The sequence below is a fragment of the Clostridium sp. 16K-1-R1 genome (assembly GCF_023921145.1).
GTDB classification, from domain to species: Bacteria; Bacillota; Clostridia; order Clostridiales; family Clostridiaceae; genus Sarcina; species Sarcina perfringens.
Genome location: NZ_CP046515.1, coordinates 576,715 through 634,385, shown reverse-complemented (window position 1 = coordinate 634,385; position 57,671 = coordinate 576,715). Strand labels below are relative to the sequence as shown.

Genomic DNA, 57,671 nt, shown 5'->3' with positions numbered 1-57,671 from the left:
AAAAATTATGTATCTAGCTAAATATACAGCCAATAAATATACTGATGTTATTGTCAAACTTACAAACATTTCATTGATTACAGCAATATGTATAATAGAAAATATTATTATTGCCTCAGCCATGCAATAAAAAATACTAATCTTAAAATTTAAATTCATAAATAAAACTAGTATGCTTATGAAACCTATACTTAGAATTCTCTTTTTTAAGGTTAACTTTTTCCTTAACTTAAAAAAAAACATAATTCCTAATGAAACTATATATATATTATATAAAAAGCTAGTAAAATAGTTGAATTGCATATTGCTAAATACCATTAACCATTTCTAGTAAATATTTTTTCAAATACTTTTTATAACATCTTCCAATAGGAATACTAATTCCATGTTTAAGAATAATTTTATTTTTTAATATAGCTTCAACTTGAGACATATTTACCAAATAACTTCTATGGCACCTTAAAAAATTTTTATCTTCTAACTCTTCTTCTAAAACTTTTATTTTCATACTAAAATCTATATTTTTATTTTCTAGATTAGCTGTGATAGTCTTATTGTTAACTTCAAAGAATAAAACTGAAGATAAATCTATAAAACTTATTTTTCCATTTATATTAATTGTATATGTTGATGGACTAGCATAATTTAAACTCTTAATCGCTCTCAAAAATTCTTTTTCTAATTTATTAGAATCAACTGGTTTAATAAGATAATTTAAAGCTCCAACATCATAGCCATCAAATACATATTCATTACTTCCAGTTATAATTATTGCTTGAAATGATGAATCTATTTTTCTCATTCTCCTAATCAACTCAATTCCATTCATTTCATCCATAATTATGTCACATAAAATTATACTATATTTTTTAATATTTCTATTGTAGATATTAATTAATTCACTTGCAGAATTAAATTCATCAATACTTATTTCCATATTATTTTTAGCACATATTTTTGAAATCATCTTTTTTACTATAGCACATTGAAATTTCTCATCGTCACATATAGCTATATTCAACATATTTTCCCTCCTAATAATGTTAACAAGCCACGTAAATTATAATAATTAACTCAATCTTTCAATAATTCATATTAAACATATCATGTCAAATATATATCCATCAATATTTTTTCTATTTTTGTAATTATTTGAAAACTTTCTGTTAAATATAATAAACTTCTAAACTAATTTTTTCTACTTTCCAAGCGTAAACTACACATTTTCAAGCGTAAACTGCAACAAAAAAACTTTCTACTTAAAATAATAAAATATTTTTAATAGAAAGTTTTTTAAACTTAACTTATTTTAACTTTTCTAAAGTAGTTATCCTTTTCATCAATATAATGAAAATATTTTTCTTTTTTTAATAACACTATCTATTACGTTTTAAGGTTTATTAGTCTAAAAGTGAATTATCCTCTTTTACTAATTAAATGAATAAATTGCATAAATAAAATTTTCATATCAAAACCATATTCTTAAAATATTTGTCTTAATAACTTACCATTTTCATCTTCTACTATAAATAATATTTTAAATTCATCATTATATGTAATTTCTTTATTACTTACTTTTTTACATATTCATTTTAAGATAATATTGCTATTTCTTCATTTGCAAATAAATTTTTACTCATTTTAACATCTATTAATAATCTCTTATTTAATTGTATATAAAAGTACCCTACAAAATAGACTTTTTTAAATTATCTATTCTATAGAGTACATTTTATAATTTGTATGAACTTTATTATATAATAATTAATTCAAAGATATTTTAATGTGATATTATCGTTAACACAATAATTCAAATTTCTTAGCTATTAACATATTATTCTTTTTTTCTCTTTTTATATTCTTTCCATTTCAATACCACAAGTAATCCAAGTGAAATTATAAGTATTACAATATAAAATCCAATGTTTGTGGTATCGCCTGTTTTAGGAACATTTATTCCATTTGGCTTATATGGTGTTTTAGAAATCTCATTAATTTTATTTTTTTGTTTGTAAATGTTATAAAAACATATTTCTTCACATTTTTCATTATTTTCATTTTTCACAATAATTTGTGGTATTAAATGATTATTTTCTGCATTTTTTACATATACAGTTATCTTATAGCTATTTTTATCATATATGTAATTATCTTTAGATTGCGTTATCTGTTGAATTTGATAGATATACACACCACCATGTGTATAAGCTAATGGAATAGTAAACTGCTTATCATTTCCATCTATATTAAAGATAAAACTTCCATTTTTACTTTCTTCTGGCATAGGGGCATTTTCACTTATTGCCTTTAGCTCGTATTTTCCAATCATGTCTATTGCTTTTGAATCTTTCGTATATACATTAAATTCCTGTCTAACTATCAAAGGAATATTTGCTGTATTTTCAGTAGCATATACTCTAGTGTTTGGAAGCAATATAAAGCTCAATGCTACGATAGCCATAAGGATTTTGTTTCTTATTTTCTTTGTTTCCATATGATTATCATTTCCCTCCTCATTAACTCATGTTTTCCGTCTTATCAGTAATTCTACCTATTAATATATGCCTTCCGTTCGTTGAATTTGATGAACATGTTGAAAGTGCAACAAAATGATCTTCAGGTTGAAATGGTAGATTTCTGAAATGTTCTGCTTTTCTTTTAACATATTCCAGATACATCTTATAATCATCAATCCCATAAAGTCCTGTGTTATACAAGACAGAATCATAAGCATCCGCATATAAGAAGGCAAAGAATTCTATTTTATGCCATTTATCCTCATAGTATAACTCTCCATATTTATGTTTTTCAAAGAATTCTTTATTTTCAAAGTCTTTCAGTTCTCCAAACATGGCTTTCTTTTCCATATTATGACCATAAATGATGTTGTTAATATCAGAAAAGTTTTTTTGATTACGGGAGTCTAAGAAAAGACTTCCAGATAAAGAAAATTCACCTTTTGCATCAGTATTGACATATTTAGAGTTATTAGATGCTTGTACTAAAGGATAATTCACATGTGTTCCGTTTACAATAAGCCATCCGAATACTTCTGGATTGATTTTTTGTAACGCCTCAAAAGACATCTTATCTTCTGAGGCTGGTCTATAACTCTCATATAAGGAAGCATCTGCATGATGATATATCTGTTTAGAATCCCACACAGCATATACCCCATAGAACAGAACTGGAAGAAAACATAATATAATCAATATGTTCACAATATTATCTGCAATATAAATGACTTTCTTCCAAATATTTATCATTTATCTTATAGTTTTACGTCTTTTTATAATAGCTAAAGCACCAAATCCAAGGACAGCAAAACTAATCATTAGAATAAATGGAATATTATTCATAACAATACCTGTGATAGGTTTGTCATTATATGTGTTTGTAAATGTTACTTTGTTTTCACCTTCACCAATTAAGTTATCATTAGAATTTGACTTAGATGATATACCATCTTTTTCAGCTACCGTACGATTATTAGAAGTCTCATTTCCATTTTCAATTACTGTTATAGAAGGTGTATATCCATCACTAGCACCTATCTCTTTTACTTCATATTTTGTTCCTGCTGGAATACTTTCAAACTTAAGTTTATCTCCATTTGCTAATTTAAAAGTTTCTGTATTTTCAGCTGTATATGTTACAGGCTCTATTTTACCATCTTTTCTAATAATATTTCCTTCGAATTTTGTTATGTCAGATGTTGCTGATTTTTTTAAATTAATCTGAAACTCAAACTGTTTTGTTAAGTCAGCTAAATCTCCTATTACATTCTTTTCTATAAGTAAAGAAGTGTCCTTTTTATATGTATTAACAAACTCAATTGGAGCTTTTTCACCTCCATTTTCTGATGTAATGGCTTTTACATAAGTTTTTCCATCCATAGCGTTACTATTTGCAACATACACATGAACTTTGTATTCTTTTGTATCATATGTAATACCACCTACTCCCTCATTCGTTTCTTTTACATTATAATCATATTCTCCTGCATGTGGGAAATTTCCAAAAGTAATTTCAGTTGTTTTCTTTACACTATATTTTCCATTTGATAAAGTTCCATTATCCCCTTGTGTATAATTAATATCTCCAATTGTTGCATCTGGCGCATCATTAGTTATTTTTTCTGCTGTAAACTTGAATGTTGCACTAGGTGTATTAATACCTTCTGGAAATTCAAAATTCTTTGTAATTGTTGCTTTTGCAGGATTCTGTTCTGTACCTTCTACCCCTCCAGAAGGTAAATTTGATGCGAATACATTTGTATTCATACTCATAAACATTGCTCCACTTAATAATAATGCACTTAATTTTTTCTTGTTTATCATATTTTCGTCTCCTTTTTTATAGTATTTTATAAACCTCTCCTACGGATTAAGGTTATTATAAGTCCCTTGATTTCTTTTTCTTTCACTATTCCATAGATTCGGCTATCCTTTGCATTGGTTCTGTTATCAGCTAATACGAAATATTCTCCTTCTCCAAGAGTTATAGGAAACTGTATGCCTTCCTTATATGGCAGCGTTTCTGTGTATATATTATTCTCCTGTTGGAGATACCCATTAATTTTCAATCCTTTATCAGTTATATCAACAGTATCTCCAGCTTTAGCAATGATTCTTCTTATTTGCTTTTCTCCATCTTTTTCAACTACCACCGTATCTGATGGCTTGTAATCCTTTTGCAAACGATAGTAGATAGCTAAGTCTCCGTCCTTATATGCAGGCGACATCATATTGTTATTACATCTAAAAATCCCAAATATAAACAAAAATGTAATTGCTAATAGTGTTAAGAAAATAAGAATTTTCAGACCAAGGAACAGCAAATCATCTTTTATTGAAATTTTTTTAGTTATTTCACTTTTTCTCATCTTTTCAGTCCTTTATTCAATTGTAAAAGAACTACAATCATGACCATAAGTATTCCTATAGAAAAAATCACCATTCCAACCATTGTACCTTGCTCTGTTGTGGTTGATATACCAGTTGTTGGAACAAACTCTTTGTTGTTAACTACCTGTACTTTTGTATCCTGTTTCAATTCACCTGTTGTGACTTCGTTATTTCCATTATAGGTAGTTAAATAGCCATTTTCATTAGCTTCTTTTTCCATAACTTTATATGTAACCCCATATGGTAAATCCTTGATTGTAATCTCTTGTCCATGTGATAAAGTTATAGTTGCTTTTCCTTCTATAAAAGTAATCTCACCATCAGAAGGCTTTATGCTTTCTTTTTTGTACCTGTCATCTACACTACCAATGTAATTAAATTTACCATTGATAGGCTTTCCATCTGCTTGCTTTAATGTAAGCTCAAAGTTAAATACCTTCGTCTTGTCACCCAATTCTCCTATAACTTCTTTACCAATAGTCAAATCAGGAAGTTCTGTATTGGTTACAATAAAACCATTCTTAGCATCGCCTGTGATATTGCTTTCATATCCAGAAATAGTTGTCTCTGACACAGAATAATTGATTTTCTGTTTTGTTTCTGAATTATATTCAGGTTTATTTTCAAATGTGTGTTTCCAATTGTTATCTGCATTTAAAATCACTTTGTCTACTTCAATACCATCTGCAAAAAGCTTGATTTCTGCTCGTTCACTAGTTTGTCCTACCCAGACCTTTTCAACCGGAATTGAAATTGTCTTTAATTCATTTTCAACAGCCCACAATTTGCCTTCTGTGTCCTGATCTGATATTGTGAATTCCAATTTTGGTGCAATAAGAGGATTAAAAGCAATCCATTCTGGAGCTGAAATCTCTTTTACTTCATATTTTCCTACAGGAAGACCTTTTACATTTGCAATACCTTTATCATCAGTTGTTAGTAATAATTCTTTTTTACCATCTTTGATAACTGTATTATCAACTCTTCTCATCTTAAACTGAACATCTTTAATTGGAATACTTTTATCTTTTAATGTTTTTATGATTTTTAATTCGCCTTTTACAGTTCCATTAACTCCAGCATCTGCATTAATATTTTGTACGCTATGGTTAAAGGATTCTCCATTTACAGCTGGCTTATTATACTCTTTAAACCATGCTTTTGTATTATTAACGAATTCTTTTTGTTTCGGATTTGTAATCTTAGTTTTATAAAAAATATTAATAAACTTTTGTGTGGAATCCTCTTGTGAAATGTTTACTGTTATTTTATTTTCTGATACCGATATATTTGAATTTGGATATTTATTATGGAATTCCCTTATCGCTTCTTTTCCTTTAAACTTTTCTACATAACCATCATACCAAGTTACTACTATTTCAAAAGAATCAGGTTCTAATGTTTGTCCGCCTTGGATTTCATCTTGAATATAAACGTTTTTTTCAGAATATACCTTGCTTGGATTCACCAGTAACCACCAATTGACATGATTTGTATCATTGGTATACATACTACCTGTTTTATAATAGAATACACTAGTTGTACCTGATTCTGGTTTGGTTATATTTACATCTGCCCGCTTTGAACCAGATATAATATATGCTATTCCTGTGTGTTCATGATTACCTGAGGTAATGTTTCTTCCTTGCAAAGTAAATGTTGCCCATCCACCAACATCATCTAATTTATCTATTTTATCATTAAATGTAAGTGTTGCACCTGTTTTCTCTATTACTGCTTGACCAACATTTTGGTCTTTTATATAAAGTGGAATTGTTTTTTCATATCCTTCAAAAAATACTTCCCCTGAATTTGTCCATTTGACAGTTATAGTATCTCCACTTTGTATATTTCTTTGATGATTTTCTTTAAATTCCAAACGAACCTGAACGTTTCCACCATCATTTATACTATTTGGAGTAGCCACTAGGCTTGTAACTACCTCATTACTGATATCTCTTCCTCTTTGAATAGAAGAAGCAGAAACAGAAAAATTTGATGATATGCATGTAAAAAGTACAATAACCATAAATAGCATGCTAAAAATTTTTTTATTTATTTTCATAACTCCTCCTTTATATATATTTTCTTCTTTATTTTGACAAACACACCTCCTTTTTAATAAATATAGCTATAAAACAAACTTTCCTTTTAGTACTTTGACATAAAAGTTATAATTATGATTTTAATGTTTTTTTCTATAAACTTTTCATCCCATGGAATATTTGAAAGAAATCTAATTATACTAGTTCGATGACTTGCCTTAGTAAGTTATGCTACGTTTGAAACTTTACCTTTAAACCCTTTTGATATCATAGCATTCATTATATCTTCTAAATGCTTTATTTGTGGCTAGTTAAATAAAAATCGAATTTTTAATTTATGTATTGATGATTCATTTGCTATAATTGTATTCTGAAACATTTATGTTTAACCTTTTGCTTTCATTGTTATGTAAGAACTCAATTACAACAAGGATTTATCATAAATGTTTGTTATCTTATTCAGTTATAAAATTATTCAAGTATTTTTACACTATTATAGTTTTAACTTCTTATTCTCAAAGTATTTATATCATCATAGATTCACTGGCTCAATAAATCTGGCGTGAATTACACCTTTCTTTACGTAAACGTAAATAACAAGATGTAAAAATCTATTATTGTATTAACTAATAAATTGGTGTAATATTGAAATTATCGTAGTTTTATTGGAAAAATTTAATTCGTTATTTAGAGGTGAGTATTATGAAAAGTTCAATAAGAATTAAAAAAATACTAAGTTTAATTCTGTTAATTATAATTTTCTTTTGTGTAATGAAAATATATCAAAAACGTTTAGGATATTATACTGATTCAAAAGATTATGATAGCTTAAGAATTCTTTCTCCTCTATCTGATTCTTCTATTAACAAAGATCCAGAGGAAAACAAGAAAGATATAGAAAATGAAAAAAATTTAAAAAATATAAATCCAGACTATAAATTTTGGATAAATGTTGAAGGAACTAATATAGATTTTCCAGTGGTTCAAGGAAAAGATAATGACTTCTACTTACATCATAACTTTAACAAAGAAAAAAGCTTCTCAGGTTCAATCTTTGTTGACTCAGAAAACAATTTAAATGAGGATTCTAATATAGTTGTTTATGGTCATAACATGAGAAATGATACTATGTTTGCTCAAATTAAACATTTTAAAAATGAAAATTTCTTCAATGCAAATAAATATATAACTCTTTATAGAGATGGAAAAAAATCAACATTCGAAATTTTTTCAGTTTACCAAGAAAATGCTAAGGACTTAGAATCTCAAATAAAAATCAAATTTTCAAATAAAGAAGAGTATGAAAAATATTTAAAAGAACAAGAATCAAAATCACTATTTAAAAGAGAAGGCATAGATTTACAGGATAACGATAGAATCTTAACTCTAATAACCTGTGGATATGATTTTGTTAATGCTAGAATAGTAGTCGTAGCAAAAGAAATTGATTAAAAAACTTAAAAAATATAAAAAAGACAAGCAAAAAGCATCCAATTAAAGTTTGGATGCTTTTTACTTATTCAATAAAATTATGTTAATAATATTTTCATAACAATTTGAAATTTCAAGTTTATTTTATAAATATTTATTACACAATAATTTATTCATATATCTTATCTATTTTCTTATTTAAACTAATCAGAAAAGCTCATCTGCAATTAATTTTATAAAGTTATTTTCTTTCCAATGTATAGTATCTAATACTAAGTATGGATTATCTGTAATTATACTGTCTACATTTAAATCTATTAATCGTTCCATTTCACTCTCATTATTTACACTCCATACGAAAATTTGTTTCCCCATATCATGTACATTATCAACTGTAGTTTCATTTACAAATGTTGATTCTATAGAGTATATATCAACAAAATCCCAATCATAAAAATCACCATAAGCAAAAGCTGTTATATAACAAGTAATTATATTTGGATCTATCTTTTTCACTTCTTTTAATATATTTTTGTCCATGGAACCTATTATACATTGATTACTCATTTTATTTTCTTTTATTAAATCCACTACTTTTTTAACTACATCATCTTTTTCATGACCATGTAACTTTATCTCTATTAGTAATTTTATTTTTCCTTTAGAAAACTTTAAAACTTCCTCAAGAGTAGGCATTTTCTCGCCTTTATAATTTTCGTCAAAATGACTACCTGCATCATATTTTTTAATTTCATCATAATTAGCATCCCATACATTTTTATTAACTCCTGTAACTCTTTTTAAGTTAGAATCATGAGTTATTACTAGTTGACCATCCTTAGTTTCCTGCACATCAAGCTCAGCATATTCTGCTTTACTATCAGCTGCAATTTTAAAAGCAGCTAATGTATTTTCTGGTGCTAACAAAGATGCTCCTCTATGAGCTGTAGCTGTGGTATTATAAAACATTTCTAGATTAAAAATACTTTGACTATTATTAGAAAAAGCAAATGCTTCTATATCAATAACTACTACTATAATTACTAATTTTAAAAACTTTTTTAATACTCCTCTCTTTTTAAATCTTCTCTTATTCTGAACTTTATTTTTGCATATATCAATACCTTTATATTCATAATAAAGAGTTAAAAAGAAGCCTATACTTATTAAAAATAAAAATATTCCTCCAATAAAAGCAGAATAATAGTTAAACATAATACTTCTACTTATAAATAATTCTTTCAATCCATTCATATCAGTAACATATTTGGTCCATACTGCAATTAAAAAAATTCCAATAATATTAATTAAAAATCCAACTAAATACATAATAGTAAATAAACTTATGGAATAAAGAATTATTTTAATTAATTTTCCCTTTGTAAACTTCAAACTCTCTTTTACTGCCCTATTAAAACTTTTAGTATTTAATGTTATTTCGTAAATACTAAAAATCCATCTACTAACCAATATATATAATAGTAAGAATATAATTGTATAAATTATATTTAAAATAGTATTTGAGTATATGTAGTCTAAAATATATTCTGGTACTTTTATACTTCCTACTAACCCAGAAGTTAAATTCAAATTAGTAAGTGGTATTATTAGCAATACAAATATAAATAACAATATATTTTTAGGATTTAATATTACTAAACTTCTTTTGAAAGCAGCAAAAATCAACTTAGACACCTTAATTTTATGGCCTTTCCTCGCCTCATCAATACATATGATTACAGCAGTTATTTCAAAGAACATATAAAATCCTAAAATTATAATTGATATTAACATTAATATTATTGATGATGGATTAGTTAATATCTTAATTAGATTTTCCGTAACAAGATACACATATCCTGATCTTTTTATTGATAAATTTATGAATAATTGAATAATTGGCCAAATTAATATTAAAGCCAATCCCTTATGGAATAATTCAAAAACAAATAAAGTGCTTAAATTATAATTCATTAACCATATAAAGTTTCTAAATATTTTTTTATTCATAGTCATCCTCATTTGCAACTTATTTAATATACTTCTTCCTCAATAATTTATTTCAAAAAATTTTTATAAAACAAACTATCCTAATAAAAATATATTGTTAATTATAACTTAAAAAAGTTCATAATTAAACTCCTATATATTATAAAAACATATAAAAAAAGTTAATTATGAACTATTATTCTATACTGTATTTTAAGTGGTTTTCCATATGCTTCAAGTTATATATAACCATATCTATTCTCTAATTAAAGATAGAAAATTCTTTTTTATTTAAAGATATAAATTAAAAGCTAAACTTTAAGTAATAATTCTAACTTTAAGTTAATTATAGGTATATAGCTGAGCTCATTTCCACTAAAACCCATCATTATAAAACTTTTTTCTTTAGCCTCCAAAGTTTTGAAACATAATCTCCCTGAAGTTCAGGAATATTTAAACCTATATACATAAGTTCATCTCCACTAAGCACTCTATCTTCTCCTATTATTTCATACTCTGAATCCTTATCTAAAGCTGTAAGTTTTAAATTGCTAAAGCTTTCATTTACTAAGGCCCACTGTCTAACATAACTTACAACAACCTCATTCTTATCTTCTGAAATCATCATCCATGCTACTTCATTACTATTAAAAGGACTCTTTAATCTATACAAAGCTCCAAATTGCACAATTTCTCTAATTTCTTTATATAAACTTATTTGTTCCTTTAGTTCTTCCTTTTCTTCCTCACTTAACTTAGTTATATCAAGCTCATATCCAAAGTTTCCAGCCATAGCAGATACCCCTCTAGTTTCAAGTGGGGTTATTCTATTAGCTTGATGATTAGGAACTGCTGAGACATGGCATCCCATAGAAATTGGAGGATAAACCATAGAAGTTCCAAACTGTATTTTTAATCTTTCTATGGCATCTGTATCATCACTTGTCCAAGTTTGTGGCATATAATAAAGTATTCCTGGATCAAATCTTCCACCGCCACCTGAGCAGCTTTCAAATAATACATTAGGGAATCTACTTGTTATTTCCTCCATAACCCTATATAATCCTAAAATATATCTATGTGCTGTCTCTCTTTGTCTCTCTGAAGTCAATCCTAAAGAACCCACCTCTGTCATATTCCTATTCATATCCCACTTAACATAAGATATATTAGCACTTTCAAGAATTTTACTAACAGATTCTATTATATAATCACATACTTCTTTCCTTGATAGGTCTAATATTAACTGACTTCTTGCCTGTGATCTAGTTCTTCCTGGAATATGAATACACCAATTTGGATGCTTTTCATAAAGCTTACTAATAGGTGAAATCATCTCAGGCTCAAACCATAATCCAAACTCTAGGCCCATATTATTTATATCCTTAGCAAGTTTACTAAGTCCACCCTTTAATTTATTCTCATTAACAAACCAATCTCCTAAGGAACTTTTATCATCATTTCTATTTCCAAACCATCCATCATCAAGAACAAAAAGTTCCATTCCTAGCTTTGAAGCTTCTTTAGCTATTTCCTTTATCTTAACCTCATTAAAGTCAAAATATGTGGCTTCCCAGTTATTTATAAGCACAGGTCTTACCTTATCTCTATAATTTCCTCTACACAATCTCTTTCTATAAAGATTATGATAAATTTGAGACATGCCATTTAGTCCCTTTGAGGAATAAACTAATACAACCTCTGGTGCTTGAAACTCTTCCTTTGACTCAAGTAACCATTTAAAATCTAAAGGATTTATTCCCATTTGAGCCCTTGCATTTCTATACATATCAACTTCCACATTGGCTAAAAAGTTTCCACTATAAACTAAGCTAAAGCCATAAACATCTCCATATTCTTCATTGGTCTCCTTACTACATAGGGCCATAAAAGGATTTTGAGCATGGCTACTTGCCCCTCTTCTACTTTCAATAGCTTGGCTTCCACTTCTTAAAGAATTTCTAAGAATATGTCTCTCTCTTCCCCAAGATCCTGAAAGCTGAATAAAATCAAATTCATCAGTTGTAAAATCTACATTGGCACTTAAAACTCTCTCTATATTTATCTTTTCATCACTATTATTCACTATCTTTAAACTTCTTGTAATAGCATCAAAGTTTTCAAAAACATTGTATGTTAATATGACTTCTAAGTTTTTTAAAGAATCAACTAAAGTTATTTCTAGGGAAGTAGCCTCTTCCTCACTTTCAACATACACAGCTGGTAAACCTGAAGGCCTTTGCTTTCCTTCGTAAATTCTATGTGACTTATATCTTAAATCAGTAGCTGATGTACCATCTTCATATTGAAACTCTAAACTTGGACTTCTTAAATCAGTAGCTCCAAAGGTTGGACACTCTTGAGGTATTAACTCTAACTGAAATCCACTTATATTATCAGTATCAGCTGCAAAGCTTCCAAAACCTCTTCTTCTAACAAAATACTCTAAGTTATCAACTTTTAACTTTCTTCCCCAATACAAATGACTTAAATGTCCTGTCTCCATAACCTTCAAAACATAACTTGTATTCTTTGTCCTTAGATGAAAAGTTTTAAAATTCTCATTATAATTTATACTCATAATTCTCATAAAGTTACCTATTAACTCTTTCCCCCTATATTAATACTAATATTTTGTATGCACTCTTCTAAATCCCTTTTAACTTATAAAGAAAATTTAACCTTTTAAGAAAACCTTAACAAAGCTACTAATAGCTATAAATAAAAGTCTTAATTAAACTAAATTCATTATAAAAGTTAAAGCAAAAATCTAAATAGTCTACATACAAATTATCCTTTAATAGCATTATATATTTAATTTACTTTAAATTAAATATATAAATAAAAAAAGTTCTACTTAAAAAAGTAGAACTTTTTGTGGTTGCGGGAGCAGGACTTGAACCTACGACCTTCGGGTTATGAGCCCGACGAGCTACCAGCTGCTCCATCCCGCGTCATTAAATTGTTTCTTCAACTTGTATTAAGTATATTCCTAATTCTCTAATAAGTCAAATGTTATTTTAATAAAATATTTTTTAATTCTATATTAAATACTCTTAGGCTACTTATAGACTCAATAAGAAATTTACTTTTTTATTTTTATAACTTAAATATCTTTCTTCGTATTATATTTAATTTAGCAATTTTAATATAAATATAATATCCCCAAACTCCACTTAAAGTATTACATATAAGATCATTTACTTCAAAAAACCTTTTTGTATTAGGAAAAACTAAAGATAATATAACTTGGGAACTCTCTATGAATAAAGACATAAAAAAACAGAATTTTAATACTGTACTTAATGAAGGTATATATGAATCTTCTTTTAACTTATTTTTATTCTGCAATTCAAAGCTTTCTAAAATTTTATTGATTTTATCTATAATTCCTTTTCCTAAAGTTAATTTTTCTTCATCTATACTGTAAAAATAGCAAAGAAAAAATGCCATTGGACTTAACATAATTGAATTTCCTATTAGCTGATAAATAACATCTCGCAATCCTCCTTCATGGTATATTTGCTTTATACTCCACAGAGGACTAAGCCAAATTTCTGGCGGATTATAAATAAGATTATTTCCCCAAGCTATGGTCAATGGAAAATACACCTTAGAAGCAACTCCAATTAAGTAAATACAAAATAAATCAAAGATAAATTCTTCATTAGAATATATTTGCTTATATGTGTATTCTTCCTTAATTATTCCTTTAATTTTAATTGCTCCTCTAAATAAACAAAAGAGTATAATTCCTACTACTAAAAATGTGTTTTGGGAAATAATAATCATAAATTCTCCTTTTAATTCTAAGCTTTAATTAATATATTATTTAAGTTAATGTTGACTTCTAAATACAGTATTAATACTAGAAAGACTTCTATTATTCATTAATATAATCTTATATTCTTTAGAAATCAAAATCTCATAAAATAAATAGCTTTATATTACTTTATTAAGTATAGCCTCTTTATTTTTATTTTAATCAGATTAATTATAAAAATAAGCTGTATCAAAACTCCTTAAACCTCTTACAAACCTAATTACAAAATCAATGAAATTAATTAGGATTTTTAAGTTTATTTATGAGTTATTTTGATACAGCTTTCTAAAATTAAGCTTCTGTTACAAGCTCTTCTTCTTTATCCTTTTTTTCTTTACCATTTGCTTCAGTAAAGATATTTTCTGTAGCAGATAATTCTCTTAAGTAATCAATAAACCCATCTCTAAGATCTGGTCTTCTTAAAGCATACTCAACAGTTGCTTCTAAGAATCCAAGTTTATCTCCCACATCATATCTTCTTCCTTCAAAGTCATAAGCATACATAGCTTCTTCGCTCATAAGCTCTAAAAGTGCATCTGTTAATTGAATTTCTCCACCTTTACCAGGTTTTGTGTTTTCTAATATATCAAATATTCTTGGAGTTACTATATATCTTCCTAATATAGCAACATTTGAAGGTGCTTCTTCTGGTGATGGCTTTTCAACTAAGCCTTTTACTTTATAAACTCTACCTTCAATATGTTTTCCATTAACTATTCCGTATTTAGAAACATTTTCCTCTGGAACAGTTTGAACACCTAATACACTAGTTCTATATTCATTATAACAATCAATTAATTGCTTTAAGCATGGCTTTTCTTCATTATAAACTACATCATCACCAAGTAATATGGCAAAAGGCTCATCCCCTACAAAAGTCTTAGCACAGTAGATAGCATGTCCAAGTCCTCTTGGTTCTTTTTGTCTTATATAATGGATATCAACCATGTCTGATATATCTCTAACTAAATCTAAAAGTTCAGTTTTTCCTGACTTTTCAAGTTCCATTTCAAGTTCCACATTACGGTCAAAGTGATCCTCAATTGATTTTTTACTTCTTCCTGTAATAACAAGTATTTCCTCTATACCTGAAGCTATAGCTTCCTCTATTATGTATTGAATAGTTGGCTTATCAACTATTGGAAGCATCTCCTTAGGTTGTGCCTTTGTTGCAGGTAAAAATCTAGTACCAAGACCTGCTGCTGGTATTATAGCTTTTCTTATTTTATTGTTCATCCTCTTATCCCCTTGTAAATCAAAATTTTAATATTAAGTTCTAATTTAAAGTGCCTTTGATTTTGAAATATACCTGTAAGACCATCTTAATAAGCAATTAGTGTTGCATTATATACGTAAGAATAATAGCGTTAAGAAGCTTTTATTGTTTGAGCATAGCGAGTTTAAAAGCTTTAGCTATTATTCTGAAGTAGATAATAGCAACTCTTTGCGAAATTAAGTTAGGTCTTGAAGGCTATTTCAAAATCAAAACTAACTAAAAATAAAGCTTAATATGAAGTTTATTTAAAGTTTTTCATTCCAACGCATTGCCATTTCCAGAAGTCTTTACACATGTCCTCTAAGTTTTTCTCAGCCTTCCATCCAAGTTCTTTTTCTGCCTTTGATGGATCTGCAAAACTTATGGCAATATCTCCTGCTCTTCTATCTACTATTTTATAAGGTATTTCCTTACCTGATGCCTTTGAAAAAGCTTTTATTATATCTAGTACAGAATATCCTTGTCCAGTTCCTAGATTATATGTGCTAATTCCAGAACCATCCTTTAACTTTTTCATAGCTGCTACATGTCCTCTTGCTAAGTCTACAACATGAATATAATCCCTTACACCAGTTCCATCTGGAGTGTTATAGTCATCTCCAAATACTCTTACATAGTCTAACTCACCATCAGCCACCTTTGAAACATAAGGCATAAGGTTATTTGGTATTCCATTAGGTAATTCTCCAATTAATCCACTTTCATGAGCTCCAACTGGATTAAAGTATCTAAGAAGTACAATATCCCATGAATTATCTGATATATATAAATCTCTTAAAATATCCTCTGTTATAGACTTACATCTACCATATGGATTTGTTGCAAATCCTGCTTGAAGCCCTTCATGTACAGGTACTATTTCGCTTTCTCCATAAACAGTAGCTGAAGAACTAAATATAAATTTCTTAACATTATGATTTCTCATACTTGTTAAAAGATTTAAAGTTCCAATAATATTGTTATTATAATATTCTAAAGGTTTTTCTACTGATTCCCCTACTGCCTTAAGAGAAGCAAAGTGTATAACAGCATCTATTTTTTCATTTTTAAATACATTATCTATATCTTCAAAATTTACTAAATCGCCTTCGTAAAACTTTATATGCTTTCCTGTTATTTTTTCAACTATATCCTTAACTTCTTTTCTACTATTTACTAAGTTGTCAATAACAACTACAGAATTATTATCATCCCTTAATAATTCTACTATTGTATGGCTTCCTATATAGCCAATTCCACCAGTTAATAATATATTCATTTAAACTTCTCCCTCACCAAAAAATTACAGCTTAAATTATAGCATAAATTTATTTAAAAATTCAAATTATATACTATTTATATAGCAAATTCCCCCTTTATTGCTTTAAATATACTATTATTTTTTAATACATCTTTTATTATTTTTAATACTCTATCTTCTCTAAAAATATCATTACTTACTACAAATGTCTCTTCTATTATCTCTTCTATTAAATTTCTTCCCTCTATAATATCATCTTTTAAAAGCTCTGCTGCTTCCTTCCATTTCAATAAGTTATCTTCTCTTATTAAAATCTCAACTTCTTCTATTATTTCCTCACTTATACTTTCCATAATATATTCTATGGATTTTTCAAATTCTAAAATATTTATATCCTTTCTTATTTTATATGGACTTAATAAAAAGGTCTTTATACTATTTTTTATTGAAGTTTCTAATAGTCTCTCTGGACATAGGCTTTTATACTCTCTTCCTCCAAAGTTATAAGCCATTTTTAAAGAAAATTCTTTAAGATTCTTATCATAGCTTCCTCTTACTCTTCTTATAAATTCTCTCTTAACTTTCCTGTTAATTCCTAGGGATAATATTGCTAATCTTCCATATTTATAAGATGGCTTATACTCATTTATTAAGGAGCTTTTTTCTTTTATTCTATTTATTAAAACTTCTTCACTTTGATCTATTATTTTTTCTATCAAATCCTTACTACTTACTATCTTTTCCTCTTCATCATAGGTAAATATTACTCTCTCCATTATTAAATTTAAATAATACTCTTCCCTTCCCCTAATTATTATTGAAGCCTCTTCCTCTCCTAATTCCTCCAATAAATTTTGAAAGTTATCTTTCAAAAAAGAGTTAAAAATATTAGGCATATGATATGCCTCTTTTTCATTTAATGCACTTATAAAATCACTTTCACTATTGTCAAATTGATGATAAAAATAATCCTTATAAATAGATTTTTCATAAATATATATATTAGTTTTATTTAAATATCCATTTATAATTAAGTATTTTAAAACTTCTAAATTTCTTTCAAAAGCCTCTTCTTCAGTATTAAAAAGCCATATTACCTCATCACTACTAGCTAAATTTCTTCTAGTCTCATAACTTAATAATTGATTCCTAAATTCATTAATGTTTCCACTATAATCGGCTAAAATAAAATCCTTCTCTTTATTATGTAAAATTTCTTCTCCCCTAAAATTCCCTTCCAATCTTATATCACTAAATATTAAATTGCTGTTATTAGGATTATACTTCTCATTAAAAAGACTCTCTAATATATAGAAAAACTTTGATTTTAATTCCTCTTGAGATTTTTCTTTGTAATCATCCTTATAACCTATATGAAAATAAATATAAGCTAAATCTTCAATATTATCTAAAGAATACTGATTTAAATCCTTATTATTAAGCAAGTTCTCCTTAACTAAAAACTCATTATTATTAAAAACATAACTTTTTCCACTTTTTCTTTCCCTAAACTCAAGCTTATATTGAAAAATATTATGCAAACTATTTATCCTAAATAAAAACTCTTCCAAAATCCCCTTAAGCTCTATTTTTTTATTAATAATGCATTGTGAGTATGGCGTTCCAATAAATTTAAACTTATTAGAATCCGATTTAAAAATCACTTCAAAATTTGGAGCTCCTATATTATTAAAAAACTTATTTACCAATTTATCTTCTTTTGCTTCATTAGTATTTTTATACGCTTCACTAAACTTTTCACCTGATCCAATAAGATTAGAAATTAATTTCTTTCTATATTCATAATCCCCACCTAACAACTGAATTTTCTTTTTAAATTCAAAGTTAAATCTAGACCTAATCTCCTCTCTTATAAAAATTTCAAAGGATTTATTACTATTCTCCCTCAATTCAAATTCTTCTAGTTTAAGAAGTTTAGAAAACTCTTTTAATTCCTCTTCTAATTTCTTATTAATATTATTATGAGAAATTCCAATAAATTTTTCTAAAATACTTTTTTTAAAATCATAATAAAACTCTTCCATAAAATGAGTATTATCAAAAACAATTTTCATAGATTTCTCACTATACTTTTCTAAGCTTTTTAAAAAGCCGTAATAATTTTCATAACAATCACTATTATTTATAATGCTCTTAATTTCATTAAGAAACTTGTTAGCTGCTTCATAATCCTTCCCTACATCAGAGCCTAAACTTTTAGTTATAATTCTTCCATTTCCCTTATAATCCTTTAAAATAGGGTGCTTAAAGTTTACTGTAAGAACCCCCTTATTCTTTGGCTCTAGTAATGAAACTCCCTTTTCTCTTAACTTATTCATAAATTCACCTTCCATAATCCAAATAAAAATAGCTAATATCTTAATCCTTAACTAGAATATAAACAAAAATTTAAACTAAAATATAAACTAATTTATATTTAAATTATAATGAATTTATATAGGCATATTGCACTCACAGCTTAATATTAATAATAAATTTAAAGCTTATAGATTTAATTCTCCCATATTTTAAAGCAACATAAATTGTAGATTAAACTATAAAAAACTATTAATAAAAATTATTTCTTTACTCTATTTATAAAAATACTACTTAAAAAGCACTACTTATTTAAAATAAAAAATAGACAATTCTCTTCTAAAAAAAGATATTGCCTATTTTAATAATTCATAAAAATCTTATCCATATTAAGTTTCTCCTATAATTTTTTCCTTTGATCTTTATAGTTAAATCATATTATTCAAAGTTTTTCATTTCTTCCCTAAGTTTTTTTAGTATTCTTTCCTTTCTCCATCTTGCTTTTGAATAGGTAGTAATATGCTTATGCTCTTGGCAATATTTCTGAAAGTTTCCTCTATCTCTGTATACATAAAGTATAAATTCCCTATCGCTTTTTGAAATATTAGCTAAAGCTTTTACGAAAGCTCTCATTTTTTCTCTCTCAACATATTCATCCTCTATGGACATCTCATCCTTAATGGTCTCACCAATAGTAATACCTTCCCCTATAGGACTATCTAAACTTGAAAAATCAAGTCTATTCTCCTTCTTCTTACACATAGTTCCAAGTTTGTTCTTAACATTTGTACTAATAAAAAATATAAACTCAGAACCATGATCTCCATCAAATTTACTTATGGATTCAATAATAACACTTCTAGCTATTTGCTTTAAATCATCAACATCATAACCATTAATAAAAAACCTAGTAGAGTATTTATGAATTAACCCTTCATAAATAGAAACAACCTCAGCCATAGCACACTTATCACCCTTTTTACCCCTAATAATTAACTCATTTAAAGCTTCCTTATTTCCCTTTTCCCCTAAAAGTCTAAGTTCCCTAGCAGTCTTATTAATAAATCTTTGCTTCTTTTCTGCCATACCTAATTATCCCCCTTAAAATGCAGAATTTTTAAAATAGCTATTAATATATCTAGTTATGTTTTTAATTTTAAATTAAATAGTTTTTATTTTTCATAATATATAAAGTTATGTTATTTATTGTAAATTTATCTTATCATTTAAACATTTACATTTCAACAGAATAACAAATGATTTTCTATTTTTTAACAATAAATACATATTAAAACCTCTTCACTATTTAAATATGCTTTAGTAGGAGAAAAAGCTGTATTATTATGTTAAGTTTCTTTAAATACTATAAAATTTTATACTATATAGAAATTATTATGTTGACATCCATATACTAAATATAAATATTTAGCTTAAAGGAGTAAAATTATGTCAAAAAAATCTAAATACTCAATTCCACCCAAACATCCAATTCCTAGAAACCCTCCTAAAGGTTTTTGACTTGTTAAAGGTAATTACGGCAAAGGGAAAGTTTATACTGATGGTAAAAGATTTATTACTCCAGATATAGATCAACATAGAGGTGGCTGATGAAAATTAGCATATAAAATTAAAGATTTATGAAAAAAGTCTACTAGAGAAGGAACTTATAACTTTGATTTAACTATTAGGTTAGGGGACTAAAATTAATAAAGACTTATCATGAATGAAAAATTATGAAATAAAATCCAGTAGAGAATATTAACTTAACTCTCTACTGGACTCTATTAATGGAAATTATACAGTAATAATCTCTTTTTCAACTTCTTTTTTGAATAAAGATTCTTTTTCTGATAAATTATTTAGATATTCAATAAATCCTTCTCTAAGCTCTGGTCTTCTTAAAGCATATTCAACAGTAGCTTCTAAGAATCCAAGTTTATCTCCAACATCATATCTTCTTCCCTCAAAGTCATAAGCATACATTGCTTCTTGTCCCATAAGTTCTAGAAGAGCATCTGTTAATTGGATTTCTCCACCTTTTCCAGGCTTAGTATTTTCTAAAATATCAAATATTCTTGGAGTTACTATGTATCTTCCTAATATAGCAACATTTGAAGGTGCTTCTTCAACAGATGGTTTTTCAACCAATCCCTTAACCTTATAAACTTTTCCTTCAATATATTTTCCATCTACTATTCCATACTTAGAAACATGACTTTCTGGAACAGTTTGAACTCCTAATACACTAGTTTTATACTCATTATAACAATCAATTAACTGTTTTAAACATGGTTTTTCCTCATTATAAACTACATCATCCCCAAGTAGTATAGCAAAAGGTTCATCCCCTACAAAAGTCTTTGCACAATGTATAGCATGTCCAAGTCCTCTTGGCTCCTTTTGTCTTATATAATGAATGTCTACCATATCTGATATATCCCTAACCAAATATAAAAGTTCATTTTTACCAGATTTCTCAAGCTCCATTTCAAGCTCAACAGACTTATCAAAGTGATCCTCGATACATTTTTTGCTTCTTCCTGTAATAATAAGAATCTCTTCAATGCCTGAAGCTATAGCTTCCTCAATTATGTATTGAATAGTTGGCTTATCAACTATTGGAAGCATCTCCTTAGGTTGTTCCTTTGTTGCAGGTAAAAATCTAGTACCAAAATCTACTGGTATTACTTTGCTTATATACTCTCTGTTACACTTGCATTTGAAATTCTAATAAATTAAAATTTAATAAACAAATTATTAATTTTTCATAAAAATACATATTAATACATTCAATATTACTTTTCTACATTAATTAAATTGCTTATTTCTTTTACTATATTAATACAATTTTTTAACGTTACATCATCATTGTCAAGTTCAGGGTTAAATTCGACTAAATCTAATGCCCTTACTTTTTTACTATTAAATAATCCTTTTAAAATATTAATTACATTATCTAAGCTCAATCCATCTTTAACTGGAGTTCCTGTTCCTGGCATATACTCTGGACTTATACTATCAATATCAAAGCTAATATGTATATTTTGTATATCTTTGTTATTTAAATTACTTAATATAGATTTTATTATTTTCTCTTCTCCTAACTTTTTCACATCATTAGTTGTCCAAACATTTACATTATTTTCTCTAAGTAATACATTTTCACCTTCATCTAAATCCCTAGCCCCAATTATAAATATGTTTTCTGATTTTATTTTAGGCCCATTAAAATAAATATCTGTCAATCTATTTATACCAATTCCAGCCGATGCAGCCAGAGGCATTCCATGTATATTACCACTAGGTGTAGTTTCTAAATTATTAAAATCTCCATGTGCATCAATCCATATTATGGCTAAATTATCCTCATAATACTTAGCTGTTCCTGCAATTGTTCCTAGCGCTAATGAATGATCTCCTCCTATAGTGAAAGGAAATGATTCATTCTTTAAAGCTAAATATACATTATTAGCTAAATTTACATTTGAATCAACTATTTCCTTTAAATATTTAGCTTTTTCACTATAATAATATTTTTCTCTTGAATCACATGATGCTACATAAATATTTCCCATATCAAATACATGATTATATTTACTCAAAATTTCTTTTATTCCTGCTTCTCTTAATTTATTAGGACCATTGTTTACTCCCCAAATATCTGATCCATAAAATAAGGGCATTCCTATAATATTTATATTCATATCTTAATCATCCTCTCTTAAATACTTTAATAAACATATCTTAGAAAAAATAGATGAAACTATAAAAACTATTAATGTTGCTAATGCAGCACCAATTATTCCATATCTGCTTATTAAATATATATCCAATAAAATATTACAAGCTCCAGATAATATTGAATTATAAAAATTTTCTCTTACACATTTTAAACTTGCTAAAATATTTCCATATGGAATTCTAAATGTTGAACTTATAAAGAAACCTATCATTAGTATTCTAAAACTAGGCAAAGCTCCCATATAATCATTTCCCCATAAAATTTTAATTATAAAAGGTGCTAATAAAAAACAAACAATTGCTATTACTAAGTTTATAATAATTAAATATTTTTCTAAAACTTTAACTTTACTTCTTATCCAATCCTTATCACTAAATTTTTGTGCAAAATAAGGATAGCAAAATATCATTATAGACATTGTTATAAATGTCAAATTAAAAGGAATTAATGTTGCTACTTTATAATCAGCAACATCATATTGATTTTGCATTATTCCTCCAACTAACGATGTATCCAATAAATATAACATTTGTGACATTGCTGTTGTCAATGCTGTGACTATTGAATATTTTATAAATTCATTTTTTTCATTTTTATCCAAAACTGAAATCTTTAAATTCAAATCACATCTTATATAATTAAAACTCACAAAAATTGTAACTAAATATGATAAATATGTTCCAATTATAATTCCATTAATCCCCCAAATATACCCCAAAATTATGTTCCCAAAGAAATACATTATTGAATTTATAATTGATACATTACTAAACTCTTTATTTCTTAATGTTGCTCTAAGATATGATAATATAGTATTATAAATAACACTTAAAATAGGTATAAATGACATCTTTAACAAAGTATTATTGACACCAACAATATTATTGGAAAAATTACTATATACCAATAATATAATACTTAAAACCACATTAGCAATTAAACCCATTTTAATTCCTAACTTTAAAAATGCTAATTTTTCTTCAACTTTCTCTTTCATACTACAATATTGTAATACTCCTAAAACGCTACCTAACCCCTCAAGTAAAAGCAATAAATTTAAATCATTTTTAGCTAATGAATAAATACCATATTCACTTTTATCTATTACTCTCGCTAATAAAATTATTGTTCCAAACTGAATAATTTTATTTATAAAACTACTGGAAAATATCCTGAAAAATCCCTTTTCAAGTAAAGCTACAATTTTTTCATTTTTTTTTAAATTAATTTTCATATTTTAAATTTCCTCAACTAAAATTTTATTAAATTCAATTAAAGTCAATACTTGTGCTTTTTCTGAAAAGCACCCATTATTATACAAATAAATACAATCATTTTTTAATTCATTATATTTAGATAGATATTCTATATTATCAATAAAATACTTATCTAAATAATTTTTCAAATCATCATTATTTTCATACCAAAAATCGTATGGATTCATATTTAATTTATTATTTTGTCCATTTATTATTTTATTTAACATTATATTTGACTTTCTATAGAATTTTCCTATTGGGCCATTCATATACATAGAATTAAATTTATTTGGCTTGGCATTCCATTTTTGCCACTTATAATTAGTTGCATCTTTATAATATTTCTGAATCATTGACAAGAATAAATTTTCTTTATATTTATATTTTGGATCCATTCTCATTGAAAAACTAACAATATCTACATGGGTAAAATCTTCAAAGGTTTCTATATTTTTATGCAGGCTTATAGAACCATTATATATTCCATTAATCCCCCTATTAAATACTGCAAAATGTTCTTCGTTCATATAATTTTCTTCTGCAAACTTTTGCAAAAAATTAACTTTTTTAATTAATTTAGTTGAATAAGCCCAATTTTCTATTTTGGGTTTTGAATGATATGGAGCATCTATGTAATCACCATGCATTATATCAGCTTGATTCCCATTATGAACCCCTCCAAAATTTAACAAATTAACTTTATCAATTGTATCTACTAAATGTGCTGCTCCACTATATAATATTTGTCCACCATTTCTTTTTACATATTTATTTATATTTTTTAAGAATCCACCATTATTCAAACTCTTAATTATACTATCAAAATTATAATCATTAGATATTTTTCTAGCAATCGTTTCATCTAAAGAATAATTTTGAGAAAATGTAATTGTACTTATATCTCTAAACCCAAGCTCATTTCCACCTATAGCAATCATTCTTGAATCTAAGCCTCCACTTAAAAAACATAAATGATTATAATTTTCTTCTTTTTCCTTACCAAATGATTGTTCAAGAGAATATTTAAATCTCTCATACATTTCTTTCATAATTTCTTCTTTTTTCATTGTAGTTAAATTAGTATTATCATAAATGAAATATTTTTTTCTTTTTAACTTACTATTTTGTAATATTATATATTCTCCAGCAAGAATTTTATTAACATCATTTAACAAAGTAAAATCGTGAATCATATAACCAAATGTTAGCATCATATAACAACTTTTTTCATTTAAATTCAAATTATATCCTAACTCTTTTTTATATTTAGCCAATTCAAATATATCAGTAGATACAATTAAATCATTGCTATTATGAAAATAATATATGAATTTATTTCCTAAATGATTTGTAAAAGAATATGTTTTCTTGGAAATAATATCATATATTATACCACTAAAATTTCCTCTTAATTCCTTTATCATATCTATCCCATAATTACTATATAATCTAAAGTATAGTTCTTTTGCATTAGTACATAAATATTTTTTCTTTAATTCTTTTAGATTCAATATTACTCCATCAATACAAATTAATATATTATTTTCTAAAGCTACTATTTTATCATTTATAAATTTATCATTGAAAAATTCTTTTAAATAAATATCATCTATATTTTTAAAACTATCTAAATCATTAATTTTTTTTTGTGTCTTAATTAATGTAAATCCCATTTATTTATCCTCACTCAAAATATCACTGTATATTTCTATTTCTTTTTTTACTATCTCATTCCAAGTAAATGATTTATTTATTGTTGAAATTATAGTTTCATCTACATTTAGATGAACTTTTTTTAAAATAGCATTTGCCATATTCATTTCAAAATTAATATCATCTTCAATTAAGTTGTTATCATCTTTTATAATAGCTTCCGGAATTCCTCCAACATTAGTTGCTACAACTTGTGTTCCACAAGCAAGAGCTTCTATAATAACATTTCCGAAACCTTCATCTCTACTTGGCACAACTAGTAAATCCATACACTTCATATAATTAGAAACTTTTTTTTGATCTATTCTTCCAGTAAACTCACACTTAATACCGTAATCTTTAATATTGTTTATTATTTGGTCTTTAAAAAATCCCTCTCCAATTACAATATACTGTATATCTTTATTAAATTTATTTATATAATAAAATATTTTAGATAATCGATCTGCTCCTTTTACATATTCTAAATTTCCAACAAATCCAATAATTTTTTTGTTAATAGGCAAATTCAAACTTTCTTTTAAGTCTAATTGTTTTTTTAAATCTATCACTTTAAATAAATTATTATCTATACCATTATATATAATTTCAGAATTTTTATTTTTATATCCATATTTAATAGCTACTTCTCTTAACTTTTTACTAACAAATATAACTTTATTAGCTGCATTTAAAGAATCTATTATATCCTTTTTATATTTTTTTTCTTTTAAATAAATATTTATATCCGAGCCATGACATGTTACAACATATGGAATGCCATATATTTCTTTTATTTTTTTTGCAATAATAACATTAGGAAATGCATAATGTACTTGTATCATATCATATGATTTTTTCATTATTAAAGATTCTATTTCTTTCTCCTTATTTTTATAAAAAAAATAAGGAGTTATTTTTTTTATAAAAATTTTAGTAAAACTATTTTTTTCATTTATAAAATTCCATTTCAAATTTTCAACATATATTTCTTTTCTTTTGGAATATCCTTTTATTTTATTTAATATATAATTATTAGAATAATAATTAAAAGAATATAAATCCAATTCAAATTTTTCTTTTATTCTATTACATCTATTTATTATAAATGTAGCTCCATTATTATTTTTATCAGGTCTAATTTCTGATAATACTAAAATATTTTTCATATTAACACCTATTTTTTTTATAGTTCCCAATAATTTTTATAATTGTATAATTACAAAAAATTAGTCTTGCAAAATTATCTCCATAAATTAATCCATTAAAGCTTTGACAGTATAATTGAAGTAATATATATAAAAATATTACATCATATGCCTTAAATCTTATTAATTTAATTAATGGATATATTATACTTATCAAAACCAATAGAACTGCTACAATTATTCCATAATCATAACCCCACATTAATACAGGAAACTCAAAATTATTGATTCTATTTTTATCTGTAACTATTCTTGAATAATCATAGCCTCCGCCATATAATAGTTTTGGTCTATAGTCACTATTTTCAAATACAGTTTCTATAGCTCCAAACCTACCATTGGTTATATCTCCTGATTGTATCGCGGTTATAAATCTACTTTTTATATTTTTCTCAAAATAATTTGTTTGAGAGATAAAAACAATTATTACAATACTAAAACAAATTATAGACCCTTGAAGGAACTTATTCTTATTTTTTAATCCATAGAATGCTATAGAAAATATTGAAATAACTAATCCCATCTTACTTCCTGTTAAAATTGTTCCAACAAAAAATATAATTACAACTTTTAAAATATTAGATTGAAAATTTAAATATTTTATAGCAATTATATTCAAAACAAAATATATAATAAATATTTGCATATTAACAAGAGGATGTCCTAATATATTATATAATCTATATGTTCCAAATGAACTCATCCATTCCATGGTGCTTCTTAAACTATCCAATTTTATAAAATCTCTCAAAATAATATTCATTCTATAATTTGTAAGCATATCAATAATTCCAAAAAATATAACTATGTATACAATAATATTTATTATTTTTATTAAATTAATAAAAAGTTTTTTATCAAATATTTTTTCTTCAGCTAATAAAAGTAAAGGAATTATTATTGTAGTTAATGGAATAGTATAATAGCCTAAACTTAACTTACTTTTTAAATTTGTAAAAATAATCAAAACATATATGAAAAAAATATATATTAATACTTTATTGTTTAATTTATTTCTAATAGAAAATAATATTACTGAAACTAATAAAATAATATTATAATAAAAATCTATTCCTATATAAGACATAAAAATTTGTCTAAATGTATAATTAAATAAAAATATTGATACTGTTATTAATACTAAAATCCTTTTATTTTTTTTATCCACCAAAGAAATTCCTTTCTAATTTATATTTTTTAAATTTGACGATATAATTTCACCTGCTTTAATAAATTTATTTTTATGTATTATTACTGGACCAAAAATCATACTATTGGGTCCAATAGTAACATTTTCATTAATTACTGGCTGAGTAATAATTTTATTATTATACTTAAGTTTTTGACCATTATTCCCCCCTATAGTAACCCCTTGATATATTTTTACATTACTCATAATTTCAACTTCACTACCTATAACAACACCTAACCCATGAACTAACATTACTCCACCATTTATTTTTGCCCTATAATCTATATCTACATTAAAAATTATTCTATTTATTAACCAAATAAATTTAGATATAAATCCAAGTTTATTTAAATAAAGCCAATTGCTTATTCTATATAATAACATTGCATGAAAGCATGGATTTATAAGTACAGCTATTGATTTTTTAGAAAAAGAATTCTTTTTATAAAACTTAAAATCTTGTATTATTAAACGCACTAAATTCCTCCATAAAATTCAATATATTTTTTTACACAATATTCTTTAGAATATTCTTTAGATTTCCTAACTCTATATTCTTGTAAATCTTCAGAACATATCCCTTTTAAATGTAAAATATCATTTTTACTCAAATCTTCAACATTATATTTTGCTAAACCTAACTTATGATCTTTATTAATTTCATCATAAAAATCACCTATTTCACCTATCATCATAACAGCTAATCCATTTGATAAATATTCAGCTATTTTTACTGGTGATGCCACCCTATTTAATTCTAAGTTATCCCTATATATTACTCCTACATCAGCATTTAAATAAATTTGTTTTAATTCACTTTTACTTAAATTATATAGAATATTTAAGTTTATATTTTTTTTATTAGCTTCTATTTTAATTTTTTCTTCAAAGTCTAAATTTTTGTTACCATTTAAACAGAAAAACCATGTACTTTTATCTTCTGTTTTTCTTAATATTTTATAATATTGGTCTAATTTTTGATAAAATTGTTGTCCACCTATATATATATATGATATATTTTCTTTTTCACCATATATTTTATTATTATTATTGCTATAAATAAAACTTCCAAAACAAGGTATTATATTATAATTATTCGTTATATTATATTTTAAATTATAATGTTCAAATAATTTGTTTGAAACAAAATTAAAACTTAAATTTTTCTTATTAAAAATCCTGTCATCTATCTTTTTAAAATGAATTGCCCTACTTAAATTTGTATCTTTAAGCTCTTCATATTGTGCTCCTCTAATATCTGATATAAGTTTAAAATTATATTTATTTTCATCAAATTCTGATATTATTAAACTAGCTTCCTGTGCTCTACAATGTATTATTTTTCTTTCAGAATTATTATATTTAACTTTAAAAAAAATATTTAATATATACTTTGCAATATTATAAGAAAACATATTTTTAAATCCTATATATGGTATTAAAGTAATTTTAAATTTTCTATTTTTTCTTAGTAATATTATTTTTTTTAAAATATCTTTATTCCATCTTATATTTACTGGCTGCAAACATAATAATTCAACATTATATTTTTCAGAAATTTTGCTATCTAACAATTCATAAACCTGTGAATTAAATACTGTTGAATTAATTCCTTCAAGAGTAATATATATTAATTTTTCACTCATAATAAGTCCCTTCTTTATGTATTCATATTAATGCATTATAATAATCTATGTGTTTTCTTTTCATTTCTGACATTGTAAATTTTTTCAAAACCGTATTCTTAGCATTTTTATTCAAACTATTTAAAATATTTACATTCTTCAAAACATAATGAATAGTATCTTCTAATTCTTTAACATTTTTAGGTTCAATTATAAATCCATTTATTCCATTATCTATAATTTCTTTATTTCCTCCGACATTAGTGGCTATTACAGTTCTAGAATTTATCATTATCTCCATATTGGTTATAGGAAATCCTTCAACTAAAGATGGTAGTATATACATATCTAATGATTTAATTATATTTTTTATATCATTCCTAAAACCTATTAAAAATATATTTTCTGATAAATTATTATTTATTATATAAGATTCTATCTCTTCTCTTAATTTTCCATCTCCAATAATAATTAAATTACACTTAATCCCCTTTTTTATAACATTATTAAATGCCTCTAACATATAAATAATACCTTTTTCTTCACTTAATCGTCCTATAAATCCAAATGTAAAACAATTTATATTCAACTGTTTTTTTAAATTAACAATTTTAACGTTTAAATATTCTTCTTCTTTAATACCATTATATATAAGTTCTATATTTCTAGCTTTAATACCATTATCAATTAAATTCTTTCTAACACCTTCTGAAACAGCTATTATATTTTTTCCTCTTAAATTAATAAAATTCTTACTCTTAAAAGTACTATGTTCAGAATGTATCACTTTTGTTTTTGTATTTATTTTAGCAAGATTAGATAACGCTGTTGTATATCTATGATGTGAATGAATTATATCTATTTCTTCATCCTTAATTAACCTTCTTATTTGCCCAATAGATTTATAAAAACTTTTTTTATCAAAATCTATTAAAATGACTTTTACATCTTTATCAATTAAATCTAAATATTGACCTCCACTACAAGCTAAATAAATCTCAAAGTTACCATCATTTATATTATTTATTAAATCAATAACAACTTTTTGTGCTCCACCTATATTCATATTTGGATATATATATAAAATTTTAATTTTCACTTAATCACCCCTTTACTTTATATTTCAATACATATATCAAAAACTTTAAATTTCCAATAATATATCTTTTCCACATACGCCTTGGTTCCTGAATAAATCTATAAAACCATTCTAGTCCATTTTTTTGCATCCATTTAGGAGCTCTTTTTGTTTTCCCTGCTATAACATCAAAACTTCCCCCCACTCCCATAACAAATGGAACATTTAAATACTTCATATTATTATTTATCCAATATTCTTTCATTGGAGAACTAAATGCTACAAATAAAATATCAGCTCCAGAGTCATATATTTTTTTAGCTATTTCCTTACTTTCTTCCTCTTTAAAATAACCATTTCTATATCCAGCTATATTTAAATCAGGGTATTCTTTTTTTAAAATTTCAACAACTTTTTCCACAACCTCTTGTTTCGCACCAAAAAAATATGGTTTATATCCTTCTTCTGCTGACATTTTAATCAAATTTGTGAATATATCTATACCAGTAACCCTTTCTGGTAAATCATTTCCTAATATTTTTGATCCCCAAACAATAGATTGTCCATCAGCATTTATTATTGGGCATTTATTTATTATATTAGTTAACTCAATATTTTCTTGCATTAAATTTATTTTCCCTGCATTTATTACCACATGTTGTATATTTTCTCTATTTATAATAGCTTTCTTTATTCTTTTTAAAGTTTCATCCATAGTTAACGCATCTACATATGTATTCAAAAATTTAACTCTTTTTTCCATATAATCATCCTTTTTTTTAATTAGGCATTAAGTTTTACTTAATGCCTAATTAACTAATTATAATTTATATATATTATTTGATTTTTCGAAAATATTTTTAGTATCTAAAACAAATTTCCCATTGACCATACTTTTAAATTCTTTTATATGATTATGTGCTACAAGTACTACAACTAATTCTACATCATCCAAAAATTCATTGAAGTTATTATATTGATTTTCAAATTTCTTTTCTTCTATCCAAGGATCATATAATTTTATTCCTTTTACAAAATATCTTTCTAATTTTTCCAATATTTGAAGAGTTGGACTTTCTCTTAAATCATCAACATTTTCTTTATATGTAAGTCCATATAAACCAACTTTTGATATGTCAGTTATTCCATTTTCATTCATTACATCTCTTATTCTATCTATAACAAAATCTGGTTGTGAATCATTAACTTCTCTAGCAGCCTTAATTATATTTACTATTTCAGGATAATCCCCTACTAAAAACCATGGATCTACTGATATACAATGACCTCCAACGCCTGGCCCTGGAGTAAGTATATTAACTCTAGGGTGTTTATTAGCTATTTTTATTAATTCGTAAACATCCATATTCTCTTTTCTACATATTCTTGAAAGTTCATTTGCAAAAGCAATATTTATATCTCTAAATGTATTTTCAACAACTTTTGAAAGTTCAGCTGTTTTAATATCTGTAACAACTATCTCTCCATCACAAAAAGTTTCATACCATCTTTTAACTTCATAACCTATTTCAATATTATCAGCACCTATAGTTCTTGAGTTATTTTTCAACTCATTAACCATATTTCCTGGTATTATTCTTTCTGGAGCATGTACTAAATGAATATCTTCTCCAATTATAAGGCCTCTATTTTCGACTATTGGTCTTACAAACTTATCCATCGTACCTGGAGAGACTGTTGATTCTATTACAAGAATTGTTCCTTTATCACAAACATCTAATACACTTTCTACTGCAGAAATAACATACTTAGCATCTAATTTTTTGCTTTCTTTTATATATGGTGTAGGTACAGTTATTATGTATTTGTTAGTTTTAGCATACTCAGTTGAAAACTCTATTCCTTTATTTAAAGCCTTCTTGTATAAGTCATATAAGCCATCTTCTTTAAAAGTAACTTGTCCATTATTTAATGTATTAACTATTTCTTTGTTATAATCTGTTCCTATGACCTCAATTCCTGCACCTGCAAATGATAATGCTGTTGGCAAACCTATATATCCTAATCCAATAATATTTAATTTTTTCATTTTTCTTATCCCCCTAGTTTAAATTTTCTACTATTATATCTATAATTCTTGAACAAGCTTTTCCATCTCCATAAGGATTAGCAGCCTGTGACATTTTTTTATATAAATTTTCATTATTTATTAATTCATTTGCTATATTAAATATCTCATCTTGATCTATTCCTGCTAATTTAACAGTTCCCGCTTTTACAGCTTCTGGTCTTTCTGTCTCGGTTCTTAAAACCATAACTGGTTTACCTAAAGCTGGTGCTTCTTCTTGAATTCCACCTGAATCAGTCATTATTAAACAAACTTTATTCATTAAATTTGTAAACTCCACATATTCTAATGGCTCTATCAAATGAATTCTTTCTTTATGACTATCAAAATACTTATGCGCTAATTCTCTTATGATAGGATTCTTATGCATTGGAAATATAACTTCAACTCTGTTATTTTCTTGTATTAATTTAATCATAGCGTCAAAAATATTCTCCATTGGTTTTCCCCAATTTTCTCTTCTATGAGTAGTCAATAAAATAACCTTTTTATTTTTAAAATCTATTTTATTTAACACATCTTGTTCAAATTTATATTCATCATCTATAACACTTAAAAGTGCATCTATAACAGTATTTCCTGTAACATAAATTTTTTCTTCACTAACACCTTCTTTTAATAAATTCTCCTTATTAGTATCGGTAGGTGAAAAATGCAAATTAGTTATAACTCCTGTTAATTTTCTGTTAGCTTCTTCAGGAAAAGGTGAATATAAATCATAACTTCTAAGCCCTGCTTCTACATGCCCAATAGTCACTTTATTATAAAATGCAGCCAAAGCTCCATTAAATGTTGTTGAAGTATCACCATGTACTAAAACTATATCCGGCTTTACTTTTTTAATAACTTTATCAATTCCTGAAAGAACTTTATTAGAAATATCTATTATAGTTTGTCCATGTGCCATTATATTCAAGTCATATTGAGGCTCTATATCAAAAATTTCCAATACAGAGTCTAACATTTCTCTATGTTGTGCTGTTACACAAACTATAGATTCAAATCTACTATCTTTCTCTAAACTTTTAACAAGTGGTGCCATTTTTATAGCCTCTGGTCTGGTACCAAATACACTCATAACTTTTATTTTTTTCATAATTATCATCCCCTTAACTTGCACTTTCATCTCCAAAAAGCACAAAAAATGTTTTGAAAATTAACTTTATATCTACCCATAGATTTCTATCATGAACATACTTTACATCAAGTTTCATCCAATCTTCAAAATCTATATCATTTCTCCCCATAACTTGCCAATAACATGTTAATCCTGGTTTTATCTCTAACCGTTCTAACATCCACGGTTCAAATTTAGCTACCTCCTTTGGAAGGCTTGGTCTAGGACCAACTAAGCTCATTTCACCCTTTAAAATGTTTATAAGCTGAGGAAGTTCATCTATACTAGTTTTTCTTATAAACTTTCCAACCTTAGTTATTCTAGGATCATGTTTCATTTTAAACATAGGTCCTGACATTTCGTTTTGTTCCATAAGCTTAGCTTTAAGCTCTTCTGCATTACTGACCATGGATCTAAATTTGTACATATTAAACTCTTTACCATACTGTCCCACTCTTTTTTGTGAAAATAGCACACTGCCCTTGCTATCTTCAATTTTTATAGCTATTGCTACAATCAAAAATAATGGACTTAATATGATTAATCCAAAGCCTGATCCAAGGATATCCATTACTCTCTTAAAAAATAAGTATATTCTATTTCCTTGATCTGCTTTTATATATTCTTCTCTTTCTTGAACCTTCTCCACAGATTCATACATCAAGCTTTCCTCCTAACCAATACTTTTAATCTTAATCTCTATATAACTTATCTACTAAATTCTGTACTTAATATTAGTAAAATAACAATTAACATAAACACTATAAATCTTAAATATTATTACTTTTTTTCAGTTTTTTTACATAACAATTGACAACTTACACTCCTTATAAGGAGTGTTAAGTTGTTTTAGTCAATATCAATCTTTTTTATAATAATGGTAGTATTTTCCCCTTTGGCTTTCCTCTCCATTAAATATAGTACCTATTATATTAGCTTTAACTGCTCTTAAGCCCTTTACAGCCTCTACTACAGCATCTTTCTTTGTATAACCATACTTTACAACAATTATTGTTCCATCAACCTTTGTTGAAAGTATTTTTGAATCCGTCACTGCATTTACTGGAGGAGTATCTAATATTATATAATCATATTTTTCCTCTAATTGAGTTAAAAGATGTTCCATAGCTCTTGAAGCTAACATCTCAGCAGGGTTTGGAGGCACTAAACCTGAAGGTAATACATGAAGTCCTGATTCATGTTTGTAAACTACCTTAGAAAATTCAACTTTTCCAATTAAAAATTCTGATAATCCTATAGAATTACTTATTCCAAAGTTTTTATGTACAACTGGTTTTCTTAAATCACAGTCTATAATGATAACCCTTTTTCCATCTTGTGCAAATGAAAGAGCTAAGTTAGCACTTGTTGTCGATTTTCCTTCTCCTGGCTCTGAACTAGTTATAACAATTGACTTAACAGGATTATCAAAGGAAGAGTATTGTATATTTGTTCTTAAGGTTCTATAACTTTCAGCTGCTACTGACTGTGAATTACTTTCTAATATTAACATCTACTTTCCTCCTTTACTTTCCCATATTATCGTAGTCTGGAATTGTACCTATTATAGGTAACTCTAAAGTTTTTTCCAGTTCTTCTCTTGATTTAAATGTATTATCTAAATATTCAAGTAAAAGTACTACGCCTACCCCTACCATAAGTCCTAAAACGAATGCTATAAGTATATTAAGCTTCTTATTTGGACTTACTGGATGTTCTGGAAGCTGCGCTTTTTGTATAACTTGAACATTTCCATTTGGAATAAGTTCCTTAGATTCTGAAATAAATTCATTGGTTATAGCCTCTGTTACTTTTAATACATCCTTAGGATTTCCTCCCTTATAGCTTAAATCTAATATTTGAGTATCAGCACTTGGAGTAACATTAAGATTATTTAAAATTCCCTTTATTTCCTTTTGATTGTAATCTAAATTAGCACTTTTAACTGCCTTGGTAACTAAATCCGAAGTCTTTACAAGTTCTGCATAAGTCTTCATAAGTTTTTGATACATCATAACATCATTATTATTATAAGATGCATTTTCTTGAGTAGTCTCTTGCTTACCAATGAAAAGCTTAGTTTTTGCTTCATATTGTGGTTTTATAACAAAAAAACTTAATATTGCTGAAACTAAAGTAGCTGCTATGGTTATTAACGCTATTAGTTTCCATCTTTTCTTTAAAGCGTAAGCAATCTCTTGTAAGCTTATAGTATTTTCTTCCATGAATCCTCCTATACTCTATTTATTTTTTAATATTTTTAACAAATTAATCTCACCTAACTATAATATACCAAAATGTTTCTTTCATAAAGCCCCCTATAGTTTCTATTTTTTACTTTTTAATATTTTAAACAATTATTTCCCGACTATTTTTCACATATAATTTTAATTTAATTAAAATTACCCTTAAATAAATTCTTTAATTTGTATATACTTTATTTGTAAATTAATTATTTTGAAAAATATAGATTACTTTTTTCTATAAATACCAAATTATTAAAAATAAAAAGTTTTCATTTCTAAGTAATATAAATTATTTTTTTAAATTGAACTTTTACCAAATAATACATTTGACTTTTTTCAACAAACCCCTTTTAATTGTTAACTTTTTGTTAATTTTAACTTGATAACAAATAATTTTAAATATTTTATTATCTTTTTAAATTATTCAAATTAAGTAATATTCCTTTTTTAAAATTACTTAACTTAAGTATTACTTATATATGATTTTTATTGTTATACATCCTAAATCTTCTTTTCTTATTTTTGAAAGCTTTACACTTAAACTTCCCCAATTAAACTTTTTATTTTTCCACTTGCTATTTTCTAAGGAAAGTCCTAAGTTATTAGAAACCCAATTCTCATATTTCTCAAATTGGTACTTCTCTAAATTATCAATACTTCTAAGATCTATTTCCTTTGGCCTAATTCCCTTAAACTCTACATCCACAAAAAAATCCAAGCCTTCTACATTAACAGGCTCTAAAATTTCAAATTTATTTCTTTCCTTAAATTCTGAAACTGTAAAATCATAATTCTTTTTTAAATATCTTTTAAAGAAAAATTTATTACTTCCTCTCTTAATATTCTTTCTTCCAATCTTAACTTTCCCCTTGCATAAACTCATAATTTCACCTACTATCAATATTATTTTTATTGAAAAATTCTTAATCTTTAAGAATCTTTCCCCTTAAATAAAAGCCTTCAAATAAATAAATTTTGATAAACATACATTTATTCTTTATTTTAAAAACTCTTTTATCTCAGTTTTATTCCATATATTTCATCCCTTATTCCAATATATTTTCATATTATCAAATCATAATATTTAGGTAAATTTAATTCGTTTTACAATTTATAACACGCTATTTGTTAATTTCAATTTATTAAATTTTATTTTTTAAGTAAAATTATATTATTAAAATTAAATACATATTACAGATACATATTTAATATTTTAGAAAAATTTCGTTTAAAAATTATAATAAAAATATTATTACTTATTTTAAATTTAATATTTTTATTTAATTATATTTCTAAAAATTTTTCATTTTTTATTTTAATCATCCTGCATTTAATTACTTCCTAATATATACTATAAAAACTATAGAAAAAGCTTGTACCAAAATACCACTATAAAACTTATAAACATCTTCCTTAAATCAATTAATATATAAAACTCTATATATTATCCCTTAATATAAAAAGTAATATATTATTTTAATTTCGAAATCTATAAATTTTATTAATGAGTCACTTTGATACAAGCCTCTTAATAATTTAATATATATTTTTCATTGTTATTGATATTTAGCTTAAGCATACTTAATAGGATTTTATTAAAAGCTAATTTTATATACTTTGCAATACAATCTACTTTTCTAAAATTAAACTTTATATACTTTAATCAGCTCTATAAAGTCGTAATTGCAACACAGTAAATTTATCTAAAATCCATCACTTACTTTGTCCATACTTTTTATTGTGTCTTCTAATTCTTCATTACTTTCATCTAATTTTAATCTTCCATAGATAACTTTATTTACTATTAAAGCTATACCTATTCCTACCACTATAAAAGCTATTCTCATCGGTACTGAAACTCCTGGTTGGAATAAAATCATTGCAGCTCCTAAAGAACTCATGGTTATAAATATCATCTTTATTTTATATTCCTTGATGAATGTGTAAATATAACTTAGGATAAGTAAAACTATACTACTAAACTGTTGTGGTACAATATAAACAAATATTAATACAAATATTGCTGATCCTATTAAAGTACCAAAAAATCTTTCCTTAACCCTAGTCTTAGTATCATCAAAATGTGGTTGAGTTATTGACATTGCAGTAATGCTTATCCACATTGATTTTTGGAAACCAAGTATGCTTCCAAGTAACATAGCTATGGATACAGCCAGTGCCATTCTTAGTGAAAAGTTAAATTGAAGGGTGTTTTTATTCATAGTTTTTATCATTTCACTTATATTCATATGATCAGAGTCATCTTTTTTTCTATGACTGAAATAATAAACTAAAGCTATTAATGCTCCTCCAACAAATAATGCTATAAGCCTTCTTGGCAATTCACTCCATGTAATAGGAGTTCCTTCTATAAATACATAACAAAGTATAAAAGGCAAATATGCCTTTGTTTCCATAGCATTAGTAACTAAATATGACACTACAAATATGCTTATGAAATTTACTACAAACCCTAAAAATGGATTTATTGAAGCTATTTGACTTGAAACTCCCATAAGAACAAAGGATAACACTGTAGTTATAATAGCCTCATTTAATTTTAAACTTAAATGAACATCTACAAACATAAGCATTGCAGTTATGGCGCATACCCCTACAAGACTATTAGCACTTCCAAAGACAGCTCCATATAAAGTAACAAAAATAACTATACCAATTATCAAGATTAAATTACTTATAAGAATCTTAGGTTTTAGATTCTTTTTTATACTTTTTATCATTCTCTCTATTCCTCTTTTCCATCTAGTCATTTCTTCTGTCGAGCATTATACCACATTTAAAATTTTAGTGAAATAAGTTTTTTATATAAAAAAATAGAGTTCAAAGCATTTTTTTATTACTTTGAACCCTTATTCATTACTTTATTAATATCTCTAGTGCTTTAAGAAACTTCTTTAAAACTTCCCAAAATCTATTAGCTGTATTTAAATAAGTATAAACCTTACAAACAGTATGAAGAGAATATCTAGATGAGCTTTAGAATTTAAATTATTACGGAGAAGATATTACGTTAAAAAGCTGAGACTGTTAATTTCTTAGGAATACAATCTCACAAAGTTCGATTGCATAAGTTCAAGATTCCAAATTAAAAATTTGGGCTTTCACTTAAGTTTCGAAGCTTTAGTAATATCTTCGGAGTAATAATTTATTCAAATGACTCCAATGTAACTAAAGTTCCATTGGATAAGTTCAAGCTTCCAAATTAAAATTTGGACTTTCACTTAAAATCTAGTAATTCTCGGAATATGTTTGTAAGGTTTATTATTTTGATATAACTCTTTAAATTACTTTTTCTTAAAGCTTATTATGGCTTTGAATAAATCACCATCTACTTCTATATGGAATTTTCCACCTTGAAGTTCAACAAAGCTCTTAACTATTGCAAGCCCTAATCCTGAACCCTCTGTATTACGAGATTTATCTCCTCTTACAAACCTATCTGAAATTTCATTAATATTAAAGGTTATTTCATCTGCTGAAATATTTTTTATGATAACATCAACATTTTCTCTTCCATCTTTAATGTCTATATACACCCTTGAATTAGGAAGAGCATATTTAACCACATTAATTATTAAATTTTCAAATACTCTGTAAGTTCTTTGTCCATCTAGTGGTAAGATTACTTTTTCCTCTGGCAATGAAAGTCTCATATCTAAACCAGCTTCATTTATTTTATCATCTAATTCTAAAACTACTTGCTTCATAAGATATGAAATGTCCACATCCATTATATTCAAATTAATATTTCCAGTAGTAGCTTTACTTACTTCAAATAAATCTTCTATTAAATGTTTTAACCTTTGTGATTTTCTCTCTAAAGTTTCTAAGTAAGCTTTCCTTTTTTCCTCATCTTCTTCTCCTTTTAATAGATCAACATAAGCAATTATTGATGTTAATGGAGTTTTTAAATCATGAGAAACATTTGATATAAGCTCTGTTTTCATTCTTTGACTTTTAACTTCTTCTTCAACGGCTGCCTTGAACCCCTTTTGGATATTATTTAATTCATCTCTCATTGGATTAAAGAAGCCACAATCCTCATCATCCTTAGAGTCTAAGTTTCCATTTGATATTTCCTTGGTCTTTTCTAAAATTTTGTTATAGTCCTTTTTCCACTTATCTATATATTTTCTACCAAAGTAGAATAAAATTCCTGAATATATTACTACTCCGAATATTCCAAAGAACCAAACTGAACAAAGGATTGAGACAATGACAAAGTTTATTCCTAAAATTATTAAAAGAACCTTATCACTATTTTTATTTAAATCTATTCCTTTAATATAGTTTATGAATTTTCTTAATATAAAAAATATAACGTCTTTTACTTTATAAACTAATAAATGCTTTCTTATATAATTTTTAAATCCAATATTAAATATATATTTTACATAGATTACTTCAAAGAATACAAAGCCATATATGACCATCCAATAAAGCACATTAATTATATTAGTAACTATATCTAAATGTGGTAAGCTAGTCATTTTTAGAGCTTCACTTAATCCTCCTTGAAGTGTTGGAATTATTATAAGTCTTCCACTTTCAATTGTGAATGCTAGCATAATTGAAGCTATTATAAAGTTAATCTCAAAAGGAATCTTTAAAAACTTATTAAAACCTAAAACCTCTCTTGTATATTTAAATGGAATAAGTAAGGCAAGTAAACAAGTGACTATTATTCCAATCATGATGAAAGGAGCGCTAGCACTCCCAAGTGCCATAATCTTATTATTCATTTCACTATAATATAAGTTATCTTGATATTCTAAAGTTTTTGGTACTGCATACACATAGGTCATATTTTCTATGGGTTTTGCTTCATACTCATTGTGATATGCAAAATACTGTGAATCCATATCTAATAATAGATTGCTTACCCTTGGGCTATCCTCCCCATAAATTTTTTCTAAAGAAACCTTTCCTCTATTGTTATACTTAAGTACCATATAAAATCTATAATAATTTTCTAAATCACCATTTTCAATATATGAACCCTTTGCTAAGGCTTCAAGCAACCAATTTTGATCTCCTTTGGTTTCATACACTGTATTCCCCTCTTCATCCATAGCATATACTCTTAAGTTTCCTAAAGAATGTACTTTATTTATAAGTTCTTTAATATAGGAATTTAACTCTCTCTTATCTTCATTTAAGTTATATTCTGGACTCTCTTCACTATTAGATATATTTTCCCTTTTTAAAGTGAATAAATCCTCTATAGGATTTAGTTCTTTATCATTTTCCTCAGCTTTTTTCTCTAAATAATCATAGTAAATTCCATAGTTTGTATTTATTATTTTTTCTCTAAAATTATAATTATCAAGTAAACTATAACTTGTAATATAGTTTGGAGCATTTTTCTTTATTATAGGATATGATAATAATAAACATACAGATATAATTCCTATTAATATTAAGGTTATTATTGTAAAAACCCACTTTGTTTTATTAGTTCTATTTTCCTTATTAACTTGTAAGTTTTCCTTATTGCTTTTCGATTTTATAGCCAACTCCCCACACCACCTTTAAATATTTTGGATTTTTTGGATCTATCTCTATTTTTTCTCTTATATTTCTTACATGGACCATTACAGTGTCTGTGTTTACTGCATTTTCATTCCATACTCTTTCATATATTTCCTCTGCTGAAAAAACTCTTCCTGGACTTTTAATAAGTAATTGAAGTATTTTAAATTCTATAGGAGTTACTTTTACTACATCTCCATCTAATATTACTTCTTTTCTATCACTATTAACCTCTAATCCACCTATGGCATAAGAATTTGTTTTCTTCTCATCCTTTTTCACCATGTTTAAGTATTTAGAATATCTTCTTAATTGAGAATTAACTCTTGCAAGAAGTTCTAATGGATTAAATGGTTTTGTTACATAATCATCTGCTCCAATATTTAGTCCTAAAATTTTATCCATATCCTCTGATTTAGCTGATAACATTATTATAGGAAAGTCATAACTTTCTCTAATTTTCATTACCATTGTCGCCCCATCCATTTTAGGCATCATTATGTCAACAACAGCTAGGTGAATCTCTTCTTTTTCAACTATTTCTAATCCTTCTAAACCATTGCTTCCTTTAAATACATTGTACCCTTGATTTTTTAGATATATTTCAATAGCCTCTGCTATTTCCTTTTCGTCTTCAACAACTAAAACATTATACTTTTCCATCTCTTTATTACTCCCTTTTTTATTACTATATTTTTATTAGATGCATATAAATATCTAGCTTAACTTTATCTCTGTGCTTTTTAAATTTTAATCTTAATTTAATTAGTATTGATTTTAACACTTTGATAAGCACTACATAATTTCATAAATTTAAACTAGAATTTTTCTTTAACATTATAATTTATCCAATAATTTCAATATAATAATATCATAGAAAGCTTTTTCACTGTTAGAAACATAGCCTTTCCTTAACTATTTCCTTGTATTCTTTAAAGTTTGTTAATACCTCATTGTCTATATTTCCAAAAACATCTGCTGAAAACTGTATTTTTGTAAAAGGAAGTGGTATGCCATAGTTGTCAATTTTATTTTTTAATTTTAACTTCTTTGAATGCCTAACCTTTATTCCAACAAAAGGTTTATTTGAATCTTTTGCTAAGGAAAAGGCTATTTTCTTTGGCTCATGTAATGGTCCTATAGGTCCATCTAAAGCTAAAGCAACTAAGGAGTCCTCCTTGCTTTTTTCCCTTAATTCCTTAATAAATTCTTTCTTATTAACATCATCTGGCATCTTAAGAGCACTAGCTCCATAAGAATTAAGAATATATTCTATATACTCACCTCTAGAGTCATCTGTAACAACTACATTTACATCTAACTCTTGATTTTTTTTAACTTTATAATATCTATTTAATTTTTTTAATAGAAGATTCATAGAATAACTATTTTCCCTCCAAAAACCTAAAATACAATTATCCATAATCTCATCATCTATCTCATAAAAATTTTCAAAACTTACTGTACTTGTCTTTAGTACAAAGTTTAAATATCCATTGTAAACACGCTTAACTACTGCCTTCAATTTATTACTCCCCCCTCTCCTTTATCTTTATATATTTTCAATTTTATTTTTCAAAATAACACCTCCTTATTTCTATCCTAAAAATTTTAATAATTCCTCTCCCAAGAAATATCCTGATGATATTAAAACTGTATTCCATATAAAAATCCCTAAAGTTGCATAAGCACTATACTTAAGAAAATTTAATTTCAAAACTCCTGCTGGTATTGATATTACTGTCCTAGCCATTGGAATTAGTTTGCTTATTAAAATTCCTGTATAACCCTTTTCTCTCAAATAATCAATTTTGCTATTTACAAAGCTTTCGTGACTTGGAAATTTATTTAGATATTTTTGAAGAATTAATTCTCCTCCAAATCTTCCTATGCAATAAAGTATCCAACTTCCTATTAGACCTGCTATTACAGATACCAAAAGTGCTTTTATAAGACTCATTTCACTTCTTGAAACTAAAACGCCCACTGCTGGCATTATTATCCCTGCAGGAAGCCCTGGTAAATTCATATATTCTAAAAGAATAATCACAAATAAAAATAAAAGCCCATACTCTGCAAAATAGTTTGTTATAGTTATAAAATCCATACCCCTTACCTTTCAATTTGAAAATTTTATTTAACCTATATCTTTTTATTAATTGTTAATTCTAAAATGCTTTTAAACTAACTTAATTCTAAAAAGCATTTCTATTATCTAAATTGTTAATTGCTTTCTTCTCATTTGCTACACTCTTATAATAAACTTTAAAAATAAAGAAACTCCTCAGATAAATCTAAAGATTTTCTAAAGAGTTTCTTAATATTTTTTTGATTTTAGTTAGTAATCTTAAAAGGACTTATTTTTAACTTCTAAAATTTTAGGTAAACTGATTTTTATATACTTCTTTATTCTTAATAAATCTCCCTTAGTTCTTCCTCTATTTTATTAAAAATTACATTTAATAAATTTTTATCTACATTAATATGTTTTGATGAAATTCCCCAATTTGAGTAATTTATAAATAATATAAGACACCTTATCTTACTCAAAATTATGCTCTGTTTATATACTAAATCTTTAAGCTCTAAATTTTCAGCAATTAATTTATTTTCCATTAACTTAGATTCAATAAGATTACAATCTAATAGAAGTTTAATTGTGTTCTCATTATATTCCTCTTCATATAATATGCTTTTTAATTCATAAAGAAGTTTACTTGTTAATTCTAAATACCTTTCCTTTAAATCATATATAGAATTTTTTATGCTCTGCGGGAAAATAAGCTTATTAATTCCTAAAGCTATTACTATTCCTATTATTACAAATAAAAATCTATAAAAGGCTAAGTATCCAACTGTACTTCTAGATAATCCAAAACTTAAGGTCATAAGTGCTGTGCATACAACCTTTTTCTCATAATCCTTTTGGACAAAGTAAAGAAACATTAATATTAATAAAAGTAATTCTAAAGGAATAATATGCGGGAAAAATGTAAATATAGAAATGTAAATTATCACTCCTATTATTGTCCCTTTAAATCTTTTTATTGCTTTTGTTAAAGTCTCTTCTTCATAGGGCTGTATAACCACATAAACACTAGTAACAATCCATCTTCCCTGAGGTATTGTGAACTACTCACCACTTAGCTAAAGCTTGAAGTGGAAGCTTCTTGGTCAATATACCTAATGGTACAAGTTTACCCAAGCTCTAAAGGTCGCACCAACCTCGCTATAATCAATAACTTATGCTATCAACATTTCTAGGTTCTTACTAGCGTTTATATCTCTATCGTGTTCTGTTCCACAGTTCGGACAAACCCAGTTTCTAAGACCTAGATTTTTTACATCACTATTTTTATATCTACAGCAAGAACATAATTGAGAACTAGCGTAATTACTAGGAGCAACAATAATATTTCTTCCATACCATTTAGCCTTATACTCTAACATTACTCTAAATTCATACCAACTAGCCTCTGATATTACTTTTGCTAATTTATGATTTTTCATCATATTACTTACTTTCAAATCTTCTATTGCTATTGATTGGTTTTCTCTAATTAGCTTTGTAGATAATTTGTGTAAGAAATCTTTTCTTTGATCTGCTATTTTTTGATGTAATTTAGCTACTTTTAACCTAATTTTATTTCTATTAGAACTCCCCTTTTGTTTCCTTGATAAATCTTTTTGTAATTTCCTTAATCTTTTTTCTGATTTTCTAAGATGTTTAGGATTAGGTACTCTATATCCATCTGAACATATTGCAAACTCTTTAAGTCCTACGTCTACACCTATTTTTTTATCAACTTTAGGTAATTTTATATTTTCAGTATCAACTAATACAGAAACAAAGTATTGTCCCATTGGATTTTTAGAAACAGTAACACTTTTAATTTCACCTTTGAATAATCTATGTTGTTTTATTTTTACCATAGATTTTAATTTAGGTAATTTTATATATCCATTTTCAATATATATAGTACCTTTTTGATTATTAGTTTTATAACTTATTCTATTAGTTTTCTTTTTGAATTTTGGGAAACCAATAGATTTATCTCTAAAGAAATTTTTATAAGCAGTATCTAAATTTAATTGAGCATTTGCTAAGGCCAACGAATCCACTTCTTTAAGCCATTCATATTCTTTCTTGAATTTAGCAGGTGTTAGGTATAGCTTAGACATTTCTTTGTAAGTTAATATATCTTTATTAGCTTCATATACCTCAATTCTATTAGCTAACATTTGATTGTATATAAACCTACTACAACCACAAGTCTTAGCAATATATATTTGTTGTTCTATATTTGGATATATTCTGTATTTATAAGCCTTTAACATACTCTCACCTCATCTTTTTCACCTTGACTTTATATATATCTTTTTACTGTTTCAAGATTAGACACACTAATTATAAACAAACAATAAGTTCTGCTACAAAAATATTATTACCATAATTTATTTTTTATACTAGGGAACTCTTTAATGATTATTTGTATCAAAATTTATTTAATTACCTTATTTTTATAATTACTACTGAAATAATTATAGAAAAGTGAAAAAATATAATCAATACTAATGATATAGTATCCTTTAACTACGCTTTCGGCGGCTCATCTCACCATCTACTTCCTTTAGGTGGGCGAATTCTCTAAAATTTAGTTAAAAACTTATCTACATTATTTAAAAACCTCTATATAAGATTTGCAAACTTCTCTATAATTAAAAAAATCACATGTAACTTTTAGTTACATGCGATTTCATATAATTCAATGGGTAAATCATCTGGATCACTAAAGAAAGTAAATTTACGTCCTGTAAATTCATCTATTCTTATTTCTTCCACTTTAATACCTTTTTCCTTAAGCTCTCTAACCTGCTTCTCAATATTTTCAACCTCAAAGGCAAGATGTCTAAGTCCACAGGCCTCTGGATAGCTTGGTCTTTTAGGCGGATTTTTAAATGAAAATAATTCTATTTGTGAATCCCCTATTTCCAAATCAAACTTATAGGAATCCCTTTCCTCTCTATAAACTTCTCTTATAATTTTTAAACCTAATAAATTTACATAAAAATCTTTTGATTTTTTATAATCTGAAGCAATAATTGCCACATGATGTATCTTCTTTAAATTCATTTATTTCCCCCTAAATTCCATGAATAATTAAGCTATTTTTTTCATAATACCCTAACAAATTCTTCTCCAAGCTAAAATTTAAAATAAGGCTAATTTAACTTAGAATCAATATTAATGAGTTCCGTGAACTATTTTAAAGCCTTCTTTTTCTAAAATTCTCTCATGTTTTTTTAAATCATCACATTTAGATTCTATGCAGTGAGATATATGTATTGTTTCTACGCCATTCTTTTTTAATTGCTTTACTTTATGTGTCCAATTTTCTCCTTCAACTAGGGTATCCTTGCAACCAGCGCAATAAAAGAAACTAGCTAAATCCTCTTTATTTTCTCCATAAATACTAAAAGCAGCTGTTGAATTATTATACGCCTTAAAGCATCCTGATGCAGCACATTTTCCTATTACTTTTCTGCATGCCATTATTGCTATACTCATTAAAATCATTCCTTCCATCTATTTATACAAAAGAAATTATATCATAAATTATATATAAAGACTTAAAAAAGCAACAAAGCCTAAGCCTTGTTGCCCATATATTATGAAATTTAAAGTGGTCAATGTAATTATATTTATTTTAAATTAAATATATCTGATTTTTTAAAACTCTTTTTTTATTTTCTAATAACTACATTGCTTTTTTGAATATAGCTATTACTTCTTCTAAGTTTCCTTTTCTTGGATTTGTTAATGAACAAGCATCATTTAAAGCATTAGTAGCTAAAGTTTCAAAATCACTTTCTTTTACTCCTAATACTCCAAGTCCCTCTGGAATTCCTATAGTTTGTGATAATGATTTTATCATATCTATGCAAAGATCTGCTCCTTGCTCATCAGTTAATCCTTCTATGTTTCCACCCATTATTTTAGCAATTTTAGCTAATCTTGAAGCACTTGTAGCTTTGTTATATTCTTGAACATGAGGTAATAATATTGCATTACATACTCCATGAGGTAAGTTGTAGAATCCACCTAATTGGTGAGCCATAGCGTGAACATATCCTAAGCTAGCATTGTTAAATGCCATTCCTGCTAAGTATTCAGCATAAGCCATCATATCTCTAGCTTCCACATCTTGTCCATTTTCAACAGCATTCACTAAATAATTGCTTATAAGTTCTATAGCTTTCTCTGCACAAGCATCTGTTATTGGTGTAGCAGAAGTTGAAACATAAGCCTCTATAGCGTGTGTTAAGGCATCCATACCAGTAGCCGCTGTTAATGATTTTGGCATAGCAAGCATTAACATAGGGTCATTAACTGCTATTATTGGAGTTAAATGTTTGTCTACTAAAGCCATTTTTATATGTCTTTCTTCATCAGTTATAATAGCGAATAAAGTCATCTCACTACCAGTACCAGCAGTTGTATTTATACCTACCATTGGTAATTGAGGTTTCTTAGATTTATCTACTCCCTCATAGTCTTTTATTTCTCCACCATTAGTAGCTAATAAAGCTATTCCTTTAGCACAGTCATGAGCTGAGCCTCCACCTAATGAAATAACAAAATCACATTCTTTTTCTTTTAATAATGCTAAACCATCATTAACATTTTTAACTGTTGGATTTGGTTTAGTTTCATCATATATTGCATATTCTATATTCTTATTATCTAAAACATCTGTTACTTTTTTAACTATTCCTATTTGTCCTAAAACTTTATCTGTTACTATTAAAGCTTTTTTAAATCCTAATTCTCCAACTTGATCACCAGCGTCTTTTAAGCAATCTGCTCCCATTAAACTTATAGCTGGCATAAAAAATTTATAACTCATATATTTCTCCTCCAAGTCTTTCTCTCAAGTATATTCTCAATATTTGCTTTCACTTTATAATTTAATTTTAATTTATCGTTAAAAATTTAACTAATCCATTTTTTTAAAAAATATCTCATTTTTAATCGACAGAAATTGACAATACTATAATAAGCTTTTATATTATTTATTATGAGGTGAGGATTTTATGGACAGATTTGATAGACAACTTGAATTGGCAGATGGTATAGAAACTGAATATTTAAGAATTCTATATTACACCTTTGAGAAGAATTACAAAGATACATATAAATCTTATGAATATAAAAGACTATGCACTATAGTTGATGGAGAAAAAAATGTAAGAATTAATAATGGTGAGAATATCATATATGATTCATCTAAATATATGCTTCTTCCACCAAACTCAAGCGTGGAAATGAAAATTGAAAAACCTACTAAAGACTTAGTTTTAGAATTAAATGAAGATTTAATAAATACAGTTTCAGAAAAACTATCTTATGAATTAGATGTAGATTTAAATAAATCTATATTAGAAAAACCATTTTTTAATGAAAATAATGAATTAATAGAATTAACAACTAAAAGAATTGTAGAGACTGCTACTAAAGATACAAATAATAAAGAATTTTTACTTGATTTATATGCACAAGAAATAACTTATAGCCTATTAAATACTAAGGGAGCTAAAGATATTATTTCTAGTGATTTTAATAATCCAATAAATCGTTCTATTCAGATAATGAAAGGAAATCTTAAAAATAATATAACAGTTTCAGAAATTGCTTATGACCTAAATATGTCTCTTCCAAGCTTTTCTTCAAAATTTAAAAAAGCTATGGGAATGACTCCTAATGATTACCTTACAAGCTTAAAACTTAATGAAGCTGCAAGACTTCTTAAGTTTTCATCAGTTACAGAGGTGGCTTATGATTTAGGATATGAAAATATTTCTCACTTTATAAAATTATTTAAAAAGAAGTTTGGATTAACACCTAAACAATACTCCTTAAAGTATTCTGGTGAAGTCATACAAATTCAATAAAAAATAAAGGGCTGTATAAAAATATAAAAACAAAACTCACAAACCTATTCTTAGAATTACTAATACTCTTTTCATAATGTTTGTAAGTTTTTATAAAATTATTTTTATATACGCCCTTCTTTTTATAGAATCATAACTAAAGTTTAATTACCTCTACTTTATAGCCATCTGGATCTGTTACAAAATAATATGTTGCAGCTCCATCTGAAAGACCTTTCATAGGTGTAACCTCATATCCTAAAGAAATATGTCTTTCTCTTTCAGCTTCTATATCTTCTACTCCAACAGCTATATGACTAAACCCATTTCCTAAATCATATGGCTTTTCTTGATCATAGTTATAAGTTAATTCTACTTCATATCCATCTTCTTTATCTGAAAGATAAACTAAAGAGAATTTATATTCTGGATAATCCATTCTTCTTGTTTCAACAAGTCCTAAAGCTTCCTTATAAAACTTTAAAGATTTATCTAAATCTTTTACCCTTATGCATGTGTGTAACATTTTGCTTGCCATTTCATAACCTCCATATTTCAAATATTACTTTTTGTTTTTTATTATATATTATCATATGTATATTTACATATCTCTATATAATTTCAAATAACACTATATTCTTATAAAAAAAGTATTATAATTCTTTTCTTATAAATTTATTTAAGGAAAACTTGTAAAAAACAATTAATATAAATATTGATATTACTGCTAATATAAGTACCACAAGAGGTAATGAATTTAAAATATTTGAAACATCATAATTTATATTTTTAAGTAATTTTTCTACTAAAGCAAGACCGATTATTAATATAAATAATGGAACGCTTCTTAAATAAGATACTACACTGCTCTCTGGGTATATAATTGCCATACTAAATGTTATTGATGCATATATATAGAAAATTATAAATGTTAAAAGTAAATTAAATGGATTTACAATGATTTTTTCTCCTAACATAAAACTTACACCCATACCTGCTAATATATTTGGTAAAGAAAATATTAAAAAAATTAATATAGGTAATATAAAAGATGTGCCTACTACACTTCTTGCATCAATTGGCAGTGATCTTAATAATTTATTTGTCATTGCTCCTTTATTAGTATTTTTTGCAATTATAAAATTAACACTAATCATTGAAGCTAACAAGGTAAAATAAATGAAAACACTATTTATTAAAAAATCATATCTATCTTTCGGTAAGTCTATAAAAAAAGGAGAATATCCAAAAGTCATTGTAAGGATATAAAATATAAATATTACTCTTATATTTTTTAAGTCTTTAATAATTAAATTTTTCATATTAACTCACCTCACTTTTTTTATAAATATTTAGAGACACTATTAATGATATTATTAGAGCCAGTATTCCAAATACTAAACCATAAACTCCATTAGTAATATTAAATAATACTTGTAAATTTTCATTTTCAAGAGAATTAAATAATATTGAACTAATCATCATTATTAAAATAGTAAATATTATATTAACCACTCTATAAAATTTATGACTTATAATCATATATACTGGTAAAGTTAGTGATACATAAAATAGTTGAACTATTATATTTGGAAGAATTACTCTTAATGTTAATGTAAAATCACTTCCTGAAATTACTCCTAAAATAGTACAGAATAAATATAAAAATAAATTAACTACTATAATATAAATTAATGTTGATAGATATTTACTATAAATATAATTTGATTTTTTAGTTGGTAAAGAATTTAAGTAAATATTAAATTTACTTTTTCTTTCAACTTCAATTGGTATTATCATAAGATAAAACACAATAAAAGTTCCCATAGTATATAAATAATTCATTCCTTGAGTTAACGCAAAAGTAATACCTAAAAAAAGAAGCACAATAATTGAACTCTTGATATATTTCTTTTGTATAAAAAAATCTAACTTAAGTAATTCTTTCATACTACTTCACATCCTTTTTAGAATAATAAACAACTATATCATCTAAAGTAGCCTTTTCAAAAATAATTTTTTCACCGAAAAGTTCTTTTAAATTTCTCATATTGTTAGTTAGTCCTTCAAAGTTATATCTTGTTTTTCTTAACCCTATTAATTCTTTTTCTAAATCCTTATTTAAAATATCTAAAGGTCCCTTAACTAAAAAGTATTCTTCTAATAACAAGTCTTTTTCTAAGGAAAATTCAACTTTTCCTTTGTTTAAAAAGGTTATATAATCAGCTAATTTTTCAAGATCCGTTGTTATATGAGTTGAATAAAGTATTGATACTTCTTCCTCACCTATTATTTCAAATAAAATGTCTAAAAGTTCACTTCTAAAAACAGGATCTAAGCCTGATGTTGGCTCATCTAATATTAAAAGTTCTGCCTTATGAGATAAAGCTAAGGCTAAAGAAAATCTCATCTTTTGTCCCTTTGATAATTGCTTTAGCTTTTTATTTTCATTTAACTCAAATTTTTCAAGATAATACTTAAATTTTTCTTCATCCCATTTTGAATAAAATTTAGATATTATTTTTTTATTTTCTTTTATTGTAAAATCTTCAAAAGCACAACAATCATCATAAACAAATCCAATTCTATCTTTTATTGATATTTCATTTTTCTTTATATCTTCACCAAAAATATATATTTCTCCACTATCTAAATTTATTAAATTCATTATGGCTTTTATTGTTGTAGTCTTTCCTGCTCCATTTGGCCCTATTAATCCCATTACAAAACCTTTAGGAATATTAAAGCTTACATCTTTCAAAGAAAATCCTTTATAATTTTTACTTATATTTTTTATTTCAAGTACATTTTCCATATAAACCTTCCTCCTTAAATCTATACCTTATCTTTATAATTCCTTTAAAGTTTTAAGCATTCCAACTAGATCATCAAAGTTCAATCCTATGCTATTTGCAATATCAATTGCTTCTCCTAATTTTCCTTCTATTTCTCTAAGCTTTTCTTCCATTAAAAGCTCTTTATTTTGCTCTGCCACATAAGATCCCTTACCAGGTAAAGTGTATATAAAGCCATCTCTTTCAAGCTCTTCATAAGCTCTCTTAGTTGTAATTACACTTACTCTAAGCTCAGAAGCTAAGCTTCTTATTGACGGCAATGCTGAATTTTCCTTTAAATCTCCAGATAAAATCTCATTTTTTATAGCTTTAGCTATTTGTTCATATATGGGTACCCCTGAAGTGTTTGAAACTACTATATTCAAAAACTCACCTCTTTCTGTGTATATACTGTATATATTCTATATATACAGTATATACACTTTTTTCATATGATGTCAATATATTTTCATTGTTTAATTTTTTATTTTTCAAAGTATCTTTACTTAAAACCTTATAAAATAAAAGCTACGTATAAAAAATCTTTTTAATACATAGCTAAAATTAATTTAAAGTTTTTACTATTAAGATATTAGAATAAAAGACAAAAAAGAGGTGCACATAAATGTGCACCTCTTAGGTTTATATAATTATTTATTTTCTTCTATTAATTCTTCGATTTTACATTTGCATCTAGCACCACAACAAGCACCAGTTCCTGCTCCTGTTTTTTCTCCTACTTCTTCAAAAGAAAGAGCTCCGTTCTTTACTGCCTCAACTATTTTTTCTTCTGAAACACCTTTACATAAACAAACATTTGACATAATAAAATTCTCCTCTCGTTTTACCTAAATATTATATATTACTTATCTCTAAATTCATCATTACTATTAATTAATAATCTTTATTGTTTAAATAGATAATAACAGATAAAAACTCTTCTTGCACATGCTAAATTCTTTTATTTTTCACCTTTAAAAGCTATTACATCAAATTAAATCTATATCTCTTTATTATGCTAATGTTTTCTCTTTAAATACTTCAATTCCTATTCTATCAATAAAATCTCCTAATTTTTCTCCAGCCTCAGCTTCCCCTTTATAAACCTCAAAGATTTTATCAACTATTCTTAAAGCTTCCTTTTCATCTACATCCTTTATAAGTATATCTGCCATTCTTGGATTGTGACCTGCTGACCCTCCTGCCGTTACTAAAAATCCTGTTTTATCAGCTATAATTCCAACATCTTTTGAATAAACACTTCCACAGGCATTTCTACAGCCTGCTACTCCGATTTTAGTTCTACATGGCATATCCATATGCTTATATTTATTTAATAATTTCATCCCTGTGCCTATGGTATTAAACTTTGATCTCTTACAAAAACCAGCTGGACACATTTCCACATTTTTTACTGAGTTTTGTTTTTTAACAGCAGGCTCCATTCCTAGTTCATCCCATATTTTAGGCAAATCTTCTCCCTTAAGATTTGTTATTAAAAGTCTTTGACCTGATGTAATTTTAATTACCCCATTATACTTTTTAGTTACCTTTGCAATCTTTTCTAATTGCTCTGGAGTAATAAATCCTCCTGGAATATGAGGAGTTATTCCAAAAGTTCTTTTTCCCCCTCTAACTTTTTGTAAGTTCCCATAATGAGTTCCACTAACCATCTTAGGTATTCCGATTCCTATACCATCCATCCTTAAAAATTCCTCCTATATATTAAATGTAAAAATTTCAATTTATAAATTAATTTTAGTATACACTAAAAAATATTTTTCAGAAGTAACTTAGGTTACTAAAATAATATCAATTAAAAACTAAAATTTCCCAAAATAGATTTAACTATATTATCTAGTTCTTTACTAACTTAATATTATTTTAAAAATAAAAGGTATGAATGAAAATAAATTTTAATAAAACTTATTTTTAATTCACACCTTTAATTTTTCACCAATATCTTCATATATACTATTTTAATTTATAAAACTAACACCTTAACTCATTAATTGGAGCAGCTTTTATTATTTTTCCTTCTTTTAACTCTATAAATTTATTTGCTAAAGCCTTTGCATCACTTCTATCATGAGTTACAAATATAGATGTAATTCCAGCCTTTATAAGAATATCTTTTATTTCCCCTCTTATTTTTTCTTGAAGATCTGCATCTAAGTTTGAAAAAGGTTCATCTAATAAAAGTACTGATGGCTTTGGTGCTATAGCTCTTGCTATGGCTACCCTTTGCTGCTGTCCTCCACTTAATTCATAAGGATATTTATCTTTATGTTCCACTAAATTAACAAGTTTAAGCATATCCATAGCTATTTTTTCTTTTTCTTCCTTATTTTTGCCTTTTAGCCCAAACTGAATGTTTTTTTTCACAGTCATATGAGGAAATAAAGCATAGTCTTGAAAGACCATTCCAACGCCTCTTTTTTCTGGCTCAACAAAATTATTATCTGAAAAAACTATTTTTCCACCAATTTTAATTTCTCCTTTATATGACTCTTCTAAACCAGCAATTATTCTAAGTATTGTACTTTTTCCGCTTCCACTTTCACCTAGAATAGATAATATTTCTCCCTTTTCTAAGCTCATATTAAAATTATCTATAATATCATTCTTAGACTTAGGATATTTAAAATATAATTCTTTTATTTCAATAAACATTACTAATCCTCCTTGTCAGCAACTTTATATAAGAAATATATAGCCACAAAACTAACAAAAACTATTATTAGAGATGGTATTGCTGACTCAGGTATCATCTCATCATTGGCATACTCAAATACCTTTGTTGATAAAGTATAAAAGTTAAATGGTCTTAAAGTTAAAACTAAAGGTAATTCCTTTATAATATCAACAAAAGTTAAAGCAAAAGCTCCTAAAATAGCAGGTTTTAACATATGTATATCCACTTTAAAGAATGTTTTAGTAACCCCATATCCTAAAGTTCTTGAAGCTTCAGTAAATTTATTACCTATCTTTTCAAAGCCACCCTCTATATTTTGATATCCTATTGCTAAAAATCTTATTACATACGCAAATACCAACATTATTATACTTGTGCTTAAGGCTAATCCTTTTATTTTGTTATCAATATCTACAAAAAATAAGATCATAGTTATGGCAACTACAGCCCCTGGAATGGAATATCCTATTAAAGTTACTTTTGCATATATTTTTGATAATAATCCACTTCTAGTTCTTACATAGTTTGCTACTATTAAAGCCATTATAACTATAAGTAAACTACATCCAGAGGCAAGTATTACTGAATTAAATATCATACTTAAAAATTGACTATAATAGATATTTTTATAGCTAGCAATTGCCCAAGCTATCATTTGAAGTACTGGTATAAGAAATCCTAGTGAAAATATTATTAAAACATATAATGTAACTATAAATTTATTAAAGCCTTTAAGATTTTTTCTCTTTATTGGTCTAACCTTTGTATTAGTAAAACTATATTTTTTTCTTCCTCTTAAGGCCTTTTCTGACGAAATAATTATAAATACTACTACCATAAGTATTCCTGCTAATCTTATGGCTGAATCCACATCCCCTAAGGATATCCAACTTTTAAATATAGCTGTACTAAATGTTTGTACACCTAAATATGATACAACTCCATAATCACTTAAAACTTCTAAGGCTATTAAGGTTGAGCCTGCTACTATAGCTCCCCTACTTACAGGTATGATAACTCTAAAGAATATTCCTATTGCACTGCTTCCTAAAAGTCTTGCACTTTCTATTAATCCTGCCGATTGTTTTTCTAAAAATGTCATTGTAACCATATAAATATATGGGAATAAAAACAATGTAAATATAAAAATAGCTCCCTCAATAGACATAATATCAAAGTATTTTTGATTTAATTCTACCCCTAAAATATTTCTAAAAAATCTCTGTATAACTCCAGTGTAACTAACCATTCCTGAATATGTATATGCCCCTATATATGGTGGTATAGCTAATGGAAGTATTAAAGCCCATCTAAAAAATTTCCTAAATGGAAAATCATAGGCAGATATAAGCCAAGCTAAAGTTATCCCTATTATTATGCTTAATAAAACAGTAAAAAAGACTACTATTATAGATGTAACTATATAATCCTTTAATAAATATTCTTTTATGTGATACCATGTTTTGTTTGGTTTTTGAAATAAATGAATAATTATATCTATATTAGGAAGTACAATCATCAAACTGATGATTGTACTTAAAAGTGCCCACCCATTAAATTTAATTTTTTTCATTATTTCCATCCTACTTGATCAAAAATTAATGTAGCCTCTTGTTTTGATTCTCCTAAAGTTTCATAGTTTAAATTTTGAACTTTAAATTCTCCCCATGATTTTTGTAATTCACTCTTACCAACTTTAGTATTTAAAGCAAACTCTCCATTTTCGTCAACATATGCTTTTTGTGCTTTCTCTTCAGTTAAATATTCTAATAATGCTACTGCATTTTCTTCATTTTTAGCATTCTTTGTAACTGCTCCAAAACTTAAATTTAAATGAGTATTTTCTGGGAATAAAACTCCTATTTCCTTACCAACTTTAGCTTCTTCTGCATCTGATGAAGATATCATCTTTGCAATATAGTATGAGTTCATTATTCCAACATCACCTATTCCAGCCATAATAGCTTTAGCCTGATCTCTATCATTTCCTTCTGGTGTTCTAGCAAAATTATTAACAATACCTTGAGCCCATTCTTTTGCCTTTTCAGCCCCATCTAATTGAATGAAGGATGAAAGTAAAGCATTGTTATATGATGAACTTGAACTTCTTGTTAATACTTTTCCTTTAAATTCATCCTTAGTTAAATCATTATATGTTTTTATTGTTTCTGGATTTACCTTTTCCTTATTATAAACAATGATTCTTGCTCTTGAAGTTAATCCAACCCAGTTTTTCCCTCTATATTCTGAAGGTATATTTTCATTTATTTTTTCTGATGATATATCCTTTATTAAATCTTTCTCATTAAGTTGAGCTATATTTTCTGCTCCAACAGTTAAAAATACATCAGCAGATGTATTATCTCCTTCTCTTGCCATTCT

51 protein-coding genes, 1 tRNA gene and 2 pseudogenes (2 of these 54 only partly in view) are annotated in these 57,671 nt (G+C 26.2%); 2 read left to right on the top strand and 52 right to left on the bottom strand.

What is annotated here, in order from left to right:
- The 8 genes and pseudogenes from GOM42_RS02780 to GOM42_RS02745 all read right to left on the bottom strand — a co-directional run.
- Positions 1–243: the start of a sensor histidine kinase gene (locus GOM42_RS02780; RefSeq protein ID WP_158276353.1), read on the bottom strand. It extends 996 nt beyond the left edge of the window; 243 of the gene's 1,239 nt are visible here — the first part of the coding sequence; its start codon is at positions 241–243; its stop codon lies beyond the left edge, outside the window.
- Positions 244–307: 64 nt separating this feature from the next.
- Positions 308–1,024, bottom strand: a complete 717-nt coding sequence (locus tag GOM42_RS02775; RefSeq protein ID WP_057230744.1) for a LytTR family DNA-binding domain-containing protein — start codon at positions 1,022–1,024, stop codon at positions 308–310.
- Positions 1,025–1,422: 398 nt separating this feature from the next.
- Positions 1,423–1,640, bottom strand: a pseudogene (locus GOM42_RS02770) (IS3 family transposase); the annotation flags it as partial.
- Between the two features lie 194 nt (positions 1,641–1,834).
- Positions 1,835–2,494 carry an FctA domain-containing protein gene (locus tag GOM42_RS02765; RefSeq protein ID WP_057230742.1) on the bottom strand — a complete coding sequence of 220 codons (660 nt, stop codon included), beginning with the start codon at positions 2,492–2,494 and terminating at the stop codon, positions 1,835–1,837.
- Positions 2,495–2,516: 22 nt separating this feature from the next.
- On the bottom strand, positions 2,517–3,266 hold the full coding sequence (srtB, locus tag GOM42_RS02760; RefSeq protein WP_057230740.1) for a class B sortase: 750 nt from the start codon (positions 3,264–3,266) through the stop codon (positions 2,517–2,519).
- Complete coding sequence (locus tag GOM42_RS02755) at positions 3,267–4,340, bottom strand: FctA domain-containing protein (protein ID WP_057230739.1); 1,074 nt, start codon at positions 4,338–4,340, stop codon at positions 3,267–3,269.
- Positions 4,341–4,366: 26 nt separating this feature from the next.
- Positions 4,367–4,885: a signal peptidase I gene (gene lepB, locus GOM42_RS02750; protein WP_057230736.1), complete on the bottom strand. Its 519-nt coding sequence runs from the start codon at positions 4,883–4,885 to the stop codon at positions 4,367–4,369.
- A complete protein-coding gene (locus tag GOM42_RS02745; RefSeq protein ID WP_057230734.1) occupies positions 4,882–6,972 on the bottom strand; it encodes a Cna B-type domain-containing protein in 2,091 nt (696 codons plus the stop codon). The genes lepB and GOM42_RS02745 overlap by 4 nt, the downstream gene beginning before the upstream one ends.
- 682 nt (positions 6,973–7,654) lie before the next feature.
- On the opposite strand from GOM42_RS02745, the gene srtB (GOM42_RS02740) reads away from it, so the two are divergent.
- Positions 7,655–8,404: a class B sortase gene (srtB, locus tag GOM42_RS02740; protein WP_057230731.1), complete on the top strand. Its 750-nt coding sequence runs from the start codon at positions 7,655–7,657 to the stop codon at positions 8,402–8,404.
- A 186-nt stretch (positions 8,405–8,590) separates the two neighbouring features.
- On the opposite strand, the gene GOM42_RS02735 is transcribed toward srtB (GOM42_RS02740), so the two are convergent.
- The 34 genes and pseudogenes from GOM42_RS02735 to yiaY all read right to left on the bottom strand — a co-directional run bounded on the left by GOM42_RS02735 (position 8,591) and on the right by yiaY (position 48,736).
- Positions 8,591–10,393 carry a glycerophosphodiester phosphodiesterase gene (locus GOM42_RS02735; RefSeq protein WP_057230730.1) on the bottom strand — a complete coding sequence of 601 codons (1,803 nt, stop codon included), beginning with the start codon at positions 10,391–10,393 and terminating at the stop codon, positions 8,591–8,593.
- Positions 10,394–10,760: 367 nt separating this feature from the next.
- Positions 10,761–12,962, bottom strand: a complete 2,202-nt coding sequence (locus GOM42_RS02730; RefSeq protein ID WP_057230728.1) for an alpha-galactosidase — start codon at positions 12,960–12,962, stop codon at positions 10,761–10,763.
- Positions 12,963–13,250: 288 nt separating this feature from the next.
- Positions 13,251–13,326, bottom strand: a tRNA-Met gene (locus GOM42_RS02725).
- A 145-nt stretch (positions 13,327–13,471) separates the two neighbouring features.
- Positions 13,472–14,164: a VanZ family protein gene (locus GOM42_RS02720; protein WP_057230726.1), complete on the bottom strand. Its 693-nt coding sequence runs from the start codon at positions 14,162–14,164 to the stop codon at positions 13,472–13,474.
- 322 nt (positions 14,165–14,486) lie between these two features.
- Positions 14,487–15,431, bottom strand: a complete 945-nt coding sequence (galU, locus tag GOM42_RS02715) for a UTP--glucose-1-phosphate uridylyltransferase GalU (protein ID WP_003455278.1) — start codon at positions 15,429–15,431, stop codon at positions 14,487–14,489.
- A 281-nt stretch (positions 15,432–15,712) separates the two neighbouring features.
- On the bottom strand, positions 15,713–16,729 hold the full coding sequence (galE, locus tag GOM42_RS02710; RefSeq protein WP_057230722.1) for a UDP-glucose 4-epimerase GalE: 1,017 nt from the start codon (positions 16,727–16,729) through the stop codon (positions 15,713–15,715).
- A 77-nt stretch (positions 16,730–16,806) separates the two neighbouring features.
- Entirely contained in the window at positions 16,807–19,050 is a 2,244-nt protein-coding gene (locus GOM42_RS02705; protein WP_057230720.1) for a hypothetical protein, read from the bottom strand.
- Between the two features lie 415 nt (positions 19,051–19,465).
- Positions 19,466–20,113, bottom strand: a complete 648-nt coding sequence (locus tag GOM42_RS02700; protein ID WP_057230718.1) for a sigma-70 family RNA polymerase sigma factor — start codon at positions 20,111–20,113, stop codon at positions 19,466–19,468.
- Between the two features lie 708 nt (positions 20,114–20,821).
- Complete coding sequence (galU, locus tag GOM42_RS02695; RefSeq protein WP_078209848.1) at positions 20,822–21,724, bottom strand: UTP--glucose-1-phosphate uridylyltransferase GalU; 903 nt, start codon at positions 21,722–21,724, stop codon at positions 20,822–20,824.
- Between the two features lie 98 nt (positions 21,725–21,822).
- A complete protein-coding gene (gene rocF, locus GOM42_RS02690) occupies positions 21,823–22,731 on the bottom strand; it encodes an arginase (RefSeq protein WP_057230714.1) in 909 nt (302 codons plus the stop codon).
- 3 nt (positions 22,732–22,734) lie between these two features.
- Positions 22,735–24,003: a polysaccharide biosynthesis C-terminal domain-containing protein gene (locus GOM42_RS02685; RefSeq protein ID WP_057230713.1), complete on the bottom strand. Its 1,269-nt coding sequence runs from the start codon at positions 24,001–24,003 to the stop codon at positions 22,735–22,737.
- A gap of 3 nt (positions 24,004–24,006) precedes the next feature.
- A complete protein-coding gene (locus tag GOM42_RS02680) occupies positions 24,007–25,701 on the bottom strand; it encodes a hypothetical protein (protein ID WP_057230711.1) in 1,695 nt (564 codons plus the stop codon).
- Positions 25,702–26,889: a glycosyltransferase gene (locus tag GOM42_RS02675; RefSeq protein ID WP_057230709.1), complete on the bottom strand. Its 1,188-nt coding sequence runs from the start codon at positions 26,887–26,889 to the stop codon at positions 25,702–25,704. It lies immediately after the preceding gene.
- Position 26,890: 1 nt separating this feature from the next.
- Positions 26,891–28,096: a hypothetical protein gene (locus GOM42_RS02670; protein ID WP_078209847.1), complete on the bottom strand. Its 1,206-nt coding sequence runs from the start codon at positions 28,094–28,096 to the stop codon at positions 26,891–26,893.
- A 15-nt stretch (positions 28,097–28,111) separates the two neighbouring features.
- Positions 28,112–28,597 carry a hypothetical protein gene (locus GOM42_RS02665; protein ID WP_057230705.1) on the bottom strand — a complete coding sequence of 162 codons (486 nt, stop codon included), beginning with the start codon at positions 28,595–28,597 and terminating at the stop codon, positions 28,112–28,114.
- Positions 28,597–29,766: a hypothetical protein gene (locus GOM42_RS02660; protein ID WP_057230702.1), complete on the bottom strand. Its 1,170-nt coding sequence runs from the start codon at positions 29,764–29,766 to the stop codon at positions 28,597–28,599. Before GOM42_RS02660 ends, GOM42_RS02665 begins: the two co-directional genes overlap by 1 nt.
- Before the next feature lie 22 nt (positions 29,767–29,788).
- Positions 29,789–30,844, bottom strand: a complete 1,056-nt coding sequence (locus GOM42_RS02655) for a glycosyltransferase family 4 protein (RefSeq protein WP_057230700.1) — start codon at positions 30,842–30,844, stop codon at positions 29,789–29,791.
- A 4-nt stretch (positions 30,845–30,848) separates the two neighbouring features.
- Positions 30,849–31,586 (bottom strand): WecB/TagA/CpsF family glycosyltransferase, encoded by a 738-nt coding sequence (locus GOM42_RS02650; RefSeq protein ID WP_057230698.1) that lies wholly within the window; start codon positions 31,584–31,586, stop codon positions 30,849–30,851.
- A 57-nt stretch (positions 31,587–31,643) separates the two neighbouring features.
- Positions 31,644–32,873 carry a nucleotide sugar dehydrogenase gene (locus GOM42_RS02645; protein WP_057230697.1) on the bottom strand — a complete coding sequence of 410 codons (1,230 nt, stop codon included), beginning with the start codon at positions 32,871–32,873 and terminating at the stop codon, positions 31,644–31,646.
- A 13-nt stretch (positions 32,874–32,886) separates the two neighbouring features.
- Positions 32,887–34,008, bottom strand: a complete 1,122-nt coding sequence (gene wecB, locus GOM42_RS02640) for a UDP-N-acetylglucosamine 2-epimerase (non-hydrolyzing) (protein ID WP_134854825.1) — start codon at positions 34,006–34,008, stop codon at positions 32,887–32,889.
- Between the two features lie 13 nt (positions 34,009–34,021).
- Positions 34,022–34,690 carry a sugar transferase gene (locus GOM42_RS02635; RefSeq protein WP_057230695.1) on the bottom strand — a complete coding sequence of 223 codons (669 nt, stop codon included), beginning with the start codon at positions 34,688–34,690 and terminating at the stop codon, positions 34,022–34,024.
- A 198-nt stretch (positions 34,691–34,888) separates the two neighbouring features.
- Entirely contained in the window at positions 34,889–35,542 is a 654-nt protein-coding gene (locus tag GOM42_RS02630; protein WP_057230693.1) for a CpsD/CapB family tyrosine-protein kinase, read from the bottom strand.
- A 13-nt stretch (positions 35,543–35,555) separates the two neighbouring features.
- Positions 35,556–36,254: a Wzz/FepE/Etk N-terminal domain-containing protein gene (locus tag GOM42_RS02625; protein ID WP_057230692.1), complete on the bottom strand. Its 699-nt coding sequence runs from the start codon at positions 36,252–36,254 to the stop codon at positions 35,556–35,558.
- A gap of 490 nt (positions 36,255–36,744) precedes the next feature.
- On the bottom strand, positions 36,745–37,158 hold the full coding sequence (locus tag GOM42_RS02620; protein WP_049039355.1) for a hypothetical protein: 414 nt from the start codon (positions 37,156–37,158) through the stop codon (positions 36,745–36,747).
- Between the two features lie 820 nt (positions 37,159–37,978).
- The gene (locus GOM42_RS02615; RefSeq protein ID WP_049039356.1) at positions 37,979–39,016 is read right to left on the bottom strand and encodes an FUSC family protein; all 1,038 of its coding nucleotides are present in this window, start codon (positions 39,014–39,016) and stop codon (positions 37,979–37,981) included.
- 564 nt (positions 39,017–39,580) lie between these two features.
- Positions 39,581–41,812 carry a HAMP domain-containing sensor histidine kinase gene (locus tag GOM42_RS02610; protein ID WP_049039260.1) on the bottom strand — a complete coding sequence of 744 codons (2,232 nt, stop codon included), beginning with the start codon at positions 41,810–41,812 and terminating at the stop codon, positions 39,581–39,583.
- Positions 41,787–42,491 carry a response regulator transcription factor gene (locus tag GOM42_RS02605; RefSeq protein ID WP_003471479.1) on the bottom strand — a complete coding sequence of 235 codons (705 nt, stop codon included), beginning with the start codon at positions 42,489–42,491 and terminating at the stop codon, positions 41,787–41,789. Before GOM42_RS02605 ends, GOM42_RS02610 begins: the two co-directional genes overlap by 26 nt.
- A 229-nt stretch (positions 42,492–42,720) precedes the next feature.
- Positions 42,721–43,353, bottom strand: a complete 633-nt coding sequence (locus GOM42_RS02600; protein WP_003471304.1) for a hypothetical protein — start codon at positions 43,351–43,353, stop codon at positions 42,721–42,723.
- A 72-nt stretch (positions 43,354–43,425) separates the two neighbouring features.
- Complete coding sequence (locus GOM42_RS02595) at positions 43,426–43,935, bottom strand: DedA family protein (RefSeq protein ID WP_003471428.1); 510 nt, start codon at positions 43,933–43,935, stop codon at positions 43,426–43,428.
- A 305-nt stretch (positions 43,936–44,240) separates the two neighbouring features.
- Positions 44,241–44,954 (bottom strand): annotated as a pseudogene (locus GOM42_RS02590) (FUSC family protein); the annotation flags it as partial.
- A 117-nt stretch (positions 44,955–45,071) separates the two neighbouring features.
- Positions 45,072–46,166 (bottom strand): IS200/IS605 family element RNA-guided endonuclease TnpB, encoded by a 1,095-nt coding sequence (tnpB, locus tag GOM42_RS02585; protein ID WP_057230689.1) that lies wholly within the window; start codon positions 46,164–46,166, stop codon positions 45,072–45,074.
- Between the two features lie 403 nt (positions 46,167–46,569).
- On the bottom strand, positions 46,570–46,962 hold the full coding sequence (locus tag GOM42_RS02580; protein ID WP_057230688.1) for a VOC family protein: 393 nt from the start codon (positions 46,960–46,962) through the stop codon (positions 46,570–46,572).
- A 111-nt stretch (positions 46,963–47,073) separates the two neighbouring features.
- Positions 47,074–47,397 carry a CGGC domain-containing protein gene (locus GOM42_RS02575; protein ID WP_003455301.1) on the bottom strand — a complete coding sequence of 108 codons (324 nt, stop codon included), beginning with the start codon at positions 47,395–47,397 and terminating at the stop codon, positions 47,074–47,076.
- Between the two features lie 190 nt (positions 47,398–47,587).
- Complete coding sequence (gene yiaY / locus GOM42_RS02570) at positions 47,588–48,736, bottom strand: L-threonine dehydrogenase (protein WP_003455491.1); 1,149 nt, start codon at positions 48,734–48,736, stop codon at positions 47,588–47,590.
- A 187-nt stretch (positions 48,737–48,923) separates the two neighbouring features.
- Here yiaY and GOM42_RS02565 point away from each other — a divergent pair, with 187 nt between their 5' ends.
- Positions 48,924–49,781 carry an AraC family transcriptional regulator gene (locus GOM42_RS02565; protein ID WP_057230685.1) on the top strand — a complete coding sequence of 286 codons (858 nt, stop codon included), beginning with the start codon at positions 48,924–48,926 and terminating at the stop codon, positions 49,779–49,781.
- A gap of 136 nt (positions 49,782–49,917) precedes the next feature.
- Here the strand turns inward: GOM42_RS02565 and GOM42_RS02560 are convergent, their stop codons facing one another.
- The 10 genes from GOM42_RS02560 to GOM42_RS02515 form a co-directional block, all read right to left on the bottom strand.
- Positions 49,918–50,298, bottom strand: a complete 381-nt coding sequence (locus GOM42_RS02560; RefSeq protein ID WP_003461057.1) for a VOC family protein — start codon at positions 50,296–50,298, stop codon at positions 49,918–49,920.
- A gap of 115 nt (positions 50,299–50,413) precedes the next feature.
- Positions 50,414–51,082: an ABC-2 transporter permease gene (locus tag GOM42_RS02555; RefSeq protein ID WP_003471556.1), complete on the bottom strand. Its 669-nt coding sequence runs from the start codon at positions 51,080–51,082 to the stop codon at positions 50,414–50,416.
- A 1-nt stretch (position 51,083) separates the two neighbouring features.
- Positions 51,084–51,710, bottom strand: coding sequence for an ABC-2 transporter permease (locus GOM42_RS02550; RefSeq protein WP_003471183.1), 627 nt, complete (start codon positions 51,708–51,710; stop codon positions 51,084–51,086).
- A 1-nt stretch (position 51,711) separates the two neighbouring features.
- Positions 51,712–52,575: an ABC transporter ATP-binding protein gene (locus GOM42_RS02545; RefSeq protein WP_003471481.1), complete on the bottom strand. Its 864-nt coding sequence runs from the start codon at positions 52,573–52,575 to the stop codon at positions 51,712–51,714.
- 33 nt (positions 52,576–52,608) lie between these two features.
- Positions 52,609–52,980 carry a GntR family transcriptional regulator gene (locus GOM42_RS02540; protein ID WP_003471320.1) on the bottom strand — a complete coding sequence of 124 codons (372 nt, stop codon included), beginning with the start codon at positions 52,978–52,980 and terminating at the stop codon, positions 52,609–52,611.
- Between the two features lie 264 nt (positions 52,981–53,244).
- Positions 53,245–53,418, bottom strand: a complete 174-nt coding sequence (locus tag GOM42_RS02535) for a (2Fe-2S)-binding protein (RefSeq protein WP_003449944.1) — start codon at positions 53,416–53,418, stop codon at positions 53,245–53,247.
- A 189-nt stretch (positions 53,419–53,607) separates the two neighbouring features.
- Positions 53,608–54,297, bottom strand: a complete 690-nt coding sequence (locus GOM42_RS02530) for a sulfite/nitrite reductase (protein ID WP_003450149.1) — start codon at positions 54,295–54,297, stop codon at positions 53,608–53,610.
- 289 nt (positions 54,298–54,586) lie between these two features.
- Entirely contained in the window at positions 54,587–55,267 is a 681-nt protein-coding gene (locus GOM42_RS02525; protein WP_011009811.1) for an ABC transporter ATP-binding protein, read from the bottom strand.
- 2 nt (positions 55,268–55,269) lie between these two features.
- Positions 55,270–56,862 carry an iron ABC transporter permease gene (locus tag GOM42_RS02520; protein ID WP_057230682.1) on the bottom strand — a complete coding sequence of 531 codons (1,593 nt, stop codon included), beginning with the start codon at positions 56,860–56,862 and terminating at the stop codon, positions 55,270–55,272.
- On the bottom strand, positions 56,862–57,671 hold the 3' portion of the coding sequence (locus GOM42_RS02515) for a Fe(3+) ABC transporter substrate-binding protein (RefSeq protein ID WP_057230680.1). It continues 243 nt past the right edge of the window; only the last 810 of its 1,053 coding nucleotides appear in the window; the start codon falls outside the window, past its right edge — the gene reads right to left on this strand; its stop codon occupies positions 56,862–56,864. The genes GOM42_RS02520 and GOM42_RS02515 overlap by 1 nt, the downstream gene beginning before the upstream one ends.

Bases quoted from the DNA above. Each gene is read 5' to 3' on its own strand.
- GOM42_RS02775 (WP_057230744.1), bottom strand. From the start codon at position 1,024: ATGTTGAATATAGCTATATGTGACGATGAGAAATTTCAATGTGCTATA.
- GOM42_RS02765 (WP_057230742.1), bottom strand. From the start codon at position 2,494: ATGGAAACAAAGAAAATAAGAAACAAAATCCTTATGGCTATCGTAGCA.
- srtB (WP_057230740.1), bottom strand. From the start codon at position 3,266: ATGATAAATATTTGGAAGAAAGTCATTTATATTGCAGATAATATTGTG.
- GOM42_RS02755 (WP_057230739.1), bottom strand. From the start codon at position 4,340: ATGATAAACAAGAAAAAATTAAGTGCATTATTATTAAGTGGAGCAATG.
- lepB (WP_057230736.1), bottom strand. From the start codon at position 4,885: ATGAGAAAAAGTGAAATAACTAAAAAAATTTCAATAAAAGATGATTTG.
- GOM42_RS02745 (WP_057230734.1), bottom strand. From the start codon at position 6,972: ATGAAAATAAATAAAAAAATTTTTAGCATGCTATTTATGGTTATTGTA.
- srtB (WP_057230731.1), top strand. From the start codon at position 7,655: ATGAAAAGTTCAATAAGAATTAAAAAAATACTAAGTTTAATTCTGTTA.
- GOM42_RS02735 (WP_057230730.1), bottom strand. From the start codon at position 10,393: ATGAATAAAAAAATATTTAGAAACTTTATATGGTTAATGAATTATAAT.
- GOM42_RS02730 (WP_057230728.1), bottom strand. From the start codon at position 12,962: ATGAGAATTATGAGTATAAATTATAATGAGAATTTTAAAACTTTTCAT.
- GOM42_RS02720 (WP_057230726.1), bottom strand. From the start codon at position 14,164: ATGATTATTATTTCCCAAAACACATTTTTAGTAGTAGGAATTATACTC.
- galU (WP_003455278.1), bottom strand. From the start codon at position 15,431: ATGAACAATAAAATAAGAAAAGCTATAATACCAGCAGCAGGTCTTGGT.
- galE (WP_057230722.1), bottom strand. From the start codon at position 16,729: ATGAATATATTATTAACTGGTGGAATTGGCTATATAGGAAGCCATACA.
- GOM42_RS02705 (WP_057230720.1), bottom strand. From the start codon at position 19,050: ATGAATAAGTTAAGAGAAAAGGGAGTTTCATTACTAGAGCCAAAGAAT.
- GOM42_RS02700 (WP_057230718.1), bottom strand. From the start codon at position 20,113: ATGGCAGAAAAGAAGCAAAGATTTATTAATAAGACTGCTAGGGAACTT.
- rocF (WP_057230714.1), bottom strand. From the start codon at position 22,731: ATGAATATAAATATTATAGGAATGCCCTTATTTTATGGATCAGATATT.
- GOM42_RS02685 (WP_057230713.1), bottom strand. From the start codon at position 24,003: ATGAAAATTAATTTAAAAAAAAATGAAAAAATTGTAGCTTTACTTGAA.
- GOM42_RS02680 (WP_057230711.1), bottom strand. From the start codon at position 25,701: ATGGGATTTACATTAATTAAGACACAAAAAAAAATTAATGATTTAGAT.
- GOM42_RS02675 (WP_057230709.1), bottom strand. From the start codon at position 26,889: ATGAAAAATATTTTAGTATTATCAGAAATTAGACCTGATAAAAATAAT.
- GOM42_RS02660 (WP_057230702.1), bottom strand. From the start codon at position 29,766: ATGAGTGAAAAATTAATATATATTACTCTTGAAGGAATTAATTCAACA.
- GOM42_RS02650 (WP_057230698.1), bottom strand. From the start codon at position 31,586: ATGGAAAAAAGAGTTAAATTTTTGAATACATATGTAGATGCGTTAACT.
- GOM42_RS02645 (WP_057230697.1), bottom strand. From the start codon at position 32,873: ATGAAAAAATTAAATATTATTGGATTAGGATATATAGGTTTGCCAACA.
- wecB (WP_134854825.1), bottom strand. From the start codon at position 34,008: ATGAAAAAAATAAAAGTTATGAGTGTATTTGGTACCAGACCAGAGGCT.
- GOM42_RS02635 (WP_057230695.1), bottom strand. From the start codon at position 34,690: ATGTATGAATCTGTGGAGAAGGTTCAAGAAAGAGAAGAATATATAAAA.
- GOM42_RS02630 (WP_057230693.1), bottom strand. From the start codon at position 35,542: ATGTTAATATTAGAAAGTAATTCACAGTCAGTAGCAGCTGAAAGTTAT.
- GOM42_RS02625 (WP_057230692.1), bottom strand. From the start codon at position 36,254: ATGGAAGAAAATACTATAAGCTTACAAGAGATTGCTTACGCTTTAAAG.
- GOM42_RS02620 (WP_049039355.1), bottom strand. From the start codon at position 37,158: ATGAGTTTATGCAAGGGGAAAGTTAAGATTGGAAGAAAGAATATTAAG.
- GOM42_RS02615 (WP_049039356.1), bottom strand. From the start codon at position 39,016: ATGATAAAAAGTATAAAAAAGAATCTAAAACCTAAGATTCTTATAAGT.
- GOM42_RS02605 (WP_003471479.1), bottom strand. From the start codon at position 42,491: ATGGAAAAGTATAATGTTTTAGTTGTTGAAGACGAAAAGGAAATAGCA.
- GOM42_RS02595 (WP_003471428.1), bottom strand. From the start codon at position 43,935: ATGGATTTTATAACTATAACAAACTATTTTGCAGAGTATGGGCTTTTA.
- tnpB (WP_057230689.1), bottom strand. From the start codon at position 46,166: ATGTTAAAGGCTTATAAATACAGAATATATCCAAATATAGAACAACAA.
- GOM42_RS02580 (WP_057230688.1), bottom strand. From the start codon at position 46,962: ATGAATTTAAAGAAGATACATCATGTGGCAATTATTGCTTCAGATTAT.
- GOM42_RS02575 (WP_003455301.1), bottom strand. From the start codon at position 47,397: ATGAGTATAGCAATAATGGCATGCAGAAAAGTAATAGGAAAATGTGCT.
- yiaY (WP_003455491.1), bottom strand. From the start codon at position 48,736: ATGAGTTATAAATTTTTTATGCCAGCTATAAGTTTAATGGGAGCAGAT.
- GOM42_RS02565 (WP_057230685.1), top strand. From the start codon at position 48,924: ATGGACAGATTTGATAGACAACTTGAATTGGCAGATGGTATAGAAACT.
- GOM42_RS02560 (WP_003461057.1), bottom strand. From the start codon at position 50,298: ATGGCAAGCAAAATGTTACACACATGCATAAGGGTAAAAGATTTAGAT.
- GOM42_RS02555 (WP_003471556.1), bottom strand. From the start codon at position 51,082: ATGAAAAATTTAATTATTAAAGACTTAAAAAATATAAGAGTAATATTT.
- GOM42_RS02550 (WP_003471183.1), bottom strand. From the start codon at position 51,710: ATGAAAGAATTACTTAAGTTAGATTTTTTTATACAAAAGAAATATATC.
- GOM42_RS02545 (WP_003471481.1), bottom strand. From the start codon at position 52,575: ATGGAAAATGTACTTGAAATAAAAAATATAAGTAAAAATTATAAAGGA.
- GOM42_RS02535 (WP_003449944.1), bottom strand. From the start codon at position 53,418: ATGTCAAATGTTTGTTTATGTAAAGGTGTTTCAGAAGAAAAAATAGTT.
- GOM42_RS02530 (WP_003450149.1), bottom strand. From the start codon at position 54,297: ATGGATGGTATAGGAATCGGAATACCTAAGATGGTTAGTGGAACTCAT.
- GOM42_RS02525 (WP_011009811.1), bottom strand. From the start codon at position 55,267: ATGTTTATTGAAATAAAAGAATTATATTTTAAATATCCTAAGTCTAAG.
- GOM42_RS02520 (WP_057230682.1), bottom strand. From the start codon at position 56,862: ATGAAAAAAATTAAATTTAATGGGTGGGCACTTTTAAGTACAATCATC.